Origin of the sequence: Streptomyces sp. NPDC001868 (genome assembly GCF_040297125.1) — a bacterium.
Taxonomy (GTDB): Bacteria; Actinomycetota; Actinomycetes; order Streptomycetales; family Streptomycetaceae; genus Streptomyces.
In genome coordinates, this window is the sequence record NZ_JBEOYO010000026.1 from 1 (window position 1) to 57256 (window position 57256).

General features: G+C 71.7%; 48 protein-coding genes, 2 tRNA genes and 1 pseudogene (1 of these 51 cut by a window edge). 19 read left to right on the plus strand and 32 right to left on the minus strand.

What is annotated here, in order from left to right; genetic code table 11:
* Nucleotides 1–87 precede the first annotated feature (87 nt).
* The 10 genes from denD to ABT147_RS27170 form a co-directional block, all read right to left on the minus strand.
* Nucleotides 88–1143, minus strand: a complete 1056-nt coding sequence (gene denD, locus ABT147_RS27125) for a D-erythronate dehydrogenase (RefSeq protein ID WP_351410689.1) — start codon at nt 1141–1143, stop codon at nt 88–90.
* Between the two features lie 78 nt (nt 1144–1221).
* Nucleotides 1222–1295, minus strand: a tRNA-Pro gene (locus tag ABT147_RS27130).
* Between the two features lie 47 nt (nt 1296–1342).
* The gene (locus ABT147_RS27135; protein ID WP_351410692.1) at nt 1343–2593 is read right to left on the minus strand and encodes an FxsB family cyclophane-forming radical SAM/SPASM peptide maturase; all 1251 of its coding nucleotides are present in this window, start codon (nt 2591–2593) and stop codon (nt 1343–1345) included.
* Nucleotides 2590–2820 carry a hypothetical protein gene (locus ABT147_RS27140; protein ID WP_351410694.1) on the minus strand — a complete coding sequence of 77 codons (231 nt, stop codon included), beginning with the start codon at nt 2818–2820 and terminating at the stop codon, nt 2590–2592. The genes ABT147_RS27135 and ABT147_RS27140 overlap by 4 nt, the downstream gene beginning before the upstream one ends.
* 172 nt (nt 2821–2992) lie before the next feature.
* Nucleotides 2993–6949, minus strand: a complete 3957-nt coding sequence (gene fxsT / locus ABT147_RS27145) for an FxSxx-COOH system tetratricopeptide repeat protein (RefSeq protein ID WP_351410696.1) — start codon at nt 6947–6949, stop codon at nt 2993–2995.
* Between the two features lie 75 nt (nt 6950–7024).
* Nucleotides 7025–8269: a TIR-like protein FxsC gene (locus tag ABT147_RS27150; RefSeq protein ID WP_351410698.1), complete on the minus strand. Its 1245-nt coding sequence runs from the start codon at nt 8267–8269 to the stop codon at nt 7025–7027.
* A 388-nt stretch (nt 8270–8657) separates the two neighbouring features.
* The gene (locus ABT147_RS27155; protein WP_351410891.1) at nt 8658–9569 is read right to left on the minus strand and encodes a YceI family protein; all 912 of its coding nucleotides are present in this window, start codon (nt 9567–9569) and stop codon (nt 8658–8660) included.
* Nucleotides 9570–9685: 116 nt separating this feature from the next.
* Nucleotides 9686–10753: a maleylacetate reductase gene (locus tag ABT147_RS27160; RefSeq protein ID WP_351410700.1), complete on the minus strand. Its 1068-nt coding sequence runs from the start codon at nt 10751–10753 to the stop codon at nt 9686–9688.
* The gene (locus ABT147_RS27165) at nt 10753–11673 is read right to left on the minus strand and encodes an intradiol ring-cleavage dioxygenase (protein WP_351410701.1); all 921 of its coding nucleotides are present in this window, start codon (nt 11671–11673) and stop codon (nt 10753–10755) included. Before ABT147_RS27165 ends, ABT147_RS27160 begins: the two co-directional genes overlap by 1 nt.
* A gap of 16 nt (nt 11674–11689) precedes the next feature.
* Nucleotides 11690–13459, minus strand: a complete 1770-nt coding sequence (locus tag ABT147_RS27170) for an FAD-dependent oxidoreductase (RefSeq protein WP_351410703.1) — start codon at nt 13457–13459, stop codon at nt 11690–11692.
* 342 nt (nt 13460–13801) lie between these two features.
* Between ABT147_RS27170 and ABT147_RS27175 the strand changes: the two genes are divergently transcribed.
* Both ABT147_RS27175 and ABT147_RS27180 read left to right on the plus strand, forming a co-directional pair.
* Nucleotides 13802–15874: a helix-turn-helix domain-containing protein gene (locus ABT147_RS27175; protein WP_351410705.1), complete on the plus strand. Its 2073-nt coding sequence runs from the start codon at nt 13802–13804 to the stop codon at nt 15872–15874.
* A gap of 315 nt (nt 15875–16189) precedes the next feature.
* The gene (locus ABT147_RS27180) at nt 16190–17023 is read left to right on the plus strand and encodes a class II glutamine amidotransferase (protein WP_351410707.1); all 834 of its coding nucleotides are present in this window, start codon (nt 16190–16192) and stop codon (nt 17021–17023) included.
* 75 nt (nt 17024–17098) lie between these two features.
* Here the strand turns inward: ABT147_RS27180 and ABT147_RS27185 are convergent.
* Nucleotides 17099–17172 (minus strand) — tRNA-Pro (locus ABT147_RS27185).
* 99 nt (nt 17173–17271) lie between these two features.
* On the opposite strand from ABT147_RS27185, the gene ABT147_RS27190 reads away from it, so the two are divergent.
* Together ABT147_RS27190 and ABT147_RS27195 are read left to right on the plus strand one after the other, a co-directional pair.
* The gene (locus ABT147_RS27190; RefSeq protein ID WP_351410709.1) at nt 17272–17796 is read left to right on the plus strand and encodes a DUF309 domain-containing protein; all 525 of its coding nucleotides are present in this window, start codon (nt 17272–17274) and stop codon (nt 17794–17796) included.
* A 474-nt stretch (nt 17797–18270) separates the two neighbouring features.
* Nucleotides 18271–20358, plus strand: coding sequence for an MDR family MFS transporter (locus tag ABT147_RS27195; protein ID WP_351410711.1), 2088 nt, complete (start codon nt 18271–18273; stop codon nt 20356–20358).
* On the opposite strand, the gene ABT147_RS27200 is transcribed toward ABT147_RS27195, so the two are convergent.
* A complete protein-coding gene (locus tag ABT147_RS27200) occupies nt 20344–21117 on the minus strand; it encodes a sulfite exporter TauE/SafE family protein (RefSeq protein WP_351410713.1) in 774 nt (257 codons plus the stop codon). The two genes, ABT147_RS27195 and ABT147_RS27200, sit on opposite strands and share 15 nt — an antisense overlap.
* A gap of 184 nt (nt 21118–21301) precedes the next feature.
* Between ABT147_RS27200 and ABT147_RS27205 the strand changes: the two genes are divergently transcribed.
* The 3 genes from ABT147_RS27205 to ABT147_RS27215 all read left to right on the plus strand — a co-directional run bounded on the left by ABT147_RS27205 (nt 21302) and on the right by ABT147_RS27215 (nt 22965).
* Nucleotides 21302–22111: an alpha/beta hydrolase gene (locus tag ABT147_RS27205; RefSeq protein ID WP_351410714.1), complete on the plus strand. Its 810-nt coding sequence runs from the start codon at nt 21302–21304 to the stop codon at nt 22109–22111.
* Between the two features lie 82 nt (nt 22112–22193).
* On the plus strand, nt 22194–22469 hold the full coding sequence (locus tag ABT147_RS27210; protein WP_351410717.1) for a WhiB family transcriptional regulator: 276 nt from the start codon (nt 22194–22196) through the stop codon (nt 22467–22469).
* Nucleotides 22470–22482: 13 nt separating this feature from the next.
* Nucleotides 22483–22965 carry a Dps family protein gene (locus ABT147_RS27215; RefSeq protein ID WP_351410719.1) on the plus strand — a complete coding sequence of 161 codons (483 nt, stop codon included), beginning with the start codon at nt 22483–22485 and terminating at the stop codon, nt 22963–22965.
* 45 nt (nt 22966–23010) lie between these two features.
* On the opposite strand, the gene ABT147_RS27220 is transcribed toward ABT147_RS27215, so the two are convergent.
* The 16 genes and pseudogenes from ABT147_RS27220 to ABT147_RS27295 all read right to left on the minus strand — a co-directional run bounded on the left by ABT147_RS27220 (nt 23011) and on the right by ABT147_RS27295 (nt 39824).
* Nucleotides 23011–23475 (minus strand): SDR family oxidoreductase, encoded by a 465-nt coding sequence (locus ABT147_RS27220; protein ID WP_351410893.1) that lies wholly within the window; start codon nt 23473–23475, stop codon nt 23011–23013.
* Nucleotides 23397–23597, minus strand: a pseudogene (locus ABT147_RS27225) (cupin domain-containing protein); the annotation flags it as partial. The pseudogene ABT147_RS27225 and the gene ABT147_RS27220, both read right to left, overlap by 79 nt.
* Nucleotides 23594–24955, minus strand: coding sequence for an amidohydrolase family protein (locus ABT147_RS27230; RefSeq protein WP_351410721.1), 1362 nt, complete (start codon nt 24953–24955; stop codon nt 23594–23596). The gene ABT147_RS27230 and the pseudogene ABT147_RS27225, both read right to left, overlap by 4 nt.
* Before the next feature lie 45 nt (nt 24956–25000).
* Nucleotides 25001–25981, minus strand: a complete 981-nt coding sequence (locus ABT147_RS27235) for an alpha-ketoacid dehydrogenase subunit beta (protein WP_351410723.1) — start codon at nt 25979–25981, stop codon at nt 25001–25003.
* Entirely contained in the window at nt 25969–26937 is a 969-nt protein-coding gene (locus ABT147_RS27240; protein WP_351410895.1) for a thiamine pyrophosphate-dependent dehydrogenase E1 component subunit alpha, read from the minus strand. Before ABT147_RS27240 ends, ABT147_RS27235 begins: the two co-directional genes overlap by 13 nt.
* A gap of 77 nt (nt 26938–27014) precedes the next feature.
* The gene (locus ABT147_RS27245; RefSeq protein ID WP_351410725.1) at nt 27015–28373 is read right to left on the minus strand and encodes a M24 family metallopeptidase; all 1359 of its coding nucleotides are present in this window, start codon (nt 28371–28373) and stop codon (nt 27015–27017) included.
* A 33-nt stretch (nt 28374–28406) separates the two neighbouring features.
* Nucleotides 28407–29105, minus strand: coding sequence for a helix-turn-helix domain-containing protein (locus ABT147_RS27250; RefSeq protein WP_351410728.1), 699 nt, complete (start codon nt 29103–29105; stop codon nt 28407–28409).
* 477 nt (nt 29106–29582) lie between these two features.
* Nucleotides 29583–30971 carry an NtaA/DmoA family FMN-dependent monooxygenase gene (locus ABT147_RS27255; RefSeq protein ID WP_351410730.1) on the minus strand — a complete coding sequence of 463 codons (1389 nt, stop codon included), beginning with the start codon at nt 30969–30971 and terminating at the stop codon, nt 29583–29585.
* Nucleotides 30972–30992: 21 nt separating this feature from the next.
* Nucleotides 30993–32225 (minus strand): LLM class flavin-dependent oxidoreductase, encoded by a 1233-nt coding sequence (locus ABT147_RS27260; protein WP_351410731.1) that lies wholly within the window; start codon nt 32223–32225, stop codon nt 30993–30995.
* Nucleotides 32226–32350: 125 nt separating this feature from the next.
* Nucleotides 32351–32497, minus strand: coding sequence for a putative leader peptide (locus ABT147_RS27265; protein ID WP_351410733.1), 147 nt, complete (start codon nt 32495–32497; stop codon nt 32351–32353).
* Nucleotides 32494–33240, minus strand: coding sequence for a GNAT family N-acetyltransferase (locus ABT147_RS27270; RefSeq protein ID WP_351410736.1), 747 nt, complete (start codon nt 33238–33240; stop codon nt 32494–32496). The genes ABT147_RS27265 and ABT147_RS27270 overlap by 4 nt, the downstream gene beginning before the upstream one ends.
* A gap of 66 nt (nt 33241–33306) precedes the next feature.
* Nucleotides 33307–34335, minus strand: coding sequence for an ABC transporter substrate-binding protein (locus ABT147_RS27275; RefSeq protein ID WP_351410738.1), 1029 nt, complete (start codon nt 34333–34335; stop codon nt 33307–33309).
* An 89-nt stretch (nt 34336–34424) separates the two neighbouring features.
* Nucleotides 34425–35216, minus strand: a complete 792-nt coding sequence (locus ABT147_RS27280) for an amino acid ABC transporter ATP-binding protein (protein ID WP_351410740.1) — start codon at nt 35214–35216, stop codon at nt 34425–34427.
* Nucleotides 35213–36196 (minus strand): amino acid ABC transporter permease, encoded by a 984-nt coding sequence (locus ABT147_RS27285; RefSeq protein WP_351410742.1) that lies wholly within the window; start codon nt 36194–36196, stop codon nt 35213–35215. The genes ABT147_RS27280 and ABT147_RS27285 overlap by 4 nt, the downstream gene beginning before the upstream one ends.
* A 434-nt stretch (nt 36197–36630) precedes the next feature.
* A complete protein-coding gene (locus ABT147_RS27290) occupies nt 36631–37545 on the minus strand; it encodes a glutathione S-transferase C-terminal domain-containing protein (protein WP_351410745.1) in 915 nt (304 codons plus the stop codon).
* Nucleotides 37546–37976: 431 nt separating this feature from the next.
* Nucleotides 37977–39824, minus strand: a complete 1848-nt coding sequence (locus ABT147_RS27295; RefSeq protein WP_351410747.1) for a glycoside hydrolase family 15 protein — start codon at nt 39822–39824, stop codon at nt 37977–37979.
* 481 nt (nt 39825–40305) lie between these two features.
* Here ABT147_RS27295 and ABT147_RS27300 point away from each other — a divergent pair, with 481 nt between their 5' ends.
* Nucleotides 40306–40608, plus strand: coding sequence for a hypothetical protein (locus ABT147_RS27300; protein ID WP_351410749.1), 303 nt, complete (start codon nt 40306–40308; stop codon nt 40606–40608).
* 34 nt (nt 40609–40642) lie between these two features.
* On the opposite strand, the gene ABT147_RS27305 is transcribed toward ABT147_RS27300, so the two are convergent.
* Nucleotides 40643–41620, minus strand: coding sequence for a formylglycine-generating enzyme family protein (locus ABT147_RS27305; RefSeq protein ID WP_351410751.1), 978 nt, complete (start codon nt 41618–41620; stop codon nt 40643–40645).
* A 124-nt stretch (nt 41621–41744) separates the two neighbouring features.
* On the opposite strand from ABT147_RS27305, the gene ABT147_RS27310 reads away from it, so the two are divergent.
* The 7 genes from ABT147_RS27310 (at nt 41745) to ABT147_RS27340 (ending at nt 48134) form a co-directional block, all read left to right on the plus strand.
* The gene (locus tag ABT147_RS27310) at nt 41745–43007 is read left to right on the plus strand and encodes an NAD(P)/FAD-dependent oxidoreductase (RefSeq protein WP_351410753.1); all 1263 of its coding nucleotides are present in this window, start codon (nt 41745–41747) and stop codon (nt 43005–43007) included.
* Entirely contained in the window at nt 43004–43303 is a 300-nt protein-coding gene (locus ABT147_RS27315; protein WP_351410756.1) for a (2Fe-2S)-binding protein, read from the plus strand. Before ABT147_RS27310 ends, ABT147_RS27315 begins: the two co-directional genes overlap by 4 nt.
* On the plus strand, nt 43293–44729 hold the full coding sequence (locus tag ABT147_RS27320; protein WP_351410758.1) for an FAD-dependent oxidoreductase: 1437 nt from the start codon (nt 43293–43295) through the stop codon (nt 44727–44729). Before ABT147_RS27315 ends, ABT147_RS27320 begins: the two co-directional genes overlap by 11 nt.
* Before the next feature lie 101 nt (nt 44730–44830).
* Complete coding sequence (locus ABT147_RS27325; RefSeq protein WP_351410760.1) at nt 44831–45727, plus strand: dihydrodipicolinate synthase family protein; 897 nt, start codon at nt 44831–44833, stop codon at nt 45725–45727.
* 24 nt (nt 45728–45751) lie between these two features.
* Nucleotides 45752–46753: a proline racemase family protein gene (locus ABT147_RS27330; protein WP_351410763.1), complete on the plus strand. Its 1002-nt coding sequence runs from the start codon at nt 45752–45754 to the stop codon at nt 46751–46753.
* Nucleotides 46754–46802: 49 nt separating this feature from the next.
* Complete coding sequence (locus ABT147_RS27335; RefSeq protein ID WP_351410765.1) at nt 46803–47486, plus strand: GntR family transcriptional regulator; 684 nt, start codon at nt 46803–46805, stop codon at nt 47484–47486.
* Between the two features lie 120 nt (nt 47487–47606).
* Nucleotides 47607–48134: an NUDIX hydrolase family protein gene (locus ABT147_RS27340; RefSeq protein WP_005484552.1), complete on the plus strand. Its 528-nt coding sequence runs from the start codon at nt 47607–47609 to the stop codon at nt 48132–48134.
* 77 nt (nt 48135–48211) lie between these two features.
* Here the strand turns inward: ABT147_RS27340 and ABT147_RS27345 are convergent, their stop codons facing one another.
* From ABT147_RS27345 to ABT147_RS27355, 3 genes are all read right to left on the minus strand, one after another.
* Nucleotides 48212–49672 carry a tetratricopeptide repeat protein gene (locus ABT147_RS27345; RefSeq protein ID WP_351410767.1) on the minus strand — a complete coding sequence of 487 codons (1461 nt, stop codon included), beginning with the start codon at nt 49670–49672 and terminating at the stop codon, nt 48212–48214.
* A 304-nt stretch (nt 49673–49976) separates the two neighbouring features.
* A complete protein-coding gene (locus ABT147_RS27350; protein WP_351410897.1) occupies nt 49977–50966 on the minus strand; it encodes an NAD(P)-dependent alcohol dehydrogenase in 990 nt (329 codons plus the stop codon).
* A 191-nt stretch (nt 50967–51157) separates the two neighbouring features.
* Entirely contained in the window at nt 51158–51859 is a 702-nt protein-coding gene (locus ABT147_RS27355) for a TetR/AcrR family transcriptional regulator C-terminal domain-containing protein (RefSeq protein ID WP_351410900.1), read from the minus strand.
* A 238-nt stretch (nt 51860–52097) separates the two neighbouring features.
* Between ABT147_RS27355 and ABT147_RS27360 the strand changes: the two genes are divergently transcribed.
* From ABT147_RS27360 to ABT147_RS27375, 4 genes are all read left to right on the plus strand, one after another.
* Nucleotides 52098–52736: an RNA polymerase sigma factor gene (locus ABT147_RS27360; RefSeq protein ID WP_351410769.1), complete on the plus strand. Its 639-nt coding sequence runs from the start codon at nt 52098–52100 to the stop codon at nt 52734–52736.
* The gene (locus ABT147_RS27365) at nt 52733–53383 is read left to right on the plus strand and encodes a hypothetical protein (RefSeq protein ID WP_351410771.1); all 651 of its coding nucleotides are present in this window, start codon (nt 52733–52735) and stop codon (nt 53381–53383) included. The genes ABT147_RS27360 and ABT147_RS27365 overlap by 4 nt, the downstream gene beginning before the upstream one ends.
* A 238-nt stretch (nt 53384–53621) precedes the next feature.
* Nucleotides 53622–54491 (plus strand): sterol desaturase family protein, encoded by an 870-nt coding sequence (locus ABT147_RS27370; RefSeq protein ID WP_351410773.1) that lies wholly within the window; start codon nt 53622–53624, stop codon nt 54489–54491.
* 205 nt (nt 54492–54696) lie between these two features.
* Nucleotides 54697–57256 carry the 5' portion of a non-ribosomal peptide synthetase/type I polyketide synthase gene (locus ABT147_RS27375; protein WP_351410775.1) on the plus strand. The gene runs 7685 nt beyond the window's last position, so only the first 2560 of its 10245 coding nucleotides appear in the window; its start codon is at nt 54697–54699; its stop codon lies beyond the right edge, outside the window.

Below are 57256 nucleotides of genomic sequence, written 5' to 3' on the forward strand. Positions count from 1 at the left end.
TCGTACTGGGTGTACTCGGGCTTTCGGGCGGTGCGGCGAGAGTGCGTGCCGGGCGTCGCGCGGCAGGCGCCACTTTCGCAACAGGCCCTAGTCGTTCCATCGCCCCCGGCCGGGCTGTCGTTCTCCGAGCGTCGGGTCGGCCAGGACCGCGTCGGGATGGTCGGCGAGGTAGTCCCGTACCACCGAGGCGAAGCTCGGGTCGGGGGCCAGACCGAGCGCGGCGGCGCGCGTGTGGTCGAAGGCGGCGGGCCACGAGCCCACGAGGGCCTCGACGGCGGGGTCGGGTGCGACCGTCACCAGGTCGGCGACGGCGTCGCCGGCCACCTGCCGCAGCGTGGCCAGCATCTCGGCGACCGAGACGGTGAGCGCCGGAAGGTTGACCGGCAGCCCGCCGTCGAACCGGCCCCGCCCGGTGCCGCGCTCGGCCTCCGCGATGCGGAGGATCGCCTCGACCGTGCGCCGTGGCGAGGCCAGGGCCACCCGCAGGTCGGGACGTACGGGACAGATGGCGGGGAGGCCCGCGAGGGGCTCGCGGATGATGCCGGACAGGAAGCCGGAGGCGGCCGCGTTGGGCTTGCCGGGCCGCACCGACACGGTCATCAGACGGGCGACCCGTCCGTCGACGAAACCGCGCCGGGTGTAGTCCGCGATCAGGTGCTCGCAGACGAGTTTCTGGATCCCGTAACTGGACCGCGGCGTGGGCAGGGTCGACTCGCTGACGACCGGCGGGAGCGGGAGCGCCGGGTCGGAACCGTAGACCGCCACACTGCTGGAGAACACCAGTAGCGGCACCGGCCCGCCGGCGGCCGACTGCGCCCGGGCGGCTTCGAGGAGGGCGCGGGTGGTGTCCAGGTTGGCGCCCATCCCGAGGTCGAAGTCGGCCTCGCACTCGGCCGAGACGGCGGCGGCGAGATGGACCAGCACATCCACCGGCTCCGCGAACACCTCGTCGAGACGGTCGGTCAGGTCACCCCGTACGACCTCCACGAGCGGGTCGGACACCGCCCCCGCCCCGGACGGCACGATCCGGTCGGCGAGCACGAGGCGATCGATCGGCACCCCCCGGAACGTCCGCGTCGCGAGCAGCCTGTCACCGACCTGCCGCCCCAGAAACCCGAAGCCACCCGTGACGACGATCCTCATGCGGTGTCCCCTCCGCAACCGAGAAGGGGCCGTCCCGGATTGCTCCGAAACGGCCCCTTGTCCCGCGACTTACTCAAGTCGGGACGACAGGATTTGAACCTGCGACCCCTTGACCCCCAGTCAAGTGCGCTACCAAGCTGCGCCACGTCCCGTTCGCGCTGTTCACGGAGTTCATGTGAACACGCAGGTAAACCCTACCCTACGCGCCTGCGCCGTCCGGGTCGGGCAGGCCCCGCGTGGCCCCGGCGAGGTCGGCCCGCACCCGGGTGCGGATGTGCAGGATGAGCGCGGCCAGGTCGGCGCAGTAGACGGAGGGATTGCGGAAGCCGCTCCCGGGGGCATACCGATGGGCGAAGAGCCCGCCCCCGCAGACGGCGATCAGGGGGCAGCGTCCGCAGACGGGCCCGAGCCCCTCGGCGCCGGACTGCCGTTGACGGATCAGCGGCTGGTCGAGGACGTCGTCGAGGGAGTGGCGGAAGACATCGAGTCCTGTCTCCGGCGCCCCTTCGTAGGCGACCTTGAGGGAGTCGGACTGCTCGATGGAACCGTCGGTCTCGATCACGGCCAGTGTCGCCGGGGCCAGTCCGACGGACTCGGTGCGCATCGAGCCCCCGAGCACGCCCGCCATCAACTCCTCGAAGAGCCGGACGCCGGTCTCCCGTACGGGAGCGTCGTACCAACGGTCGAACACCTGCCGCAGCCAGTCCGCGTACGGCGTCTCCCCCGGGTGGGCCGTCGCACCGTGGGAGTCCACCGGCGGGGCGGCGGGTATCCGGTCGCGTCGGTCCGTGAGTCCGGGGGGCGGGGTGTCCCAAGTGCCGTGCGGCAGAAGGAGGTCGATGCGAGGGGGGCGTGAGGCGAGCAGCGCCTCGTACGTGTCGACGGGATCATTGGCCAGGTCGATCGTGCACAGGAGGCCCGCGTACAGGGGGCGGTGTTCGGCGGATCCCAGCCGGCCGAGTCCCTCCATCACCCGCGCGTGGCTCCCCTCGCCCTTCGGGAAGCGGCGGTGCCGGTCGTGGCCGGCCCGGGTGCCGTCGAGGCTGACGCTGACGCCCACCCGATGCCGGTGGAGCACGTCCAGGATGTCGGGGGTGAGCAGCACACCATTGGTCTGCGTCGAGAAACGGACCGGGACTCCCGCAGGTGCCAGTCCTCGCCCGAGAACCCCGAGCAGTTCCCCCAACCGCCCCGCCCCCAGCAACAGCGGCTCCCCACCGTGCAGCACGATCCGGACGTCGGGCAGACGATGTGTCACGGCGTGCTCGGCGATGCGCCGGGCCACCTGCTCGGCGACGGCCGGTTCCATGACTCGGGGTTTGGCGCGCCAGCTGGTGTCGGCGGAGTGGTAGACGTAGCAGTAGTCGCAGTCCAGGTTGCAGCGGCTGTGCACCTTGAGGACGAACTGCCGCAAGGACACGGGCGTCGACCGGACCGGCGAAGAGGTCACTCCATCGACGCTTCCGCTGCGTAGGTGAGCGAGGGAAGCGAGGACTCGAACTCGGCGACGTACGAAGGCTCCGGATGCGCGGCCTCCCAGGCGAGACGGCGCAGTACGTGACCGAGGGCGCTGTTCTCGGCGACGGTACCGGGGCGGTCCTCGGCGGGCCTGACCGGACCCGCGCTGGCAGGGGCGCGTCCCGCAGACACATCCGGCGAGGACAAGAAGGGTGACACCGCACTCCTAGGGGCCATGCTGACACGGGACGTCCGCCCGGCGGGTGACGCCCGTGGCGGTGAGCGGAGAATAGCAGCGAAGCAAAGGAAAACGGCAGGAAGCAACACAAAGCGCCGTAAAGAAGACCTCACCCTTCCGGATGGGACTCACCCTGCTCCCCGGGGCACGGAATCAGAAGGTGAAGGGTGGCTCGATGTCCGCGTCCAGTCGCACCCCGCTGTCCACCGCCTCGTAGGTCGGGTGGTCCACTCCCAAGGTCTGGGCGGCGAGTTGCAGGGCCCCACTGTAGTGCTCCTCCGACTCCTGAGTCACACCAGCCCCCGCGAGGTCGACCGCGAGGTTGGAACGCAGGGTGACGACGTCGTAGTGGTCGGCGCCCAGAGTCTCCAACACCCCGGCGAGCGCCTCGCGTTCGAGCGCGATGGCGGCATCCGTCTCGCCGGTGTCCACCAGGCAGTTGGCGTAGTTGATCATCGCGTCCAGGGTGTAGGGATGCCGTTCCCCGAGGGTGTCGGTCAGTGCCCGCAGGGCGCGTTCGGAGGTGGCGCGGGCGGCCGCCGCGTGGCCGCCGAGCCGCAGATAGATCGCCAGGTTGTTCTGGCATCCGAGCGTGTAGGGGTGCGATTCGCCCAGGGTCTGCCGCTGGCGGGTCAGGATGTGATCGGCGTGATCGCGGGCGCTGTCGACATCACCGAGGGCCGCGAGCACATTGGCCAGGTCGGCACGGGCGGCCAGGGTGTCCGGGTGGTCACGACCCCGGTCCTCCGCGTACATCAGATGGACGGACGCGACGAGTTCGCGGGCCTCCTCGTAGCGGCCGGACCGGCGCAGCGCCACCGCGTGGTTCCGCTGTGTGGACAGGGTCTGGGCGTGGCGTGGGCCGAGCCGTTCCCACAGCAGTTGGCAGGTCTCCTCCAGCAGTGCGAGGGCGGCCCGGAGGTCGCCGGTCTCGCGCAGGTCGCGGGCGTAGTTGGAGGCCGCGCTGAGGGTGTAGATGTCCGTGGGGCCCTTGAGGTCGAGCCGGTCGCGATAGACGCGCCGGTGGATCTCCAGTGCCGCGCGCCGGTCCCCGCACAGATACTCGGAGACACCGAGATTGCTGGCGTGCATGGACAGCCGCAGGTCGTCGGGCGGCCAGACCGCCTTGCTGGCCTGGTAAGTGGCGCGGTCCCACTCCCGGGCCTCGGCGTAACGGCCCAGGGCGTTGAGGTCGGCGGCCACGTTCGCGGCGGCGATCAGCGTACGACGGCGACCCGGACCCATGAGGGCGGCCAGCCGTCGGTGGACGTCCAGGTCGTTGCGCCAGGCCTCGCGCGAGGCGCCCTGCGAGCGCAGGATGTTGCCGAGCTGGGTGCGCAGGCTCAGCACCTGGATGTCGTCCGGGCCCAGGCGCTCGGTCCACTCGGCGAGGACGCGCTCTGCGGTGTCCCGCCCGGAGCCCAGCAGATTGCGGCGCCACAGACAGCGGACCGTGTCGATGATCCACTGCTGCACCCCGGGATCGTCGCTGCGTGCCGCCCGGCTGGGCCACAGATGGGGCAGCAGCTGCGCGTAGCGCGGCCAACTCTCGGGTGCGCCGGGGAACTTGGGGTTGCCCGCGGCCAGTACGGAGTGCACCACCGCACGCAGTTCCAGACGTCGTTCCACGGGCATCGAGTGGCGGATCTCGGCCTGCACCAGGCGGTGGACGACGACCGTGCCCTCCTCCTGGTCCGCCTGGGCCAGCCCGAACCGGTTGATCTCCTGGAAGACCTCGCTGATGGTCACCTCGTCCCGGGGTTCGTCCTCGCCGAGCGTGAGGGCGTCCATCAGGGAACGGGTGTAGAGCAGTTCCATGGGAATGGGATCGGCTCCGAAGAAGGAGCAGATCTCCAACAGGTCCGCTGCGGCAGGGCTGTTGGCTCTGATCTCCTCCAACGACACCAGCCAGCCCGCCATTTCCAGCGAGCGTTTCTCCGTGCGCTTGAGCAGCTCCGTCGCATGGGTGCGCAGCAGCTGCAGATAGCGGTCGACGGGCATGGCCGTGGCGCTCAGCCACACTGCGGCCTGGTGCACGGCGAGTGGGAGGTCGCCGAGTTCGTGGGCGATCTGCCGACTGCTGTCCGGGGCGAGGCCCGGGTTGTGCCGGCCGAGGAGGGCCACGCTCTCGGACCGGCTGAACACCTCGACCGGCAGGACGTCTCCGGCCTCTTCCCAGGTGCGGTCGCGGGAGGTGACGAGCACATGTCCGCCCCGGGAGGTCTCGGCGGGAAGCCACTCGGCGGTCTCCTCCGGTGAGCCGGCGCTGTCGAAGACGATCAGCCAGTTGCGGTACGGCGTCCCGCCGGCCAGGGCTCTGAGCACCCGTTGGGCGGTGAGCGCGGTGTCCTCCCCGTGCTCGATGCCGAGTTGTGGTGCGAGACGGGCCAACTCGGTGGCGATGACGGTGGGTTCGGCGGCCGGCACCCACCAGACCACGTCGTAGGAGCCACGGAAGCGATACGTGTACTCCAGTGCCGTCTGCGTCTTGCCGACCCCGCCGAGGCCCACGAGCACCTGAGGCCTGGAGGAGTCCTCCGCGGTGAGCCGGTCCCGCAGCTCGTGCAGCAACGCGTTCCGGCCGGTGAAACCGCCGTTCCTCGGTGGCAGCGACTCGACGGACGGGTTGGTGCCCGGATAGCGCGGGGGTTCGGCGGTCAGCGGGGCGGGCGCGCCACGTCCCGGGGTCGGCGCCGAGGGCGGCGGGCCGACGCTCTGCCGCAGCCGTCGTACCGCGTTCACCGCGGTGAGATGGGCGATGCTGGGGGCCGCGGCGAGGTCGAAGGGCGGTTCCAGGGCCCGTTCGCCGCCGTGGACACGGACGGCGATCAGCTCGGGCGCCAGCGCGCGTTCCCTGCCGGTCAGGGCCCGCCAGAGCGCGGCGGACTGCGGTACCTCGGCGTACTCCTCGGACAGCAGGGCGAGGACCCGGCCTTCCTCCGCCAGGGCGCGCACCACCTCCGGGGCTGTCTCGCCGGACCCGGTGGCCGTGATGTCGTGCAGGGTGACGCGGAAGCCTGCGGTTTCGAGATGCCAGGCCGCCCACTCCGCCCAGATCCGGTCCTCCGGCGCGTAGCTGACGAAGAGACAGGCGCTGATGGCCCGGCTCTTGTTCATGTACGCGGTGAGCAGCCGCTGCCGCTCCTCGTCGGGCAGCGGCACGCCCCGCCGGACCTCGCCGTCGGTGAGCCAGTCCGTGAGCCGCTCGCAGGCCTTGAGCACGGTGCCCTCCTGCAAGGGCCGGTCACCGACGGGCGCGACGATCTCCTCGTAGGCGTAGAACGTCTTGTACGGGATCTCCACGTCGCCCCAGTACCGTTCGACGCTGCCTTCCTCCAGCCAGGACAGATGGCCGCCGAAGACCTCGCGGGCGCGGTCGCGGCTGATCTCCAGGCGATCGCGCTCCGCGTCCTCGACGCGCATGGGCACCGGCAGCAGCCGTATCGGCCGGCGGGAGCCCTTCGTCACGGCGCGGGCCACGTGCGCGGAGCCGCGCATGTTCTGCACGTTGTAGACGAAGCCGAGGACGAGCGTGTCGGGGAGGAGCACCGTGCAGATGCCCGAGCTGTCGGTGACGCCGGTGCGGCTGTCGATCAGGACGTAGTCGTAGCGGGCGGCCATCTCCTCCCGCAGCTCCAGCAGGAACGATCCGCCGCCGAGCCGTTCGTAGAAGGCGTGCCAGTCGAAGGAGGTCACGGAGTCCGAGTAGGCGGCGTTCTGCCGACCTGCGGGCAGGAAGTCCAGCCGCCCGCCGCTCGCGAACCTGAGGTCGAGGCCGACGACGTACGGCGTGAGATCAAGTGTCCGGCGGAACCAGCCGTCGTCCTCGGGGACCTCCTCGCGGCCGGGCAGGAGCACCGCCTGCTGGTAGGCGCGCAGCAGGTCGATCAGCCCGTCGGTGTCGCGCAGTTCGGGGTCGGTGAGCAGTGGGTGGAAGTAGCTGTGCAGGCCCGGGGCCTCCAGGTCCCAGTCGACGGCCAGGACGCGTTTGCCCCGACTGGCCAGGATCCAGGCCACGTTGGCCAGGGCCATGGTGCGGCCGACGCCACCCTTGAACGAGTAGAAGGTGACGACCTGGCCTCGGCCGTCCGGCGCGCTGGAGGGGCTCATCCGGTCTCCTGGGCAGTCGTGGTCGGACGGGAGGACGGTTCGTCGGGCGGGTGGTTCCTGTCGTCGGGCGGGTGGTCAGAGCCGGGGCATCGACGGTGGCGGCGCGCCCGGCGGCAGCCGTCGGACATGGCCGCTGGCGGCGATCCGGTTCTGGGTCACGGTCACCGCGCGGGCCAGCATGTCGTCGAACTCGTGCTGGTCGACGGGGGCCCAGAACACCGGGTCATGGGGGTCGTTGCGGCGCATCCAGTTCCGTTCGAAGACCCTTCTGACCGCGTCCCACAGTGCCTGGTTGTCCGTGCCGGACTCCCGGTCGTGCTCGTGGCAGGGGACGAGGACCGCGGTCGTCGGGTGGTACAGCTCGTCGTATCTGAGGAGCGCGCCCCGGTACGGCGCCTCGGCCGCCGACCAGGCGTCCACGAGCAGGACACACGCCTGGTTGAGGTGGCGGGCCCGGTTGAGGTGCCGGATCAGCTGGGGGCTCACCGCCTCGACACTCGCGGTGTGTCCGTCACCGGTGATGACCCGCTTGGCCCGCTCCACCACGGTCGGGATCCGCGGTGGGCTGTAGGGCGCCCACATCCACGGCGCCTCCCCGTAGTACGCGGTGTGCGAACGGCCCACCGGGGGCTGCTCCTTGGTGCAGGCCGCGACGAATATCCGGACGTGGCCGGTGAGTTCCGGCGTCTCGTTGACCGGGAAGCAGCCCCGCACCTCGGAGAGGTCGAAGGCGGGAGGCTCGTCGATGGGCAGGTTGAAGGGGTCCGCCGCCATGCGCACCCGGCGGGCCACCTGCTCGACGACATGCCGGTACGCGGGCCCTCCCGGGTCCGACTGCATCAGCTGCAGCAGCCCGTGTCTGAGGTACTCCTCCCCCAGCCCCGGTTCGGTGTACTGCACGGCCCTGACCTCGGCGGGCATCCTGCGCTGCGGCACCGGTTCCCAGAGCACCGGGACCAGCGCCCGCGGCGGTACGGAGGTCATCTCCTGGTAGCGCCGCACCCGCGCGGCGAAGTGGGTCCACTCCTTGCCGCAGTACTCGCTGCGGAAGTACGCCGGCGAATAGAGCGCGACCATGGACCTACAGGAACCGACGGCACGGCTCAGTTCCAGCAGCCAGTCGTCGCCGAGCATGATGTTCACGACGTCACGGAAGGTGGGCTGCCGGGCCGATACCGAGCCCGGGAGGTCGAGGGCCTCCAGCAGGTCGTTGTAGAACCGCCCCACATACGCCGCCCGGTCGTCCTGCCTCGCGTAACTGAGAAAGAAGTACGGCTGTTCCAAGGCGCCCCCCAGCATGCCCCACCGCATCGACGGCATCGAAGGTCCTACCCTGCCGCCGCCGATCTCAGACATACGGACGACCACCGAGTGAACACCCGGCTACCGGGACCGAGTTCGGGCCGAGGGACCGAGTTCGAGCGGCGGTCCCGAAGCGGCCGAGGCCCTGCGGGCGGGTTCGCCCGTGGGGCCCGGTCGTCCTTCTCCGTCTCCGCGATCCGCCCGAGTCAGGGGGTGGTCGGGGTCGAGCACCGCGGTGAGCCCCTCGTACGCTTCACGGCCCACCGTCACGGCCCACCGTCACGGCCCGCGGTGCTCGCCGTTCTCGGACAGGTCCGTCGCGTGGTTCAGCAGGCAGGTGAGGGTAGGGGTGGCGAGGGCTGTACTGCAGCGGGGTTCGGGGTCGGGACACAGAATGCGCTCCGGGCTATTCCGGGGGCGTAGGCGTGTCGTGTGTCCGGTACATCGCCTGGACGTCCAGCTCCAGTTGGATGGTCGGGCCGACGACCGCGATGCCGCGGGCGAGCATGGAGCGCCAGTTGAGGGTGTAGTCCTCGCGGTGGAGTTCGGACTTGGCGAGGGCGGCGCAGCGGAGCTCCTCGCCGTAGCCGCCGTTGACGGTGCCGAGGTAGGTGGTGTCCAGGGAGACCGAGCGGCTGACGCCGTGCATGGTGAGGCTGCCCTGGAGGGTCCACTTGCTGCCGCCGCGGTAGGCGAAGCGGGTGCTGGCGAAGTCGATGTACGGGAAGCGTTCGACGTCGAGGAAGTCGGCGGAACGCAGGTGTGTGTCACGGGTGTTGTTGCCGGTGGTGATGCTGGACGCGTCGATGCGCACATGGACGCGGGACTGCGTCATGTCCTGGGCGATCATGAGGCCGCCCTCGAAGCGTTCGAAGCGGCCGTGCACATGGGCCATCCCGACGTGCTTGGCGATGAAGCGGATCGCGGTGTGCGGTGGGTCGAAGAGCCAGGTGCCGGGGGGCGGGAGTTCGAGCCCCCTGGCCGACTGCAGCCACACCCGCTCCCGGGTGGCACCGGCGTCGGCGACGATCTCGACCGTCTCGCGGTGCGGTTCCAGGCCCTCGGCCATGATCAGCATGCTGTAGGTGCCCGGCGGCAGAACGGCCATGAACAGGCCGTACGGGTCCGTGGTGCCGCGTGCGGCGACGCGGTGGCTGCGCAGTTCCGTCACCGTGACATCGGCCGCGCCCATGGGTTGGTTCACGGGGTCCAGGACCTCGCGGAGGACGGCACCCGCGCCGTCCGGGACCGGGAGCGTGGTGCCCGCGGTGCCTCCGGAGGCACTCTTGAATCGCCGCCGGAGCAGTCCGAGGGGCATGGTGGTCACCTTTCGGTTCTTCGTCGTCTCGCGTCGTCGTTCGCGTCGGCCAGTGAGTCGTCAGGATCGGTCAGGGTCGGTCAGTGCGTCGGGCGGTGAGTCGGTCGGTGAGTCGGTCAGGGCCACACCGGAGGCCGGTCGCCCGCGTACGCCGCCCTCAGGATCTTCAGGGCGTCCGCCGCCGTGGTCGCGCGCGGGTTGGGGTACGCCTTCCCCGTCACCTCGTCTGCCGCCGCCGTCAAGTCGGCCTCAGCGAGGCCCAGTTGGGCCAGGGAGCGAGGCGCCCCCAGGCTGCCCGAGAGGTCCCACAGGGCCTGGGCGGGGGTGTCGGTGTCCAGGGCCCGGCCGAGGGCCGCCATGGCATCGGGGGCGGCCGGGGCGTTGTACGCGAGGGCGTACGGGAGGACGACCGTGTGGGTCTCGGCGTGAGGCAGGCCGAAGGTGCCGCCCAGGACGTGGCACAGCTTGTGGTGCAGGCCCATGGTGGTCGCGCCGAGCGCGGTGCCGCAGAGCCAGGCGCCGTAGAGGGCCCGGCCGCGCGCCTCCAGGTCCCCGGGGTCGGCCGCCACGTCGGGCAGCGCGCCCAGCATGGCCCGGGCACCCTCCTCCGCCGTCAGCGACACGAGCGGCGAGGCGTCCGGCGCGTACAGGGCCTCCGCGGCGTGGGCGACCGCGTTGATGCCGCTGGTCACGGAGAGGGGCACCGGGAGGGAGAGGGTCAGCTCGGGGTCGTAGACGACACTGCGCGGCAGGACCGAGGGGGCGCGGCCGGTGCGCTTGGTGCCGTGCTCGGTCAGGCCCCAGACCGGGGTCATCTCGGAGCCGGAGTAGGTCGACGGGACGGCGATCAACGGCAGTTCGGTGCGGAGCGCGATCGCCTTGCCCAGGCCGATCGCCGAGCCGCCGCCGACCGCCACGCAGCCGTCGGCGTCCGCGTCCCGTGCCGCCAGGACCGCCCGGTCGGCCACCTCCACCGGCACATGCTGCCGCGCCTGCGCGAACAGCCCGGCGCACGCGTCGCCGAGCGCGTCCGCGACCGCCCGGGCCGTCTCGGCTCCTCTCGGTCCGCACACCACCAACAGCCGTCGCAGGCCCAGCTGTTCGGCCTCCCCCGCCACCGCCGTCACCGACGCGCCGGGGCGCATGACGATCCGCATGGGCTGCGCCTCGTACACGAACTCCATTACGACCGCTCCGAGTTGTGAGCGTCAGCTGTGTCAAGGGTGCTGTCGTGGGCGTTGTCGAGGGTGTTGAGGACGAGGTCGAAGCGGGCGTGGCGGAACGGGTTCGGGATGCCGAACTCCTGCGCCAGGGACGGGTCGTCGGTCTCCGCGAAGTCCTGGACCAGGCTCTCCTTGACCGCGAAGACGGCGTCCGAGTCGAGGTGGTCGCTGCCGGCCACGAAGATATGGGTGGTGACCGGCGCGTGGTGCTCGGCCGAGGCGATGAAGTGGATGTGGGCCGGACGGTAGGGGTGCCGGGCCGTCGCCCGGAGGAGGTCGCCGACCGGGCCGTCCGTGGGGATGGGGTACGGGCTCGGCACACAGGTGCGGAACCAGAAGCGGCCCTCGCCGTCGGCCGTGAACAGTCCGCGACCGTTGCCCGCCGGCTGGACGTCGGGCTGCTGGACGTCGTAGTAGCCCTCGGCGTTCGCCTGCCAGACGTCGAGGACCGCGCCCGGCAGCGGAGTGCCGTCCTTCGACAGCACGCGCCCGCTGATGACGCACGGTTCGCCGCCGCCGACCAGGTCGATGTCCGCGCCGAGTTCCCGGACCGGCGACTCGGTCATGTGGAACGGGCCGAGGACCGTCGACTCCGTCACGCCGCCGCGCTCGTCGCTGTTGATCGTCTCGACGAGCATCGAGACGCCGAGGACGTCCGACAGGAGCACGAACTCCTGCCGGGTGTCCGTGCAGGTCTGCCCGGTCGCCGTGAGGAAGCCGATCGCCCGTTCCCACTCCGCCATCGTCGGCTCGGTCTCGCGGACGAAGGCGTGCAGATGGCGGGTGAGGGCGGCGAGCAGCTCGCGCAGGCGCGGGTCGGCCGTGCCGTCGAGACTGTCGACGACCGCCTCGGTCAGGTGGGTGGTGAATTCGGTGGCCATGTCCCTGTTCATGCCCCTATTCAAGTCCCTGTGCGTGCCCGAGGATCCGCCGCACCGCGTCGGTCAGCAAACGCTCGGCCTCCTCCGGTGACCCGGCCGCCGTCGCGTGACGGAAGGCGACGTACCCGTCCGGCCGTACGAGGAGGACTCCGGCGTCGGCCACCTCGCTGAGCCGCGCCCAGTCGCCGTACGGGTCCTCGTACTCCTGGCCGGGGCCGATGACGGCGGTGGCGATCTCCAGGTCCTGGGCGTCGGCGGCCCGGATCCAGTCGGCGCCGCCGATGCCGGTGAGCAGGGTGAAGCGGCCCCGGCCGACGGTGTCCAGCGTGGAGAGGGTGCGGGTGCCGGAGGTGATCCAGGCGTGCGGGAGCTTGGCGCCCGGGCGGGAGGTCGGCTGGTGGTACAGCTCGGGATCGCGGTCGAAGCCAGGGTCGGGCGTGCCGTCGGGGACGACGGCCTCCGATGTGTACCGCTGGTTGAGGTCGACGCCGTGCGCGTTGAACTCGTACACCTTGAACGCGATCGCCTCGCGCAGCGCGGCCCGCTGCTTCTCGGCGGCCTCGGTGGCGTTCTTGCGGGCGGCGATGTTGGCCCACAGCTGTTCGGGGGTCTGCGGGGAGAGCCCGTCGAGCGCCTCGAAGACGGGGGCGGTCTCGCCGATGGACTTGTTGGCGCGGGTGACGATCTGCCGGCCGATCGGGGCGCGTTCGGCGGTGTAGGTGTCGAGGAGCTTGGGCGAGGCGGTGCCGTCGAGGACGAGCTTGAGCTTCCAGGCCAGGTTGTAGGCGTCCTGGATGGAGGTGTTGGAGCCGAGGCCGTTGGACGGCGGGTGGCGGTGAGTGGCGTCGCCGGCGCAGAAGACCCGCCCGTCGGAGTACGTCTCCGCGTACATCTCGTTGACGGTCCAGGCCGAGGACGACTTGACGGTCACCGGGATCTCGTCGTCACCGACCAGCCTGCGGACGATCGACTCGGCGTACTCGGTGGTCAGGTCGGGGGCGCCGGCCGTGACGTCGTACCCCCAGACGATCATCCACTCGTTCCACGGCCGTACACAGCGGACCAGGCCCGCGCCGATGCCGCCGACGGTGGCGCCCGGGGCCAGCACCCAGTAGAGCGTGGACGGGCGGTGCGCGGTGTACTTCGTCAGGTCCATGTCGAAGACGATGTTGATGCTGCCGGCCACGCCCATCTGGCCGCCCATCGGCAGTCCGGCGTCCTCGGCGATCTGGGAGCGGCCGCCGTCGGCGCCGATGAGGTACTTGGCGCGGATCGTGTACTCGTCGCCGCGCAGCCGGTCCTCGACGGTGACCGTGACGCCGTCGTCGTCCTGGACGAAGGACTTGTAGACCGTACTGAAGCGCAGGTTGCTGCCGCGCGCGACGGCCGCGTCGACCAGCACGGGCTCCATGAGGTGCTGGGGCATGTCGCACATCCGGGTGGGGCTGGCCAGCTCGTGCGCGGCCTGGACGAGCGGGTCGTTGCCCCAGGAGCGGACCCGGCCCAGCTCCTCCCCCGCGAGGCTGGTGCAGAAGGTCGTGTCGCCCATCAGGTGCTGCGGGGTGGCCTTCGCGACGACCTCGTCCTCGACGCCGAGGTCGCGCAGTACCTCCATGGTGCGCTGGTTGGTGATGTGCGCGCGGGGCGTGTCGGCGAGACTCGCGTAACGGGTGACCACGATGTTCGGGACGCCGTACGTACTCAGGGCGAGCGCGGCGGAGGCGCCCGCCGGGCCGCTGCCCACGATCAGTACGTCGGTCACGACATCCGGCTCGACGGTGTGCACGGGAGACGCTCCAGGGATGAGAACAGGCACCGGCCGTTCAAGATCATGGACGGCTGGGCGGGAGCGTGGGTGTCTCAATAAGAGACAGTGCGTGCGGTTTGCCGGGCAGGGGCGGGGCGGGGGCGGGGTGTGTACGGGGTACGGGTACGGAGGTGGGGCCGTGTGCGTTCAACGCCACGGGTGGGGCGGGGCGTGCCGGGGGGCTAGTGCGGGGCAGGGTGTGCCGGAAGGCGTGTGCGGGGGCGTGTGCGGGGGCGTGTGCGGTGCGATGGGGCCCGCCGCCCGTCGCGTTCCGGGGTGGCTGTCGCCTCTTCCACCTCGCCGGGTACGGTGAGTGCCGTCGTGACCACCGCGGAACACCTCCCCGCCCACCCTGCCCTGGCGACGCTGCGCAGGGCCCGCGAGCTGTTCCTCGAAGGACGCCAACTGCCGGACGGTGTACCGGAGGAGATCGTCGCCGCCTGGCGGCGCGCCCGGTTCTTCGGCGTACGGCACGACGTGCCGGACTCCGCGACCGACGCGCCCCGCGAGTACGCCGGCGCACCCCGCAATGCCGTACGACCGGACGAGCCCGCCCTGTTGGCCGCGGCCCGGCCGGTGCTCGAACGGCTCGCCCCCGCCGTGGGCACCGGGCGGACGGCGCTGCTGCTGACCGACGAGCGGCTGCGGGTGCTGTGGGCGACCGGATGCGCGCCGGACGACCCCTGTTGCGAGGACCTCTCCGAGCAGGTGGTCGGCAACAACAGCGCGGCGGTCGCGGTGCGCACCCGCCGCCGGGCGGAGGTGCACGGACCGGAGCACTTCCTCGATCTGTGGCAGGACGTGTCCGCGGTGAGCGTGCCCGTGCTCGCGCCCGATACCGGGCGGACCCTCGGCACGGTGACCGTCACCTCCGGGCTCTGCGCCGAGTGCGCCCCGCACCCATGGTCGTCCCTCGCCGAGGCCGCGGCCGGTGCCGTCGAGACGGAGCTGCTGGCCCGGTCGCAGCCGGCCGAGCGGGTCCTGCTGGACGCCTATCTGCGGGCCGCGCGGGAGCCGGGGCGAGCGGTCGTCGCCCTCGACGGCCGCAACCGTCTGGTGAGCGAGGCCGCGGGGCGGCTGTTGTCACCGGAGGGGTTGGAGGCGCTGGAGCGGGGGGTGGTCGCGCTGGTGCGGGACGCGAATGGCGGGGAGAGGGCTGGGGGTGGGAGGCCTGGGGGTGGCCGCCTTTCGGGTGCGACGGCGCCGGATGCCATGGCCGAGGACGTGTCGGGGGTGATGGCGGAGCCTGGTGCCGAGGGGGCGCCCGTACCCGTACCCGTAGTCGTAGCCGTGGCCGAAGGCGTCACGGGTACGACCGGCCCCGATCCCGAGGCGGCGACCGAAGCGGTCCCAGGCTCGGCGGAGCCCGAGCGCACCCCCGAGCCGGACCCCGCAGCGGTGTCCGTGACCGACGCGGCCGACGCAACCGACCCGGCCAACCCGACTGACGCGGCCGACACAACCGCCCCGGCGGGAAACTCGTACCGTATCCGGCTGCCCGACGGTGTGCGGTGTTCCGCGGCGGTCGCCCCGGTGTCGCACCGGGGTGCGGTCATCGGTGCGGTGGCAGTGCTGGAGCCGCTGGGACGTGTGGCCCCCGAGCCGGTCGGGCGGGGTGTCGTGGCGTTGGCCGGGGACTCGGTGCCGTGGCGGCACGCGGTGGGCCGGGCCACGGAGTTGGCCAGGTCACGCGAGCCGCTGCTGCTCGTCGGCGAACGCGGCACCGGAAAGACCGCGCTCGCCCACGAACTGGCCCCCGAACTGCTGGTCGTGGACGCGGCGGAGGGCGAACCGGGCTCCCTGCTCGACGAGTTGGCGGCAGGCCACGCGCTGCTCATCCGCCATGTCGAACGGCTCACACAGCCCGACATCGCGACGCTCAACTCACTCCTCGAAACGCATCCGGGCACACCCCTGCTGGCCACCTACACGCCCGGAACACCGCCGGGCCCCTGCCTCCAACGGCTCCTGGACACCCTGGCCGCCCGCTCGGTCACCCTCCCCGCCCTGCGTGAACGGCCGGAGGACATCAAGGAGTTGCTGACGGCCCTGGCTCCGAAGCCAGCCCCCGGACAGCCCCCGCTCACCTGGACACTGGACGCCCTGCGCGCCCTGGAACAGCATCCGTGGCCCGGCAACGTCACCGAACTCGTCCATCTCGTAAGGGCGTTGGCCGAACAGCGGCGCGCGTCCGGGCCCGTCCGCCGCGCCGAACTGCCGGACGCCGTGCGCGAGGGCCCGGCCGCCCGGCGCCTCAGCCCCATGGAGCACGCCGAACGCTCCGCCATCCTGGAGGCCCTCCGCCGCAACGGGGGCAACAAGGCCCGCGCGGCGGCGTCCCTGGGCATCGCCCGTGCCACGCTGTACCGGAAGCTGCGGGGCTATCGGGCCTGACGGCCGGTCTCCCACCCGACGCGGACCCGCCCGACGCACACCCGACGCCCACCCGACGCGGACCCGCCCTGAGGTCCCCCGAAGGCCGACCGGCTGCCGACCGGCCGTTCGACCGACCGCCGACCGGAGGGCCGGTCGTGTGGCGATCATCAGACGGCCGCACGACCATGGGAGGGCCGGTTCACCCGTTCGGCCGGTTCGACGCACGTCCCACACAACCGCTCACCCGTTCGATACGTTCGACCTGCTCGACTCGTTCGACCTGTTCGGACCGTTCGGCCCGTTCGGCCCGTTCGTCAGGAAGGTGGTAGCCCGATGTGCCGGTGGCTCGCCTACTCGGGAACGCCCGTCCTGCTCGACACGATCCTCTACAGGCCGGCGCACTCCCTGATCGACCAGAGTCTGCACTCCCGGCTGGGCGTCGAGACCACCAACGGTGACGGGTTCGGCGTCGGCTGGTATTCGCCCGACCTGGAGACCCCCGCCGTCATCCGCGACATCGGCCCGGCCTGGAGCAACCGCAATCTGCGGGAGATCGCCGACCACGTCCGATCCCCGCTGTTCTTCGCCCACATCCGGGCCTCGACCGGTACGGCGGTGCAGCAGACCAACAGCCATCCGTTCCGCCACGGCCGCTGGATGTGGATGCACAACGGGGCGATCGCCGACTTCCATCTGATCCGGCGGGACCTCGCCCTGGCCGTCGACCCGGAGCTGTTCGCCAGTATCGAAGGCCAGACGGACTCCGAGCTGATGTTCTACCTGGCGCTCACGTTCGGACTGGAGGAGGACCCGCCGGGCGCCGTCGCGCGCATGGCCGGCCTGGTGGAACGTACGGGTCATGAGCACGGCGTGGAGTTCCCGCTGCAGATGACGGTCGCCGTGACGGACGGCCGGTCGCTGTGGGCCTTCCGCTACTCCAGCCAGAAGACGTCCCGCTCGCTGTTCTACAGCACCCGCGTGGAGACACTTCGCTCCCTCCACCCCGACCTGGCGTTCCTGCGGGAGGTCTCCGACGAGACCCGCCTCATCGTCTCCGAGCCCCTCGGTGACATGCCCGGCGCCTGGAACGAGGTCCCCGAGAGCAGCTACGGCGTCGTCCGGCCCGGAGCGGACGAGCTGCGTTCCTTCACGCCGCAGCCGGTGTGAGCGCACGCCGCGAGCACGACAAAGGGGCCGTCCCGGATTGCTCCGAAACAGCCCCTGAGCTGCGACTCTCTCAAGTCGGGACGACAGGATTTGAACCTGCGACCCCTTGACCCCCAGTCAAGTGCGCTACCAAGCTGCGCCACGTCCCGATGCGCTGTCCGCAGTGAACCGCGTGATCGCGCACTGAGAACTTTACCGTACGTCGGCCCCTGCCCCGCAGCCGGTGAGCGGCGGGGGACAATCGAGGCATGAGCGGGACAGCGGATGACGGGACGGCACGGGGACAGGGACGGGACCGGGACGAGGAGGGGCGGGCGCGGAGTGCGCGGCCCCGGGACGGGCTGGGGCGCCCGTTGCCGTACGGGGCGCCGGGGGTGGAGCGGCAGCCCGAGGGGGTTGTGCGGGATCCCGAGGCGACGGTCGTCGAGGCGCAGGCGCTGCTGGACGCGGGGAAGCCGTTCCACGCACACGAGGTCTTCGAGGACGCCTGGAAGTCCGGGCCGGACGAGGAGCGCGCGCTGTGGCGGGGGCTGGCCCAGCTCGCGGTGGGGCTCACGCATTCGGCGCGCGGGAACGTGAAGGGTGGGGCGATGTTGCTGCGGCGGGGGGCCGGTGCCGTGGAGGACTGGGGCGCCGGGAGTGGCCGGCCGCGGCCCTACGGGGTCGATCTGGCCGGGGTGGGGGTCTGGGCTCGGCGGTTGGCCGGGGTCGTGGAGGAGGAAGGGCATGCGGTGGACGCGGGGGCGTGGGCGCCGCGGTTGCGTGGCGACTAGGGCACCGGGGCACTGGGGTGAGCGGTGCGATGTCGGGTGCGGGTGCGTGGGGCTTCTCGCGCAGTTCCCCGCGCCCCTAAAAGCTTCAGGCCCCTGCGGGCCTGAAAGACCCCGGCCCCGCAAGCCTGAAAGGCGACGGGCCGGTGGGCGTGAAGGCGACGGGCCCGTGGGCCTGAAAAGCGGCCAGCCGGTGGGCCTGAAGGCGGCCGGCTGGCGGGCCGGAAAGGCGACGGTCCGGTAGGCCCGGCGACGGGGCCGCAGGCCTGAAGGCGATGGAGCTGCGGGTTGAAAAGCGACGGGGCTGCGGGTTGAAAAGCATGGGGCGCAGCCCCTGCTTTTCAGGGGCGCGGGGAACTGCGCGGCCCGCCCCCACCGGACCCGCACCCGCCGACGAACCGAACCCCCCACCCCGGAAGGCGCACCCAGCGCCGGCTCCGGCATGCACGGTCGGGGCACGGGTGTGATCGTGACCGTGTGACGATCACCCGTGACGCCGCCGCCCCGCCCGCCGCGCAGGCGCCCGTGCTGAGCAGGCGGCAGCGGAATGTCGTCTTCGTGACGATCATGCTGGGGATGCTGCTGGCGGCCCTCGACCAGACGATCGTGGGGACGGCGCTGCCGACGATCGTGTCGGATCTGGGCGGCGCGGAGCACATGTCGTGGGTCGTGACGGCGTACCTGCTGGCGGAGACGGTGTCCACGGCCCTGGTGGGGAAGTTCGGCGACCTGTTCGGCCGGAAGGTCGTCTTCCAGGTGTCCGCGGTCGTCTTCATCACGGGCTCGTTCCTGTGCGGCCTCGCCTCGAACATGACGCTGCTGATCGTGTGGCGGGGTCTGCAGGGTGTGGGCGCGGGCGGGCTCATGGTCACGGCGATGGCGTTGATCGCGGATGTGATCCCGCTGCGGGAGCGCGGGAAGTACCAGGGCGCGATCGGGGCGGTGTTCGGGGTGGCGACGGTGATCGGGCCGCTGCTCGGCGGGCTGTTCACCGACCATCTGACCTGGCGCTGGTGCTTCTACGTCAACGTGCCCATCGCGATCCTCGTGGTGGTGGCCGCCGCCCGCACGATCCCGGTGGTGAAGTCGGCGTCCAGGCCCGTCATCGACTATCTGGGCATCGGCTTCGTCGCGGCCGGCGCGAGCGCGCTGATCCTGGCGACGAGCTGGGGCGGGAACGAGTACGCGTGGGGGTCCGGTGTCATCATCGGGCTGTTCGTGGGCGGCGCGGTCGCGCTCGGGCTGTTCTGCTGGGCGGAGACGCGGGCGGCCGAACCGCTGCTGCCGATGCGGCTGTTCCGCAACCCGGTCTTCACGGTCTGCTCGGTGCTCAGCTTCATCGTCGGCTTCGCGATGCTCGGCGCGATGACGTATCTGCCGACCTATCTCCAGTACGTCGACGGCGACTCGGCCACCGTCTCCGGCGTCCGTACGCTCCCCATGGTCATCGGGCTGCTCATCGCCTCCGTGGCCAGCGGCAACGTGGTCAGCAGGACCGGGCACTACCGGACCTTCCCTATCGTGGGCGCGTTCGTCATGGGGGTGGGCCTGTTCCTGCTGTCCCTGATGAAACCGGGTACGAGCGTCTGGCTGGAGTCGCTGTACATGTTCGTGCTCGGCACCGGCATCGGGCTGTGCATGCAGGTGCTGACGATCGCGGTGCAGAACACCGTCGACTACGCCGACCTGGGCACCGCGACCTCGGGCGTCACCTTCTTCCGTACGCTGGGCAGCTCGTTCGGTACGGCCGTGTTCGGCACGATCTACGCCAACACGCTCGCTCCGAAGCTGTCCGCCGCCGTCGAGGAGGCGGCGCGTACGGGAGTGGCGGACCCGGCGGTGATCGCGCGGGCGTCGCAGAGTCCCGAGGGGCTGCACAGGCTGCCCGCGCGGGCCGCCGAGCCGATCGTCCGGGCGTACTCCGAGACGCTCCAGACCGTGTTCCTGTGGACCGTGCCGGTGGCGGCCGTCGGGTTCGTGGTGGGACTGTTCCTCAAGCAGGTGAAGCTGCGCGACAGCGCGCGGGCCGGCTCGTCGGACATGGGCGAGGGGTTCGCGAGGCCGCCCGCCGGGGACTCGCAGCGGCTGCTGGAGGCCGCCGTCGGGAAGATCATCGGCGGTACGGAGCTGGAGACCGCCCGCCGGATCGTCCTCGAATCCGACACCCGGCTGGACATCGCGGGCGCCTGGGCGGTGATGCAGGTCGAGCTGTTCACCCGGATGGTGGGGCACGCCAACCTGACACTGATCGCCGCCCGCCGCCACATGCCCCCGGAGGTCCTGGTGCCGGTTTTCGAGCGCATGATCGAGGAGGGCTTTCTCACCCGGGACGGCACCCTGTTCTCCCACACCGAGGCGGGGGTCCGTGAGGCCCGGGTCATCAGCGAGGCCTGGGGCGACTGGCTCCGGGGGCGGCTGGAGAAGGACTACGGCCGGCCCGTCGACGGGGATCTGCGGGCCGCCGTCGACACCATCGCCAAGCGCCTGCTGCGGGAGGACCTGTCCCATGGGCTGGCCACCGGGACACGGGAGTTGAGCGCGTCCGGGGCCTCAGCGCAGCAGTAGCTGCAGGCCGCCCACGATCGTGGCCGCGATCACCAGTTGCTCGAACAGCTTCTGGTTGATGCGGTTCACCGCCCACTTGCCGAGGAAGGCGCCCGGCACCACGAACAGGGCGAGTGCGGCGTCCAGCAGCAGGGAGTGGGCGTCGATGAGGCCGAGGCCCACGCTGAAGGGGACCTTGGAGACGTTGACGATGAGGAAGAAGATCGCCGACGTGCCGAGGAAGCCGAGTTTCCGGAAGCCCGCCGAGAGCAGATACATCGACATCACGGGGCCGCCGGCGTTGGCGACCATGGTGGTGAAGCCGCCGAGGACGCCGTACGAGCGGGCCTTGACCCGGCCGGCGCGGGTCGTGATCGCGTCGGGCTCGTCGTCCTTGTCGACCGTGCGGCGGCGCCAGATGGTGACGGCCGTCATCAGCAGCAGGATCGCGCCGATCGAGGTGCGGACGATCTGGTCGTCGGCCCAGACCAGGAACAGCGTGCCGAGGACGACGCCGGCGCCGACCGCGGGGAAGAGCTTCCACAGGGTGGGCCAGTGGGCGTGCCGGCGGTAGGTCAGGACGGCGAGGACGTCCCCGACGATGAGGATCGGCAGGAGGACGCCGGTCGAGGCGCGGGCCGGCAGGACCGCCGCGAAGATCGCGAGGCTGACCGTGTTGGCACCGCTGACGGCGGTCTTGGAGAAGCCGACGAGCAGGGCCGCGAAGGCGAGGGCCGCGAACTCGGCCGTGGACAGGTGCCAGAGTGTCATCGTGTTCATGCGGAGTCCGATGCTAGGCGCACCTATCGGCACGCGACAGGACCGTCTCGCCAGTTGGCCCTGGAGCGGCCCAGGGCGATCTCCGCTCAGACGTTCGGGCTTTCGCCCCGGACGGCCCATGGACCATCGTCCGACGGGCTGGCAAGATCCCCCGGGTACCTTCACCGACGTAGTTGGAGGAGTCATGGCCGACTCGCGTGAGCACAGCTTCGCCGGTACGCGGGGCGGTGTCACCGCACGGGAATGGCCGTGCGAGGGGGCGCGGTACGTCGTGCTCCTGGTGCACGGCTACGGGGAGCACATCGGCCGGTACGAGCATGTGGCCGACGCCCTGGTGCGGCACGGCGCGGCGGTGTTCGGCCCCGATCACATGGGGCACGGCAGGTCGGCGGGCGAGCGGGTGCTGATCGAGGACTTCGAGGCCGTGGTCACCGATGTGCACTCCGTGGAGGTGCTGGCGCGGGCCGCGTATCCGGGTCTGCCGGTGCTGTTGATCGGTCACTCCATGGGCGGTCTGATCGCCGCGCGGTACGCCCAGCGGTACGGCGCCGGGCTCGCCGGGGTCGTACTGTCCGGGCCGCTGATCGGGATCTGGGAGCCGCTGAGGGCGCTGCTCGCGCCGCCGGAGGTGCCCGACGTGCCGCTCGACCCGAAGCTGCTCTCGCGGGACATGGGGGTCGGTGCCCTGTACGCGAACGATCCGCTGGTGTGGCACGGCCCGTTCAAGCGGCCGACGCTGGAGGCCATCGACCGCGCCATGGAGGCAATCTCGAAGAACGGGTCCATCGGCGCGCTCCCTTTGCTGTGGCTGCACGGCGACGACGACCGGATCGTGCCGCTGCCCGGCAGCCGTACGGGCATCGAGGAGTTCCGCGGCACCGACTGGACCGAGCGCGTCTATCCGGGCGCCCGGCACGAGGTGTTCAACGAGACGAACAGGGGCGAAGTGCTGGCGGACGTCAAGGAGTTCGTGGACGAAGTCCTCGCGCGCTGACGCCCACCGCTTTCGGAAGGACGGGTTCCATCGGCGCGGGATGCCGCGTTTTCCCCGATCCGTCCTGGGCACCCGGGCCCGCATGGAGTGGTTGCTGAGAGCTGCCTGCGTGGGAGAGGACCCCGAACTGTTCTTTCCCGTGGGCACCACGGGACCGGCGCTCGACGACGTCGCCGCCGCCAAACGTGTCTGCGCCCGCTGCCCGGTGCGCCGCGAGTGCCTCGACTGGGCGCTCGGCAGCGGGCAGACGGCCGGCGTGTGGGGCGGCATGGGCGAGGACGAGCGCACCGACCTGCTCCGCAGGGCCGGGAGCGCCGACGCCGCCCGGCACGAAGCGTTCGCCGGCATGAAGCGATGAGGAGTACTACGCAATGACGATAGTGAGGAGCAGCCTCCCCGAGCCCGCCCGCCGGATCGTGGGCGACGCGCTGCAGGAGAGCCTGGTGGATCTGCTGGGGCTCTCGCTGATCGGGAAGCAGGCCCACTGGAACATCGTGGGACCGAGGTTCCGTTCGATCCACCTCCAGCTCGACGAGGTGGTGTCCACGGCGCGGGAGTTCGCCGATCAGGTCGCCGAACGCGCTGCGGCGCTCGGGATCGCCCCGGACGGCCGGCCGGAGACCGTGGCCGCGCGGTTCGCCCTGCAGGGCCCCAAGGAGGGCTGGCTGCGGGACACCGAGGTCGTACGGCTGCTGGTGGAGGCGCTGGAGACGGCGATCGGACGGCTGCGCGAGCGGATCGACGCCACGGAGCACGCCGACAAGGTCACCCAGGATCTGCTGATCTCGATCACCTATGAGCTGGAGAAGCAGCGATGGATGTTCGAGGCCGAGAACTGGCCGCGCGAGGACTGACCGTACGACCCGACCGCGACACGACCGTACGGAGGACGTTCGTGGTCAGCGCAGCAGCCAGCCCCCGTCCACGCTCAAGTTCACCGCGTTGACGGAGCGGTTGCCGAGGAGGAAGTCCACGGCGTCGGCCACGTCCCGCATGGTCGCGAGGCGTCCCGTCGGTGTCCTGTCGATCAGGGCGCCGAGGGGTTTGCCCGACCAGAAGGGGCTGTCGCCGACGACGCCCGGGTGGACGGCGTTGACCCGGACGGGGGCGAGTTCCGTGGCGAGGGTGTGGACCAGGCCGGTGACGCCCGCGTTGACCGTGGCGACGGTGGTCGCCCCGGGGTAGGGGCGTTCCTTGGCCTGGCCGCCGAGGACGACGATGGCGCTGTCGTCGTGCAGTCGCCCTCTTCGAGGAGGTACGAGTCGTCGGGCACGTCGAGGATCACGATGCCGGACAGGACGTGGAAGCTCTCCTCGTACGAGTGGACGTGGGCGCCGGCCCTGCCGTCGGGCCGTAGTTCGCAGATGCCGAAGCCGGTGTGTACGGCGCCGTCCGTCTCGCCGATGATCTCGCGCCGCCTGAACCCCCCGCTGTCGTATGGCGGTTGGGGGGCTTCGGCGGCCCGGCGTATCACATGGTGCGTCATGCGTCCGGCTTCCGCGCCGCCACGGCCGCCAGCAGCCGGTCGCGTGACTCCTCGACCAGGCGGCGGGCCCGGCCGGTGTCCGCGAGGAGCCTGCCGTCGCGCTTGTGGACCACACCGTCGACGATGACCGTCTCCACATTGGAGACGTCCGCGCTGAGGGTCACGGCCGCCGCCGCGTCGTGCACGGGCGCCATGTTGAGGGCGGTGGCGTCGAGGGCGACGATGTCGGCCCGCTTGCCGGGGGTGAGGGAGCCGGTACGGTCCTCCACACCGGCCACGTGAGCCCCGTTGAGCGTGGCGATCTCCAGCATCTGACGTGCCGTCAACATCGTTGCCGGGACAGGCAGGTTGGCCTGCCAACAGTCGGCGTTGACCCGGCCCCGTTCGGCACCGAAGGCGGCCCGGATCTGGGTGAACATGTCGCCGGGCACGGTGGTGACGACGTCGATGCTCAGGGACGGCCGCAGCCCGTGTTCGATCGCCTGCGACACGGGCGGCCAGCCGTGTCCCATCTGGGTCTCGACCTGGGCGGCGATGGACACCGTGCCTCCGCTGTCGGCCACCATGCGCCACTCCTCCTCACTGAGGTGACAGCAGTGGACGTAGGTCGTGTCGGGTCCGAGCAGGCCCAGTTCGCGCAGCTGCCTGACCATGCCGAAGCGTCCGGCCAGGCGGCCCATGGCGACGTGCACGGTGAGAGGGATGTCCAGCTCGCGGGCGAGTCCCCACTCCTGGGTGACCACGTCGTTCGTACAGAAGCCGGGGCCGCGCGTGGCGAGTCCCATGGTCAGCAGGCCGTCGTCGGAGGCGAAGTGTTCGGCGCGGATGCGGCGTACGTCGTCGCCGGGTACCGCGATCTTGCTGTCGAACCAGTAGTCGGCGAGGGAGGTGTTGGCGCTGCCGTACGCGTACTGGGCGCGGATGCCGGTCTCCCTCAGAGCCCGGATCGCGGCGTCCGGGTGCTCGGGCGTGTTGTTGATGTGCGACCAGTCGACGAGGGTGGTGATGCCCGCGTTGAGGCACTCCAGGGTGCCGGCCAGGTTGGCGGCGTACACGTCCTCGGGGGTGTAGACGGGCGCGAAGGTGTCGAGGACGTCGACGAAGTAGTCGTCGAGGGTGGCGTCGGGGGCGCAGCCGCGGATGGACGCCTCCCAGGTGTGGCGGTGGGTGTCGACGAAGCCGGGGATGACGATACGGCCGGTCATGTCGAGCACCTCGGCGTCCACGTCCGCGTCGATCTCGCGTGCGACCGCCGTGATCGTGCCGTCCTCAATGAGGACGTCGCCCTCGGGCAGGTCACCGATGGCCGGATCCATCGAGACGACATGGCCCGAGCGCAGGAGCATCCGTTTGGTCATCGCCGTTCCTCCCAGAGGTGGGTCCGTATGAAAACTGACGGGGAGTCAGTATGCGGTGAGGTCGCGGACCGTCCTCATGACCCGGCCGACGGTCGGGACGACCCGTTCCTCCAGAGTGTCGGCGAACGGCAGGGGCACGCACTCCCCCGCCACCCGCCGGATCGGCGCGTCCAGCAGGCCGAAGCCCTCGTCGGCGACGACCGACACGAGGGTGGCGCCCCAGCCGCCCTGGTACGGGTTCTCCTCGACGGTCACCAGGCGTGAGGTCCGCACGAGTGAGCCGAGCACGGTGGCGGTGTCCAGCGGGATCAGGCCGCGCAGGTCGATCACCTCGGTGTCGATGCCCTCCTCGGCCAGGCGCCGGGCGGCTTCGAGGGCCACGGGGACCATGGCGGCGAGCGCGACGAGGGTGAGGTCGTCGCCCGCGCGGACGACCCGGGCGCGGCCCAGCTCGACCACGTGGTCCGGGGGCGGGGGCGGACCCTTGGTGGCGAGCAGGGCCTTGTGCTCGAAGAAGACCACCGGGTCGTCACTGCGGACGGCGGCGGCCATCATGCCGATCACGTCGGCGGGTGTCGACGGCGCCGCGATCTTCAGGCCGGGGATGGTGAGGGCCCAGTTCTCGGTGGACTGGGAGTGCTGGGCGCCGAAGCCGAGGCCGCCGCCGTTGGCGGTGCGGACGACGAGCGGGACGGTGATCTGACCGCCCGTCATATAGCGGACCTTGGGTATCTCGTTGGCGAGGTAGTCCCAGCAACAGGCCAGGAAGTCGGAGAACATGATCTCGGCGACGGGGCGGATCCCGGTCATCGCGGCGCCCATCGCCGCGCCTACGATGGCCTGTTCGGAGATGGGTGTGTCCCACACCCGCTCCGGCCCGAACTCCTTCAGCAGCCCCACGGTCGTCTTGAACACTCCCCCGGCCTCGGCGATGTCCTCGCCCAGGCACACCACGGTCGGATCGCGCCGCATCTCCCGGGCCAGCCCCTCGGCGACCGCCTCGCGGTAGGTGATCACGTCCTCCATACGGCACCTCCGTCGGCCCATACGTCGGTGAGCGCCTCGGCGGGGTCGGGGCCGGGCGCGTTCCTGGCCGCCTCGACGGCCTCGGTCACCGTCCGTTCGACGCGCGCGTCCACGTCGAGGGTCGACTCGCCGAGGGCGGCGAGCCGGGCCCGGGCCAGGTCGAGCGGGTCGTGCTTCAGCCAGTGCTCGACCTCGTCGGCCGGGCGGTAGGTCGCCGGGTCGGCCCGGCTGTGCCCGTAGTGCCGGTACGTCCGCGCCTCCAGCAGTCCGGGCCCGTCTCCCGCCCGGGCCCGGTCCGCGAGCCGGGCCACCGCCCTCCGTACGAGCACCACGTCGTTGCCGTCGACGACCTCGCCGTCGATGCCGTACGCCGGTGCCCGGTCGGCGGCGGGCCGGGGTACGGCGGTGACGTCGGCGATGGGCGTGTACTCCATGTAGAGGTTGTTCTCGCAGACGAACAGCACCGGCAGCTTCCATACGGCGGCCAGGTTGAGCGCCTCGTGGAAGGCGCCGATGTTGGTGGCGCCGTCGCCGAAGAACGCCACCGCGAGCTGCTCGGTGCCGCGCAGCCGGGCGGACCAGGAGGCGCCGACCGCCATGGGGAGGTGGGCGCCGACGATGGCGTACGAGCCGAGCATGCCGACCGAGGCCTTGGTGAGGTGCATCGAGCCGCCCTTGGCCCGGCACAACCCCGTGGCCCTGCTCATGAGTTCGGCCAGGCACTCCTCGGGGGTCGCGCCCCGGGCGAGGGCGTGGTGGTGGCCGCGGTAGGTGGCGAACACGTAGTCGTCGGGGCGGAGCGCGGCGCTCGCGCCCACGGCGATGGCCTCGTGGCCGGCGGCGAGGTGGGTGGTGCCCTTGACGAGGCCGGAGAGGAACAGGTCCTGGGCGGCCTTCTCGGTGCGGCGGATGAGGGCCATCCGCGCGTAGAGGGCGAGGAGTTCGCCCGGGTCCATGGTGTCGTCGGCGTCCGCGCCGGCCCCGGTGCCCTTCGTGACCCGTGGGTCCGCCACGTCCTCCAGGTCGTCGGCCATCATCTGCCCCCGTTCGGGCGGGTGTTGAGGTGGGACTGGGCCTCGCGGCGGGAGTTCAGGGGGCCGTCGACCGTCCAGTATCTGCGGCCGGCGACGAGGAGTTCCTCGGCGGGGAACTTGGTGATGACCTCGCAGCCGTCGGCGGTGACGACGACCTCTTCCTCGATGCGCGCGGCGGACCAGCCGTCGGCGGCCGGCCAGTAGGTCTCCAGGGCGAACACCATGCCCTCTTCGAGGACTTCGGGGTGGTCGAGGGAGACGAGCCGGCTGAAGATGGGCTTCTCCCAGATCGACAGGCCCACGCCGTGGCCGTACTGGAGGGCGAAGGCGGCCGTCTCGTCGGGGAAGCCGAACTCCTCGGCGCGGGGCCACACTTGGACGATGTCGGCGGTAGTCGCACCGGGGCGGACGAGGGCGATGGCCGCGTCCATGTACTCACGACAGCGGACATAGGCGTCGCGCTGGGCGGACGAGGCGCTGCCGACGGCGAACGTGCGGTAGTAGCAGGTGCGGTAGCCGAGGTGGCTGTGCAGGATGTCGAAGAAGGCGGGGTCGCCGGGGCGGATCAGGCGATCGCTGAAGACGTGCGGGTGGGGTGAACAGCGTTCCCCCGAGATGGCGTTGACGCCCTCGACGTACTCGCTGCCCAGGTCGTAGAGGACCTTGCTGACGAGTCCCACGCATTCGTTCTCGCGCACGCCCGGGCGGAGGAAGCCGTACAACTCCTCGTACGCCGCGTCGACCATCGAGCAGGCCTGGGTGAGGAGGGAGATCTCGTCGCGGGTCTTGGTGCGGCGGGCGGCAAGGAAGACCTGCTGGCCGTCGACGACGTCGATACCCTCGGCGCGCAGGGCGGCCAGGATCGGCATCTCGACGATGTCGACGCCCAACGGCTCGTTCGCCAGGCCGTGTTCGCGGAGTTCGGCGGCGATCTTGGCGGCCACGTCGGCGTCGATTCCGGCGTCCGGGTGGAAGGCGCCCCGGAGGGTGGAGATGCCCGCGCGGGCGCCGGTCGGCGGGTGGTCGGGGCCCTTCTTGCCGTCGCTGTGGTCGAGCCACGGGTTGTGGAGCTGGTGGTGGCGGGCGGCCGAGCCGAAGTCCCAGACGATCGGTTCGCCGCCGCGTACGAGGAGGGCGAAGCGGATCAGTTTGTCCATGGCCCACGTGCCGATGTGGGTGGCGGACATATAGCGGATGTTGGCGAAGTCGAAGGTGAGGACGGCGCCGAGGGAGGAGCCGTTCAGCGCGGTGTGCAGGCGGGCCAGGCGCTCCCTGCGGAGCCGGTCCAGGTCGACGCGCTCTTCCCAGTCGACGGCGTTGGGCCCGAATGTGCGGATCGCCACGGCGACCACCCCCATCACTCCGGAGTGAACGACCGTGCGCGGCGGGTGTCAAGTGGTACTGAACACGAACCAGACACCGACGGCCGGCTCGTCGCCGTCGTTGCGGTAACGGTGCGGGGTCGCCGACTCGAAGCAGACCGCGTCCCCGGGGCGCAGGGTGAACTCCTCGAAGCCGAGGGTCAGGACGAGTTCGCCCGAGGTGAGACAGCCGTACTCGGTGCCCGTGTGCCGCATGAGGCCGCCGGAGCCGGATGAGGAGCCGCCGGGACGGTAGGTGACGAGCAGGAAGTCGACGTCCGTGCCCGGAACATGGCCGAGGCGTTCCCATACGACGCCGGAGTCCAGCTCCAGTCGTTCGCGGTCCGCCGGGCTGATCAGGGGGCCGAGGCGGCGGGTGTGGTCGGCGGCGAAGGTGGCGAGGGCGTGGGGGACGGTGGTGGGGGGCGGTGGTGCTGGGGCCGGGGTTGCGGGGGGCTTTCCGGTTCCGCCGCGCTCGTCGCTGTCGCGATCGCCAACGCCGTCGCCGCCGTCGCCGTCGCCGTCGAAGAGGGACTCGACCGAGATCGACAGGGCCGTGGTGATGGCGTACAGCGTGCTGACCGAGGGTTGGCTCTTGCCCGTCTCGATCTGGGAGACCAGGCTGGGCGAGACGCCGACCTCTCGGGCGAGGGCGCGCAGGCTCATGCCTCGTGCCAGGCGGGCCTGGCGGATGCGGGCCCCTACGGGTGGCGCGGGGGCGGGGGACACGGGGCTCCCTTCCGGGGGCGGCCTGTGCAGCACTGTTGAACAGAAGGTACCCGGTGCGGGGGCTGGGCGGAGGTCTGTTGTCGCTCACCGGCGCTCACCGGGCGCCGCCGCGCCCACCCGTGCCGCCCCAGCGGCACGATTGCCCGCGGTTGGGGGGAGGCGGCTGGGTGGGTGCCGTCGCGGCGGCACGGTTGCCGGCAGGGGGGACGACCGGGTGGGCGCCACCCCCAGCCGCACGACTGCCCGCGGTTGGGAGGGCGGCTCGGTGGGCCCCGCCGCAGCGACACGGTTGCCCGCAGGGGTCGACCGGGAGGGCGCCCCCAGCCGCACGACTGCCTGCCGTTGGGAGGGCGGCTCGGTGGGCCCCGTCGCAGCGGCAGGGTTGCCCGCCGGGGGACGACCGGGAGGGCGCCGGCCCCAGCCGCACGGCCGCCCTCGGTGGGGGCGGCCGCAGGTGGGGCGGGGCGCTGTTTGTGGCTACGTCGGGGTGTCCAGGTCCAGGTCCAGGTGGTGGCGGAGGGTTGGGCCCTTGTAGTCCGTGCGGAAGACGCCCTGTTCCTGGAGGAGGGGGACGACCTTGTCGGCGAAGGGGTCGAGGCCGGTGGGGGTGATGTGGGGGACGAGGATGAAGCCGTCGGCGGCGTCGGACTGGACGTAGTCGTTGATGGTGCGGGCGACCGTCTCCGGGGAGCCGATGAAGTTCTGGCGGTTGCCGGTCTCGATGACGAGGTCGCGGATGGACCAGTTGTTGGCGGCGGCGAGCTCCCGCCATTCGCGGGCGGTTGCCAACGGGTCGCGGTACATGCGGACTTGGGCGCGGCCCTTGGAGATGTGGGTGTCGCTGACGTCCGGGTCGATGTCGGGGAGCGGGCCGTCGGGGTCGTAGGAGGACAGGTCCCGGTTCCAGACGAACTCCAGGTGCTTGAGGGCGGTGGCGCCGCTGACCTGGAGGCGGCGTACCTGCTTGGCGAGCTCCTCCGCCTCGGCGTCGGTGTCACCAAGGACGAACGTCGCGGCGGGCAGGATGAGCAGCTGGTCGTGGCGGCGGCCGTAGCGGGCGAGGCGGTTCTTGACGTCCGTGTAGAACGCCCGGCCCGTGTCCAGGCTCGCGTACCGGCTGAAGATGGCGTCGGCGCTCGACGCGGCGAACTCACGGCCCTCGTCGGAGTCGCCCGCCTGGAAGATCACCGGGCGGCCCTGCGGTGAGCGCGGCACGTTGAACCGGCCCTCGATGTCGAAGTGCTGCCCGGAGTGGACGAAGGCGCCGGCCTTGGCGTCCCGCAGGAAGACGCCCGTCTCCTGGTCGGCGACGATCTCGTCCCCGACCCAGGAGTCGAAGAGTTCGTTCGCCGTGGCCAGGAACTCCTTGGCCCGGGAGTAGCGCTCCTCCTGCGGCAGGAAGCCGCCCCGGCGGAAGTTCTCGCCGGTGAAGGCGTCCCACGAGGTGACGACGTTCCACGCGGCGCGCCCGCCGGAGAGATGGTCGAGGCTCGCGAACTGGCGGGCCACCTCGTACGGCTCGTTGAAGGTGGAGTTGATGGTGCCGGTCAGGCCGAGGTGTTCGGTGACGGCGGCGAGCGCGGAGAGCACGGTGAAGGTGTCGGGGCGGCCGACGACGTCCAAGTCGTAGATATTTCCGCCCTGTTCACGCAGCCGCAGGCCCTCCGCGAGGAACAGGAAGTCGAACTTGGCGCGTTCGGCGGTCCGCGCGAAGTGCGCGAAGGAGCTGAACTCGATGTGGCTGCCGGCCTTCGGGTCGCTCCAGACGGTGGTGTTGTTGACGCCGGGGAAGTGGGCGGCCAGGTGGATCTGCTTCAGAGGCTTGTTCGAGGGCCGGCTGAAGGGCTGGTTCAGGGGCTTGGTCATGGGGTGTCCTCTCCCGCCCGCTCAGGCGGCGGCGTAGCGGTTGGCGGGGCGGGCCAGGCCCAGCAGTCCGCGCAGGGTGTCGGCCTCGTAGGCGTGGCGGAAGGCGTCGCGGCGCTGGAGTTCGGGGACCAGGCCTCGGGTGATCGCCGGGAGGTCGTGGCCCACCACGGCGGGCCGCAGCCGGAAGCCCGACAGCCCGGCCGACGCCAACTCCTGGAGCAGGTCGGCGAGTTGGGCGGGCGTACCGGTGAAGATCCGGGCGTCGCTCGTGTACGGCTCCCCCGCGAGCGTGTCCAGGCGTTCCCGGCGGGCCGCCGCCTCGGCCGGGTCGTCGTCGAGGATGACCACCAGGTCGCCGAAGATGTGCAGCGGCTCGTCGGCACGCCCGGCGGCCCGCTGCTCCGCGCGGATCTCGGCGACGATCGCTCGGGCCTGGTCGGTGTCGTGCGGTGTGACATAGCCGATGTCCGCCTGGCGGGCCACCAGCCGGTACGGGACGGTGTCATGGGCGAGGGCGCTGACCACGGGCTGGCCCTGCGGCGGGCGGGGGGTGATGGAGGGGCCCTTGACGCTGAAGTGGCGGCCCTCGAAGTCGATGTAGTGCAGCTTGTCGCGGTCGACGAACCGGCCGGTGGCCACGTCCCGGATCTCGGCGTCGTCCTCCCAGCTGTCCCAGAGGCGGCGCACCACCTCGACGTAGTCGGCGGCCTCGTCGAACAGCTCGGTCACCAACTCCCGGGTGTCCGGGCTGTCGTAGGCCTCGATACGCGGGATCGTACGGCGGCCGAAGTGGGCGGCCTCGTTCGGCCGGGCGGTGATCTGCACCCGGAGGCCGACGCGTCCGGTGCTGACGTAGTCGAGGGTGGCGATCGCCTTGGAGATGTGGAAGGGCTCGGTGTGGGTGGCCACGACCGTCGGCACGATGCCTATGTGCCGGGTGAGGGGGGCGATCCGGGCCGCGACGAGGACGGCGTCCAGTCGGCCGCGGACCTGGTCGGTGCGCTCGTCCGGGTCCAGGAAGTGCGAGGACTGCGGGCCGAGGCCGTCCTCGATGGTCACGAAGTCCAGGAGTCCGCGCTCGGCCTCGGCGACGAGGTCGGCCCAGTATCCGGCGGTGAACACCTCACGGGGGCGGGCGACCGGATCGCGCCAGGAGGCGGGGTGCCATCCGGTGCCGTCGAGGGCTACGGCGAGGTGGAGCGCGGAGGAGGAGTTCGGGGAAGCGGGCGAGGGGGAAGCGGCGGATGGGGACACGGGTGGGTGCCTTCCTGGAGGGGCGTACGGCATCCGTCACCGGCCCGGACACTGCACGGGCCACGGGACGAGAGACGCGGGACACGGGACACGGGACACGGGACAACAGCGGCTGAACGAACGGGTCAGGAGCGACAGAGCGCGCCGGCCACCCGCTGGAGGTCGATGTGGGGCCGGGAGTGGAGGTAGACGGCGCGCGGCGCACGGGGCACGGTCGTCGCCTCCTTCGTCCGGGCGCGCGGCGGCGCCTCACGGATCTCGTCGTGCGTCACAACACCGTGGCCTCACCGGGTGTTCCCGGACTGCGGACCGCCAGGATGGTGGAGCGGCGGCGCAGGGTGAAGCCGAGGGATTCGTAGAGGCGGATGGCGGGGACGTTGTTTGCGGCGGCGTGCAGGAAGGGTGTCTCGTCGCGTTCGCGGATGCCCGCGGCGACGGCGCGGACCAGCCGGGTGGCGAGGCCCCGGCCGCGGTACTCCGGGTCGGTGCAGACCGCGCTGATCTCGGTCCAGCCGGGCGGGTGGATCCGCTCCCCCGCCATGGCGACGAGCCGTCCCCGGTCCCGGATGCCGAGATAGGTGCCCAGTTCGATGGTCCGCTTTAGGAAGGGGCCCGGCTCGGTGCGGGCGACGAGGTCCAGGATCTCGGGGACGTCGTCGAGGCCGAGCGGCACCGCTTCGGGGGCGGGCTCGGCCCGGAGGCCCGTGTCCACCAGTTGGACGCCCTGTCCGCCACCGATCACCTCCCAGCCGTCGGGGACCCGGTCGACCGGCTTGACCCGGACGACGGCCCCCGCACCGACGAGCGTGTGCAGGTCGGCCCAGGCCGCCGGGTCCCCCGGGTCGGCGAGGGCGGCGAAGGCGTAGACGTCGGTCGGGTAGCGGGCGGCCTTGCCGAACCGTTCGGCGAAGCGGGCGTGCGGGCCGTCGAGGGAGGTCCAGACGGCGTTGTCGAGGACCGATGTGTCCGGTGCGAACGGGGCTCCGCCCCCGTGGAGGTCGGTCTGATGGGCCACGGGTACGGAGTCCTCTCCTCATTCAACGGGCATGTCGTGCGGTCGGGTTGACGGGTGCTCAGATGTTCAGGAGTTGGTGAGCGGCAGGCCCGGCGGGTTGACCTCGGACTTCTCCACGGACTCGTTGGAGAGGTTCCACGCCTTCAGCCACTCGGCGTACTGACCGTTGTCGATCAGGTGGTTGATGGCTTCGGCGAGGGGCTCGGCGAGGCCGCTGTCCTTCTTCGCGGTCGCGGCGATCAGGCCCTGGAGGGTCTCACCGGCGCCGGAGAACTGGCCCGCGATACGGGTCGCCTGGGGCGTGCCCGCGGTCTTGGCCGCGTGGTAGGCGAGGTTGGGGCTGGGGCCGAAGTAGGCGTCGATCTTGCCGCTGCTCAGCGCCAGGTAGATGCTGTTGCTCTCCTGGAAGTACTTGACGGTGAGGGGCTTCTTGCCCTCCTTGGCGAGCTTGGCCTTCCACTCCAGGAGGATCTTCTCCTGGTTGGTGCCGTTGCCGACGGAGACCGTCTTGCCCGCGAGGTTCTCGTAGTTCCCGTCGAAGTTCCAGGCGTTGTCCTTCTTCGTCTCGAAGGCCAGGTCGTCCTTGCGGTAGGAGGCGAACTCGTACTTCTGCTTGCGCTCCTCGGTGTCGGTGATGTTGGAGAAGCCGACGTCGACCTTGCCGCTGTCGATCCCGATGAACAGGTTCTCCCAGGTCGACTGGCGAACCTCGGGCTTGAGACCGAGGACGGCGGCCACGAGTCTGGCGAGGTCGGGCTCGGAGCCGGTCACGGTCTTCTGGTCGCTGCCGATGAAGCCGAGCGGCGGGCTGCCGGAGGGCAGCGTGCCCGATCCGACCACCAGTGTGCCGCGCTTCTTGATCGCGTCGGGCAGCTTGGCGCTGATGGACTTCACCTCGGAGACCTTGATCTCGGTCTCCTTGGCGGCGCCGTTGGCGAGTTGTCCGACGGTGACCGTGCCGGCGGCGTCGGTCTTGGTGGCGGCCTCGGTGTCGCCCCCGCAGGCGGCGAGCCCGGTGGCGAGGGTGGCGACGGCGGTCGCCGCGGTGATGCCGCGCAGCAGGCTGCGCCGGGAGAACCGGGTGTGCGTGGGCATGGCTGTCTGTCCTTGTCGTTCGACTGGGTGTTGAGGGTGGTGTGGGGGGAAGTTCGGAGGGCTCGCGGACCGAGCGCCGCGAGCAGGGATCAGAGGACCTTGCTGAGGAAGTCCTTCGTCCGCTCGTGCCGCGGTTTGTCCAGGACCTCGGCGGGCGGGCCCTGTTCGACGATCCGGCCGTCGTCGATGAAGACGACGCGGTCCGCGATCTCCCGGGCGAAGCCGATCTCGTGGGTGACGATCACCAGCGTGGTGCCGCCGCGCGCCAAGTCCTTGATGACGGCGAGGACTTCACCGACGAGTTCGGGGTCGAGGGCGGAGGTCGGCTCGTCGAAGAGGATGACGCCGGGGCGCAGGGCGAGGGCGCGGGCGATGGCCACGCGTTGCTGCTGTCCGCCCGACAACTGCCGTGGGTAGGCGGCGGCCTTGTCGGCGAGGCCGACCCGGTCCAGGAGTTCGCGGGCGAGTCCGTCGGCCTGGGCCCGGCCGAGCCTGCCGGTCGCCACCGGGGCGGCGGCCACGTTCTCCAGCACGGTCAGATGCGGGAAGAGGTTGAAGTTCTGGAAGACGAAGCCGATCCGGCCGCGCTGGGTGAGGATCGCCCGCTCGCTCAGCTCCTTCAGCCGGTCGCCGTGCCGGCGTACGCCGATCAGCTCGCCGTTGACGCTGACATGGCCGATCTCTGGCTTCTCCAGATGGTTGATGACCCGGAGCAGCGTGGACTTGCCGGAGCCGGACGGGCCGAGGATCACGGTGACCTCGCCGGGCCGGATGGTGAGGTCGACGCCGTTGAGGACCCGGTGGGCGCCGTACCACTTGTGCACGTCGTGCACCTCGACGGTGGCGGCCGTGGTCGTGGTGTCGAGCGTCCCGGCGGTCATACGGCGGCCTCCCTGCGGATGCGTCCCCGCAGGTCGGTGACCCCGGCCCGCAGTTTCTGCAACGGCGTCGGCGGCAGGGTGCGGGTGGCGCCCCGGGCGTAGTACCGCTCGACGTAGAACTGGATGACGGAGACGACGCTGGTGAGGATCAGGTACCAGACGGTGGCGACCAGCAGCAGCGGCACGATGTCGCCCGGGTAGGTGGAGCCCATGGACTGGGCCGTGCCGAAGAGGTCGAGCAGCGAGACGTAGAAGACCAGCGAGGTGCTCTTGATCAGGCCGATCAGCTGGTTGACGTAGTTCGGGGTGATCGAGCGCAGGGCCTGCGGGAAGACGATTCTGCGGAACTGGTAGCTCTTCGGCAGTCCGAGGGCGGAGGCCGCCTCGTGCTGGCCCTGATCGACGGAGAGGATGCCGCCGCGGACGACCTCGGCCGCGTAGGCGGCCTCGTTGAGGCTGAGGCCGATGACGGCGATGGCCATGTCGGTGGCGAGCCTCGACTCGTCGAAGGTGAAGAAGGCCGGGCCGAAGGGGACGCCCACGCTGAGCGTCTGGTAGAGGGCGCTGAAGTTGTAGAGGAACAGCAGGACGACGATCAGCGGGATCGAGCGCAGGGCCCAGATGTAGACCCAGCTGACCGAGCGCAGGACCGGGCTCTTCGAGAGTCGGGCGAGGGCGAGGAGGACACCGCCGAGGAGGCCCAACACCGCGCTGTAGGCGGTGACTTCGAGGGTGATGAGCAGTCCGTCGAGGATGGTCGGCCGCAGGAACCAGTAGGCGAAGCGGTCCCACTGGTAGAAGGGGTTGGAGATCAGGCCGTGGACGAACTGGGCCGCGAGGACCAGCACGACCGCGGTGGCGATCCAGCGGCCCGGGCGGCGCAGCGGCAGTACCCGCTGGGCGGCGAGCTGCTTGTCCGGGGTGTCGGCGGGCGACGGTGCCTCGGTCAAGGACACGGCGGCGCCTGGGGGTTCACTCATCAAGGGCTCCGGAAGAGTGTCGAAACCCCAGGCGGCGCGGGTGACTTCGGCGTACGGGTACGGCGGGCGGGGCGGGGCGCCGCTCGCCGTACGGAGGCACGGAAAGTCACAGGATGCGCACGACACCGGGGCTGGCGGAGAGAGACGGAAACCGCTGGTGCGGTGTCTCAGGGGTTCAGGGAACCGTCAGCCTCGACGGGAGCGCGGCGCCGGGCCGGGCCCGGACCGCGCCTTAACGTGCGCTACACAGTGCGCTGTTGACCCGGAGCAGATCGACGGCGCGGTCGGCGCAGAGCGGCACGCAGCCCTGGCGGCGCCATGCGGCGGGCCTGGGGGTTGCGTACATGTCCGTCACCATCGTTCTTCCGGCCCAGTGGGCCTCGTGCTCTTCGGGTGGCCGTAAGTAACGCAGGCCCGGCGGGCCGCTGTCAACGTCAGTCCAGCACATGGGACGCCTGTCCGTCTGCCGATACGGCCTGGTCCGGGACGTGGGAGGCCCAGTCCAGGATCTGTACGGCGGCGCCGGCGGCCTCCAGGCCCCGGCAGTGCGCGTGGTGGCGGCGGGCGATGCCGTCGAGGTCGAGGTGGGGGCCGAAGGCGGGGTGGGCGGCCAGGCGGCGCGCGTACGCCCACAGGTTTGGGTGGTCGGCGACGCGGTGCACGGCGGAGGCGTCCAGGTGCCAGCGGTGCACGGTGTCGAGCCGCACCAGGGCGACCCACAACTCGACGTCGGCGGCGGTGAGTTCGTCACCGAGGGCGTACTCCTGCGCGGCGAGCCGGGCGTCCAGCGAGCGCAGGGTGCGCAGCAGGGAGCCGAGCGCGTCGCGGCGCTCCAGGTCGTCGGCGTCGGCGCGTCCGGCGCGCTGGGCGGCGCCGTCGATGCCCTGTTCGCACAGGCGCGTGACGCCCTCGATCTCGGCCTCCGCGCCCTCCGGGTACAGCTCGGGCCGGCCGCCGCCGAAGCGCCGGGAGAGGTCGCGCATGATGTCGGGGGCGTGGGTGCTGACGATGCGTCCGGACCAGTCGTCGCTGAGGACGGGCGCCACGGCCGCTCCGGGGTAGCGGTGGGCGCTCGCCTCGTACAGCGGGCGCAGCGCGGAGTGTTCGCCGTTCGGGCCGTCGGGCACGGCGGGCAGGAGGGTCACGGGGCAGACGTCCGCCAGCCCGAGGAGGCTGTGGACGACGGCTATGCGCAGGGCGCCCGGACAGGACAGCGACAGATGGAGCCGGTAGCGGCGCGGCACGGCGTAGTGGCCGCTGCGGGCGTCGCAGCCGATCCTGCCCCGGAAGGAGGGCAGGGGGCGCGGCGACGGGACGGCGTTCAGGGCGTGGACGGGCATGGCGGACATGTGTCTCCCCGGGGGTTCTGGTGCGCGGTCGCGCGGTCGCGCGGTGACGCGGCGGAACGGTGGTTACGCGAGTACACGGACGCGCGAGCGCTGTGGCGTGCCACGTCGGCGGCTCGGGTCGGGTCAGCTCAGGGGGCTTCTCGCGCTGCAGACGCGCAGCAGGTCGATGTGACGGCGGGAGGTCAGAAGAAGGGACTGCCGGCGTGCGCGCGGCACACGAGTGACCACCGGCTCCAGGCGCCCCATCATTCCCTACCTGTTCACTAGGAAATACCCCACCTGGAGTGTCGATCCGCTCACGCCCCGCGTCAAGAGGCTGTCCGGGAATTGGGCGTACCGTCCGAGGAGTGGACACCCACCGGCCAGTCCCCGTCGCCCCTGGCGCCGAGCAGCAGCTCGACGGCCCTGGTGAGGAATCCGGGGAGCACCGCTCATCCCTCCTCGGAGCCGGGGGGTCCGCCGGGCGGCGCCTTCGGGTCCTCGCGGCGGGCGTGGAGGGCGTGCCGGTCGAGTTCGTAGGCGACCCGGATCAGCGGGACGTGGGTGAACGCCTGCGGGAAGTTGCCCAGTTGGCGGCGGGCCCGGGGGTCGTACTCCTCGGCGAGCAGTCCGACGTCGTTGCGCAGCTCCAGCAGCCGTTCGTACAGGGCGCGGGCCTCGTCCTCGCGGCCGATCAGCCGCAGCGCGTCGGCGAGCCAGAACGAGCAGGCGAGGAAGGCGCCCTCGCCGCCGGTGAGGCCGTCCGGCGAGTCGGCGGTGCCCGCCGAGTAGCGGGCCACGAGCCCGTCGTGGAGGAGTTCGCGCCGCACGGCCTCGATGGTGCCGATCACCCGTGGGTCGTCCGGCGGCAGGAACCCGGTCTGCGGGATCTGCAGCAGCGCGGCGTCGAGTGCACGGGAGCCGTACGACTGGGTGAAGGTGCCCCGTTCCGGGTCGAAGGCCTTCTCGCAGATGTCGCGGTGGATACGGTCGCGGACCTCGCGCCACCTCTCCACCGGGCCGGGGCGGGCGTGCGACTCGGCCAGCTTGACCGCCCGGTCGAAGGCGACCCAGCACATCACCTTGGAGTGCGTGTAGTGGCGGGGGGCGCCGCGCATCTCCCACAGCCCCTGGTCGGGCTCGACCCAGGCCTGTGCCAGGTGTTCCAGGAACACCGCCTGGAGCGAGGCCAGATGCTTGCGCGGGCGCAGTCCGCAGCCGATGGCCAGATGGACGGCGTCCATCACCTCACCGGGCACGTCGAGCTGGCGCTGCGCGGCGGCCGCGTTGCCGATCCGCACCGGGCGCGACCCCTCGTACCCCGGCAGCCAGTCGGCCTCCCACTCGGTGAGCCGCCGCTCCCCCGCGATGCCGTACATGATCTGCACGTCCTCGGGCCGCCCCGCCACCGCCCGCTCCAGCCAGCCCCGCCAGGCGTCCGCCTCGGCCTTGAAGCCGCTGCGCAGCAACGCCTCCAGCGTCATACCCGCGTCCCGCAGCCAGCAGAACCGGTAGTCCCAGTTCCGTACGCCGCCGATCTCCTCCGGCAGGGACGTGGTCGGGGCGGCGACGATGCCGCCGGTCGGCTGGTACGTCAGCGCCTTGAGCGTGATCAGGGAGCGGGCGACGGCGTCACGGTACGGCCCGTCGTACGTCAGTCTGCGCAGCCAGCGGCGCCAGTACGACTCGGTGGTGCGCAGCGCCTCGAAGGCGTCCACCTGGCGCGGCGCGGACAGGTGGGAGGGGTGCCAGGTCAGTACGAAGGGGATCCGTTCACCCGCCGTGACCGGGAAGACGGCGGTGTGGGCCGTGCCGTGGGCGACCGGCCGCACGGGGGTGCGCAGCCACACCGACTCGGGTCCCGCAGTGCCCGTCAGCGCGCCGCCGCGCCGGCGCATCCAGGGCAGGACGCGGCCGTAGTCGAAGCGGAGCCGCAGGTCCATGCGCATGTCGACGGTGCCGGAGATGCCTTCGACGATGCGGACGACGCTGGGGGCGCCGGTCTTCCGGCACGGCATGAAATCGGTGACCAGGACCTGTCCGCCGGTCGTCTCCCACTCCGTCTCCAGGATCGCCGTGTCGTCCCGGTAGCGGCGGCGGGCGTACGGGCCGTGCTCGTCCGCCGGGGCGATGCGCCAGCGGCCGTTGTCCTCGTCGCCGAGGAGGGCGGCGAAGCAGGCGGGTGAGTCGAAGCGGGGGAGACAGAGCCAGTCGATGCTGCCGTCCTTGCCCACGAGGGCGGCGGTGAGGAGGTCGCCGATGAGGGCGTAGTCCTCGATGCGGCTGGGCTGTCCTGGCATGGGGTCAGTTTCGGGGGGTTGTCCGTTGTGGGCATGCCGGGTGGGGCGTTCGAGTTCTCGCCGTGGGGGCTCGGTGTGTTGCCGGGTGCGGGTCCGGATGTGGCTGGTCGCACCGTTCCCCGCGCCTCTGAGGGGGCTTGGGGATGGCGTGGGTAAGGGGCATCCGACCATCTCACCCGTGCGCGGGAGGACTGCCCAGGGGCCACCCCGGTACTCGGCCGAGAGGGTGGCCGGGAGTCCGGGAGTCCGGGAGTCCGGGGAGCGTTCGGGCCGCGATCCTGTCCTTCCGCTTCGTCCGCCGGACGGCTCTTCACCTTCCGGACGGGCGCGGGCAACGCCACGGTAAGGGCCGCTCCCGCGCGCGGCCCGAAGCTGCCCAGTACGAAGTTCCGCCCTCCGAGTTCCACCGTCCGAGTTCCACTTCCGAGTTCCGACGGCTCAAACTGCGACACCGGTGAACGCCCAGGGAAAGGACCGGCTCTTGAAAGCCTCTGCGAAAGCCTCGGAGATCTCCCCGACCGAGCGGATCCGCACCCTCGCGGACATCCTCTCCGGCAGGCTCACCACGAGCGACGCCGCGCGCCGCCACGGTCTCCCGGTGCGGGTCGTCCAGCGGTGGCTGCGGGAGATCCCGGTGGCCGCGCCGGCGGACCGGGCGGCCCGCGAGTCCCAGCCGGCCCGGGCCGCCGCCGACGACGACCCGGCACCGTCGCGGGCGGACCGGCACCCGTTGCCCCGCTGCCGGGTGGTCGTCGACGAGATGGTGCAGGGGCTCGGGCTCTGACCAGGGCGGGCCCCGGGTGGCAAGGGCCCCGGGTTCAGGCCGCCGCCGCGACCCGGAACCCGATGTTCCCGGCGGCGCTGTCGGGCGTGTTGGAGGAGCGGGCGGCCACCCGGTAGCGGTTGCAGTACGAGGCGTGGCACAGGTGGGAGCCGCCGCGCATCACCCGGGCCGGGCCGTCGGGCGGCCCCGTCGGGTCCGTGCGCGGGCCGGTGCGGTGGAAGTCCGGGCTGAAGCGGTCGGCGCACCACTCCCACACATTGCCGACGGTGTTGTACAGCCCGAAGCCGTTGGGTTCGAAGGCGTCGGCCGGGGCCGTGGAACGGTACCCGTCGGCGGCGGTGTTGTCGGCCGGGAAGGTGCCGCGCCAGATGTTGCAGGCGTGACGGCCACCGGGGGCGAGTTCGTCACCCCACGGGTAGCGCTTCCGCTCCAGGCCGCCACGGGCCGCGTACTCCCACTCGGCCTCGGTGGGCAGCCGGGTGCCCGACCAGGCGCAGTAGGCCTGCGCGTCGTTCCAGGAGACGTGCACCACCGGGTGGTCGGGGATCGCGTCGACGGAGGAACCGGGCCCCTCCGGCTGCCGCCAGGTGGCACCCCTGACGCCGCGCCACCACGGGGTGCCGGGGACACGCGGGGAGACGGCACGCAGGGCGGCGGGGAGGAAGCCCTCGAAGACGAAGGAGAAGTCGAAGCGTTCGGACTCGGTCACATGTCCGGTCGCGGCCACGAACGCCGCGAACTGCGCGTTGGTGACGGTCGTCGCGGCGATACGGAACGGACTCAGCCCGACCTCACGGACCGGGCCCTCGCCGTCCGCCGGGTAACCGGCCTCGTCCTCGGCGCCCATCAGGAACGCCCCGCCGGGCAGCGACAGCAACCGCTCGCGCCCCTGCCCCACCACCGGGGACCCGGCATCGCCCGGGGCCCCGTCCGGCGGCCCGGCGAGGGGCCCGGCCGGCGACAGAGCCACCGGCTCGCGGCCGGGAGCGCAGCAGGGCTTGTCGTGTGACATCGCACTGTCCTCAGGAAGAGCGGCGGTATAGGGAGCGGAGCATGAAGAGTAGCCCGCGGCCCGCACCGGCCGGGCCCCCGTTCGGGGTATTCCACGGCACAGCGCCATGTGACATAGTACTGAGGTGACCGAGCGACTGACCTGCGACGTCGTGGTTGTCGGAGCGGGAATGGTGGGCGCGGCCTGCGCCCTGTACGCAGCCCGGGCGGGTCTGGGCGTTGTCGTGGTGGACCGTGGTCCGGTGGCCGGCGGCACGACCGGCGCCGGTGAGGGCAACCTCCTGGTCTCCGACAAGGAGCCCGGCCCCGAGCTCGAACTCGCCCTGCTGTCCAACCACTTGTGGGCGGAGCTGGCCGCCGAGCCGGGCCTGGGGAAGGCGTTCGAGTACGAGGCGAAGGGCGGCCTCGTCGTCGCCTCCGCCCCGGAAGGGCTCGCCGCGCTGGAGCGGTTCGCGGCCGGGCAACGCGCCGCCGGAGTCGAGGCGGTGACCGTCACCGCACCCCAACTCCCCGATCTGGAACCGCACTTGGCGCCCGGCCTCGCGGGCGGCGTGCACTACCCGCAGGACGCCCAGGTCATGCCCACCCTGGCCGCCGCCCATCTCGTACGGGCCTCCGGCGCCCGCCTGCTCACCGGCCGGACCGTGACCGAGGTGCTGCGCTCACCGGACGGCGCCGTACGCGGCGTACGGACCGACCGGGGCGACATCCACACCCCGGCGGTCGTGAACGCCGCCGGCACCTGGGGCGGCGAACTGGCCGCGCTCGCCGGCGTCACCCTCCCCGTCCTCCCCCGGCGCGGCTTCGTCCTCGTCACCGAACCGCTGCCGCCGATGGTCCGGCACAAGGTGTACGCCGCCGACTACGTGGCCGATGTGGCGAGCGACTCGGCGGCGCTCCAGACCTCCCCGGTCGTCGAGGGCACGGCCGCCGGGCCCGTACTGATCGGGGCGAGCCGCGAACGGGTCGGCTTCGACCGGTCGTTCTCGCTGCCCGTCGTACGGGCGCTGGCGGCGGGCGCGACCCGGCTGTTCCCCTTCCTGGAGCGGGTGCGCGCGATGCGGACGTACGTCGGCTTCCGGCCGTACATGCCGGACCACCTGCCCGCGATCGGGCCCGACCCCCGCGTCCCGGGCCTGTTCCACGCCTGCGGCCACGAGGGTGCCGGCATCGGACTCGCCACCGGCACCGGGCAGTTGATCGCCCAGGTGCTCGGCGGGGGGACACCCGATCTGGACCTCACGCCGTTCCGCCCTGACCGGTTCGACGAGCACGAACACGCGCACGAACACAAGGACGAACACGAGCACGCGCACGAGCGACAGCACGGGCATGGGCACAGGTACGGACACGGGCATGGGCATGGGCATGAGGGGGACGTGGCATGAACCCGCTGGAGCTGGCGCGGGCCGAACCGGGGCCCGCGTTCACCGTCACTCTCGACGGCCGTGACATCGACGCGCTGCCCGGCCAGACGGTCGCCGCCGCGCTCTGGGCCGCCGGGGTCACGTCCTGGCGCGGCACCCGGGGCGAGGGCCGGCCACGCGGGATCTTCTGCGGTATCGGCGTGTGCTTCGACTGCCTGGTCACCGTCAACGACCGCCCCAATCAACGGGCTTGCCTGGTCCCGGTCCGACCGGGCGACGCCATCCGCACCCAGGAGGGGACGGGCCATGAGCACTGACGCCACCGCCGCCGGGCCACCCCGTCTGACGATCGTCGGCGCCGGCCCCGCGGGGCTCGCCGCGGCCCTGGCGGCGGCCGGACAGGGCGTACGGGTCACGGTGGTCGACTCGGCGGAGGCACCCGGCGGCCAGTTCTACCGGCAGCCCGCCGCCGGGCTCGGCGCACGGCGCCCCCAGGCCCTGCACCACCAGTGGCGCACCTGGCGGCGGCTGCGCGACGGCCTGGAGCGGCAGGCCGCCGCCGGGCGCGTCACCCATCTCTCGGACCACCATGTGTGGTGCGTGGAGCGCCATCCCGGGGACGGCCCCCATCGCTTCACCGTCCACGCCCTGCTCGGCCCAGAGCAGGAGGCCCCCGTCGAGGTGCGCGCGGACGCCGTCCTGCTGGCGACCGGTGGCTACGAGAAGGTGCTGCCGTTCCCCGGCTGGACCCTGCCGGGCGTGGTCACGGCCGGGGGCGCGCAGGCCATGCTGAAGGGCGGGCTCGTGGTGTCCGGCCGTACGGCGGTCGTCGCCGGGACCGGTCCGCTGCTGCTGCCGGTGGCGACCGGGCTGGCGGCGGCGGGCGTCACGGTGGCCGCGCTGGTGGAGTCGGCGGACCCGAAGGCCCTGGCGCGGCGGGCCGGAGCGCTGGCGGGCCGGGCGGACAAGGTCGCCGAAGGGGCCGGGTACGCGGTGGAGTTGCTGCGCCGCCGGGTGCGGACCCTCGTCCGCCATACCGTCGTCGAGGCGCACGGCGGCGACCGGCTGGAGGCCGTGACCGTCGCCGCGCTCGACAGCGAGGGACGCGTCCGGCCCGGCACCGGGCGGCGTATCCCCTGCGACACGCTCGCCGTCGGCCACGGCATGCTTCCGCACACCGACCTCGCCGAGGCGCTCGGCTGCCGTGTCGAGTCCGACGGAACGCGCGTGTGGGTCGACGACGAGCAGCGCACCGATGTGCCGGGGGTCTGGGCGGCGGGCGAGACCACCGGGATCGGCGGCGCGGCCCTCTCCCTGGCCGAGGGGCACATCGCGGGGCGGTCGGCCGCCGCCCGGCTCCTGGGGCGCGTACCCGACCCGGATGAGTGGGCGGGGGCCGCCAAGTCCCGGGAGAAATCGCGGGAGTTCTTCGCCGTGCTCGACGCCGTGTACGTTCCGCCGGCGCACTGGACCGAGCAGGTCACCGACGACACGGTCGTCTGCCGGTGCGAGGAGGTCACCGCCGGGCAAGTCCGTGAGGCCGTCGGGGAGTTGGGCGCCGGGGACGTCCGGACGGTGAAGCTGCTCACCCGTGCCGGGATGGGCTGGTGCCAGGGCCGGATGTGCGGGCCGGCCGTCGCGGGGCTCGCCGGATGCGCGGAGAGCGTGGCCCGGCGGCCGTTCGCCCGGCCGGTACCGCTGGGTGTGCTGGCCCGGGCGGGAGAGACCGAGGACGACGAATGACGGCCATCAGGCCCCCTTCACCGACCGACCACCGCAGGATCGCGACCCTTCACCGTCTCACCGTCAGTGATATGTCACACCCCATGGAGAGGGCACTCACTATGACCGGCACCCCGAACCACCCCTGGCGCGGCGTCCTCGTCGCCACCGCGCTCCCCCTGCGCGACGACCTGTCCGTCGACCACGACAAGTACGCCGAGCACTGTGCCTGGCTGGTCGAGAACGGCTGTGACGGTGTCGTGCCGAACGGCTCGCTCGGCGAGTACCAGGTGCTGACGCCCGAGGAGCGGGCCAAGGTCGTCGAGACGGCCGTCGCCGCGATCGGCGGCTCGCGGGTGATGCCGGGGGTCGCCGCGTACGGGTCCGCCGAGTCCCGGCGCTGGGCCGAGCAGGCGCGGGACGCGGGCTGCGCGTCGGTGATGCTGCTGCCGCCGAACGCGTACCGCGCCGACGAGCGGTCGGTGCTCGCGCACTACGCGGAGGTCGCGAAGGCGGGCGTCCCGGTCGTGGCGTACAACAACCCGATCGACACCAAGGTCGACCTCGTCCCCGAACTGCTCGCCAAGCTGCACGGCGAGGGGTACATCCGGGCCGTGAAGGAGTTCTCCGGCGATGTCCGCCGGGCGTACCAGCTCGCCGAACTCGCCCCGGAACTGGACCTGTTGATCGGCGCGGACGACGTGCTGCTGGAGCTGGCGCTGGCGGGCGCCAAAGGCTGGGTGGCCGGCTACCCGAACGCGCTGCCCGCCGCGACCGTCGAGCTGTACCACGCGGCGGTGGACGGCGACCTCGCGACGGCGAAGGCGCTCTACGCACAGCTGCACCCGCTGCTGCGCTGGGACTCGAAGGTCGAGTTCGTGCAGGCCATCAAGTTGTCGATGGACATCGTGGGCCGGCACGGGGGCCGCTGCCGTCCGCCCCGGGTGGAGCTGCTGCCGGAGCAGGAGGCCGTGATCCGTTCCGCCACCGAGAAGGCCGTGGCCGCGGGACTCGCGTAACTCAGGCCGGAGGGAGAGCAGTTCATGCGCAGCAAACTCGTCCTGCACGCCGTCGACTCGCACACCGAGGGCATGCCCACCCGGGTGATCACCGGCGGGATCGGCACGATCCCCGGCGCGACCATGAACGAACGCCGGCTGTGGTTCCGTGAACACCGCGACGACGTCAAGCAGTTGCTGATGAACGAGCCGCGCGGGCACGCGGCGATGAGCGGCGCGATCCTGCAGCCGCCGACCCGCCCCGACTGCGACTACGGCGTCGTCTACATCGAGGTCTCCGGGTATCTGCCCATGTGCGGCCACGGCACGATCGGCGTCGCGACCGTGCTCGTCGAGACCGGCATGGTCGAGGTCGTCGAGCCGGTCACCACCATCCGTCTCGACACCCCGGCGGGCCTCGTCGTGGCCGAGGTGGCGGTGGAGGACGGCGCGGCCAAGGCGGTCACCCTGCGGAACGTGCCGTCGTTCTCCGTCGCCCTCGACCGTAAAATCGCACTCGCCGACGGGCGGACGGTGACATACGACCTCGCGTACGGCGGCAACTTCTACGCCATCCTGCCGCTGGAGCAGTTCGGGCTGCCCTTCGACCGTGACCGCAAGGACGACATCCTGCGGGCGGGCCTCGCCCTCATGGACGCCGTCAACGCGGAGGAGGAGCCCGTCCATCCGGAGGACCCGTCGATCCACGGCCTCCACCACGTCCATCTGTACGCCCCGGGCGCCACCGCGCGGCACTCCCGCCACGCGATGGCCATCCACCCCGGCTGGTTCGACCGCTCCCCCTGCGGCACGGGCACCAGCGCGCGCATGGCGCAACTGCACGCGCGGGGTGAGCTCCCCCTGCACACCGAGTTCGTGAACGAGTCCTTCATCGGCACCCACTTCACCGGCAGGCTGCTCGGCGAGACCGAGGTGGCCGGTGTGCCCGCCGTGCTGCCAAGCTTCACCGGCCGCGCCTGGATCACGGGCACGGCGCAGTATCTGCTCGACCCGACCGACCCGTTCCCGTCCGGATTCGTTCTCTAGTCTCCCGTCCGGCTGTTCCCGTCCGGACTCGTTCTCCAGGAGAGACCCGATGGCCCCGTCAGCCCCTGCCGCCGGCCCCGCCCTGCCGGTGCTCGGCGGCAAGAAGAGCAGCTACCGCGAGCGGGTCGCCGACGCGCTGCGGGCCGCGCTGATCGCCGGTGAGCTGCGGCCGGGCGAGGTGTACTCCGCGCCCGCGCTCGCCGCCCGCTTCGGTGTCTCGGCGACGCCGGTGCGCGAGGCCATGCTGGATCTGGCCAAGGAGGGCCTGGTCGACACGGTGCCCAACAAGGGGTTCCGGGTCACCGCCGTCACCGAGAAGCAGCTCGACGAGTACACCCATGTCCGCTCGCTCATCGAGATCCCGACCACCGTCGGCCTGGCGCGGACCGCCGACCCGGTCTCCCTGGAGGCGCTGCGGCCCGCCGCCCGGGAGATCGTCGCCGCCGCGGCCGCCGGGGACCTCATCGCGTACGTCGAGGCCGACACCCGCTTCCATCTCGGTCTGCTCGCCCTCGCGGGCAACGCGCATCTGGTCGAGGTGGTCGGTGACCTGCGCAAACGCGCCCGCCTCTACGGTCTGACCGCGCTCGTCGAGTCGGGCCGGCTGCTGTCCTCGGCGCAGGAGCACCTGGAACTCCTGGACGTCCTCCTCTCCCGCGACGAGGACGCCGTACGCTCGGTGATGACCCGCCACCTCGGTCATGTGCGCGGAATGTGGGCCGCGCACGACTGAGGCATGACCGATCGTCGACGCCGCGCATGCGAGGGAGGCGGCTGGGGCATCTCTGACAGGTGTGATCGGAGCGACGCGCGCTCCGGCTGACGTTGAAAGTATGATCAGCCAATGTCTGACATGACCGAAACCACGCCCGGCTGGCTGCCGTCCGACGAGCTCGAATCGGCGCGCGCCCGGATGCCGATCCTGTACGTCGAGGCCGTGCCCGTGCGCGTCGACGACAGCGGCGAAGTCACCAGCATCGGGCTGCTGCTGCGCATCGGCCCGGACGGGACGGTCAGCCGCAATCTGGTCTCCGGCCGCGTGATGCATCACGAGCGGGTGCGGGACGCGCTCCTGCGGCACCTGGAGAAGGACCTCGGGCCGGTGGCGCTGCCCCGCGTCCCGTCCGCCCTGCAGCCCTTCACCGTCGCCGAGTACTTCCCGACGCAGGGCATCACCCCGTTCCACGACCCGCGTCAGCACGCGGTGTCCCTCGCCTACATCGTCCCGGTGTCCGGCGACTGCCGTCCCCGGCAGGACGCGCTCGACCTGGTGTGGTTCAGCCCCCAGGAAGCGGCGTCGGCCTCCGTCCAGAACGAGATGCCGGGCGGCCAGGGAGTCCTGCTGAAGCAGGCCCTGGCCCACGTCGGCTGTCTGTCCTAGCCGAGAGGACCGCTGTCCGTCCTGGCCGGCGGGTCGGTTGTCGGTCCTGGCCGGGAACAGGCAGTACAGGACGGGACTCAGGGCCTGCGTTCGAGATGTACGGCGTGCGGGTTCCCGAGCAGCCTCGCCGCGGCCGGTGCCGCCAGTTCGGTCGCCGTGTCGCGGGCGACGGCGGCGCGGCCCGCTTCGCCGAGGGCGTCGGCGAGACGGGCCTCGCCGAGCCAGTTGTACGGGCTGTGGGGGCTCAGACCGGTGCGTTCGCCGAGCAGGAGCCGGGCCAGGTCGTCCCGGCGGGCGCGGAGGGCCGCCTCCAGCAGGGTCCGCTGGATCGCGTCGCGCTGGGCGTGGCTGCCGCCGAAGGTGTTCAGCCGACGGCGGATGGGCCACAGCAGTTCGACGACCGCCTCGTAGTCCTCGCGGACGTACGCCGCCAGTGCCTGGCACACGGGCAGGCCGATGGAGCCGGTCATCGCCCGGTTGGTGATCCGGCCCCCGCCGTCCCTCACCTCCCGCAGCCAGCGCTCCCGGTCGGCGACGAACGCGTCCGCCACATCCAGCCGCCCCGCGCCCGCGAAGGCCATGACGGCGTGCACGTCGTTGAAGGCGTAGAACGGCGGGTCCTCGCGGGCGGCCCACGCGTCGGCCAGTGCCTGCCAACGGGCGTCCTGGTCCGAGCCGTCCAGGAGGAACCGCCACAACAGCGAGGCGGCGTCGAGGAGTTCCATGACGAACCCGGACGAGTCCTTGTGGTGCAGTACGGCGTCGTAGACCCGCAGGGCCGTCGCGGTGTCGCCCGCCTCCAGCGCGTACAGGGCGTAGTGCCACCAGCTGTGCACCGTCAGCAGACTGCCGCTCGCCCAGTCGTCGAGGCGCGCGTCGAGGAAGTCGATGCCCTCGGCGAACCGCCCCTGCATCTCGTGCACATGGACGACCGCGTGGATGGCCCAGATGTCCCCGGGGTTCCGCTCGACGGCGGCCCGGGCGACCTCCTGGGCCCGGCCGTAGTGCCCCGACTCCTCCAGGCCGAACGCGTACATGCCCATGAGCGGACCGCGATGGGGGTCGTCCGCGTCCCACGCGGGCAGGGCCCCGCCGATCCGGTCGCGCAGCCGCGTCGCGTCCCCGGTGAAGAAGTCGAGCTGATGGCCGACCGCCAGGGCGAGCGGATCGCGCGGGCACTCAACGACCAGCTCCTCCAGGACCTGCCCGGCCCGCTCCAGATCACCCCCGAGCCAGGCCTCCGCCGCCGCCATGTGCATACGCTCCCGGCGGGGCAGCGCCCCGACGTCCAGCCCGGCGCGGAAGTCCGCGAACCGGCGGCCCGCCTCGGCGGCGTCCCGCGACTCGGTCCCGAGCACGCCCAGATAGGCCGAGAACGCCTGCGCCAACGGCGAGGCGGGACACGCGGCCACCGCGTCCGCGACGGCGGTCGGGAACTCGGGCCGGAAGAACAACAGCCCCTCCACGGCCCGGTCCAGATGCTCCGCCCCTTCGGCGGTGCACTCGTACAGGCGGTTGCCGTACCGGTCGGTCACCATGGCAGTTCATCTCCGGCGCGTGTCGGGTGTCGTCGGCCCGCGGTCGTCGACCCGTGACGGCACGGATCACCCCGCGCCCCCATCAAACCGACCGACACTCCGCCGAGTCCACCGCGCACCCCCGACACACCCCGGATCACCACCGTGCGCCGCGAGACGAACCACCCGGATCGCCCGGAACAACGCCGGCACCGACTCCCCCTGTCCGGCCCGGTCCGCTCCGCTCCGGTCCGGTCCGGTCCGGTCCGGTCCGGTCCGCTCCTTCGTCCGGATCACCACGGCGGGCTACGCCTGATCCACCGCCTCACGGCACGACGACCACGGCCTTGCCGCGGGCATGGCCGCGCTCAAGATGGCGTACGCCCTCGGCGGTGTCGGCCAGTTGGTAGGTCCGGTCGACAACCGGGGTGACGTCGCCGGACTCGATCAGCGCGGTGACGGCGAGCAGGTCCTCGTGGGTCGGACCGGCCGGGGGCGAGGGAAGGATCGGGCGGAGCCGCTGCCGGGCGAACGCGTCGACCGCGCTCATCCGCAGCATGGAACCGATCACCCCGACCACATGACCGGGCGAGCCACCGCCGTTGGCCACCAGGGTCCCTGTCGGGGTGAGCGCCCGGCGCAGCAGGCCCAGCGGGCGGTTGCCCACGTTGTCCAGGATGACGTCGTAGCGCGTGCGCCGGTCGGTGAAATCCTCCCGGCCGTAGTCGACGACGTGCGCGGCGCCCAGTGAGCGCACCAGATCGACGTTGCGGGCGCTGCACACCCCGGTCACCTCCGCGCCCAGGGCCACGGCGATCTGTACTGCGAACGTGCCCACGCCGCCGCCCGCCCCGTTGACCAGCACACGCTGCCCCGCCCGCACCCGCCCGACCGTCCGGATGCCGCGCAGCGCGGTCACCGCCGCCACCGGTACGGCCGCGGCCTGCTCGAACGTCAGACTCGTAGGCCTGGGTACGAGCAGATCAGCGGTGGTGCGCGCGAACTCGGCGAAGGAGCCCCGGCAGAAGCCCATGACCTCGTCCCCCGGCCGGAGCCCTCGTACGTCGGCGCCGACCGCCTCCACCTGCCCGGCGGCGTCGATCCCGGCCACCCGCGACTTCGGCCGGGTCAGCCCCACGCCTCCCATCAACCGCGCCACGTACGGGTCGCCGCGCAGCATGTGCCAGTCGTACGGGTTGAGCGCGGCGGCACGCACCCGTACCAGCACCTGATCGGCGCCGATGCCGGGCCGGTCGATGTCCGCCAGACGCAGGACGTCCGGCGGTCCGAACCTCTCCTGAACGATCGCCTTCATCTTCATGGTGGTCTCCCCCATCGCCCGCGGGCGTCGCGGTGTACGGCGTACACCTCTCTCATCGCAAGGTAGGTGTACGCCGTACACCCGTCAAGGGGCGAAGGGGGCAGGGGTGGAGAGAAGGGGGCGCTTTCGGCGGGTCAGACTTTGCTCAGGCCTTGCTGGGCCTCGTTGGGCCTGCTGGGCCTCGCTCAGGCCTTGGTCAGGAGCCGGTCGAGGCCGTCCAGGGTCAGGTCCAGGGCGAACTCGAACTCGAACTGATCGTCGCAGCCCGAGCCGACGACGGAATCCCGGTCGTGCGCGACCGCCATGGCGAGCGCGGTGATGTGGGGGTAGCGCGCCGCCATCTCCTCGGGCGGCAGCGCGTCCGGATCCGGCTCGCGGTCGGAGGTGTCCTCGAACAACTCCTGGGAGAAGCCCAGCAGACGGCTGCCCATGACATGCATCGCGTGATGGGTGAGGTCGAGCGAGAAACCCCCGGCGCGGAAGATTCCGATCATCGAGTCCAGGTACTCCATGACCGCCGGTGTCGGGGTGGTCCTCGCCTTGATCCGCGACTCGATGACCTCGGGCGCCCACGGGTGACGCAGCAGCATGCGGCGGGCCGACAGGACCCGTCGGCGGATGGTGGTCTTCCAGTCGGTGTCGATGGCCGGCGGGTCGATCTCGCCGACGAGGACGTCGATCATGCCGTCCAGCAACTCGTTCTTGTTGGCCACGTGCTTGTACAGGGCCATGGGCACGACACCGAGCGACTGCGCGATCCTGCGCATGCTCAGCGCGTCGACCCCGCCTTCGTCGGCCAGGGTGACGGCGGCACCCAGAACCCGCCGCTTGCTCAGGGGTGTACGGGGCTGCGCGGCGGAGCCGGCCTGCGCACTTGTCTCCACGATCCCCTCTCGCACCCTTCCCGTGTCCGTTCCCGTGTCCGTTCCTGTATCCGCTCCCGCACCCGTCCCACCCCCTGGCGTACGGGGCTGCGCGGCGGAGCCGACCACGCTTCGCCCGACGAAGGTACAACGTCCACCCCGCGTGCCTCCCGCGCGCAACCGCCACGGCAGGAGGCCACCGACGCCCCGATATGGTGCAGGTCACATGGAACCGGTGGGTGACGTCTCGGCAGAGCCAGGCATGGAGCCACTATTCCGGACCCGCGTCCGAGCAGGCGACGAGGACTCCTTCAGGGTGCTCTTCCGTGAGCACGGACGGGCGGTCTACAACCACTGCTTCCGTCTGACGGGCGACTGGTCGGTCGCCGAGGACTGTGTGTCGCTGGTGTTCCTCGAAGCCTGGCGGCTGCGGGAGAGGGTCGAGCCGCACGGCGGAAGCCTGCTGCCGTGGCTGCTGGGGATCGCCACGAACGTCGTGCACCACCGCAGACGTACGGCCCGTCGCCACCGGGCCCTGATGGAACGTATGCCCCCGCCCGACCTGCTGCCGGACTTCGCCGACGAGGTGGTCGGCCGGCTGGAGGACCAGGAGCGGATAGCGGCGGTACGCAAGGCGCTGGACCAGTTGTCGCGGCCGGACCGTGAGGTGCTGGCGCTGAGCGTGTGGGCCGGGCTGAACTACGCCGCGACGGCGGAGGCGTTGGGGATTCCGGTGGGCACCGTCCGCTCCCGGCTGTCCCGGGCACGCGTCCGGCTGGAGAAGTTGGCGCGGAAAAATCTTGACCGGCATACGGAACCCACGCCCACGAGACGGCAGCAGACAGGTGACCGCCACGAGGCGGTCCGGCCGAGCGAAGGAAACGGAAGGGGACCGCGGTGAGCCGGGAACGGAGTCGGGACAGCGACGTGGAGGAACTGCGCCGGCTGCTGGCCGTACCGGCCGAGCGGGACCTCCCCGTCGGCCGACGGATCCAGCGTGAGGAACACCTGATGCGCGGTTGGCGGACGATGAAGGCGGAACACACCGGCGGGAGCGGGCTCCGCACCCGGAAGCGGTTCGCGTGGGGGCTCGCGGCGGCGGCGATCGCGGCGGGCGTGACCGTGGCGATGCCCGACGGGCCGACGACGACCCCCGCCTACGCGGTGGAGAAGAACGCGGACGGCACCCTGACCGTCTCCGTCCGCGATCTCGACTGGCATGGCGACCCTGAGCAGTTCGAGCGGCTCGCGAAGAAGATCCGGGCCGCCGGCTTCACCGCGATCGTCGACAAGGTGCCCCCGGGCAAGCGGTGCGCGCTCGACCGGGGGAAGCCGCTGAAGCAGCGGAACGTCGGCGACGGCAAGTGGAGTTACCGGTACGTCATGACCCACGCGGACGCGTTCCTGGTCGAGGAGAACCTGCCCGGTGCCGCTCCGAAGGGGTCCGACTGGGAGTCGCCCCGGAGTTTCCGATACGCGTTCATCAAGGGCCGGTTCAAGCCGTGCGACCCCGTGGACACGCAATCCCCGCCGAACCTGCCGCGGTGATGGTGCTGCCGTGACGCGGCGGCGGCACGGTGGTAGGGCGGTCGCCTGAGCCGCCGAGCGCGGGCGGGTGCGCCGCTTTCGCAGCGGCGCACCCGCGCCGGAGCACAACTCATTAATCGGATGAATTCACCCCCTTCTGATCCTTTCCGAGAACCCCTCGCATCGCGTTGCGGACACCCTTAGTATCTGAACGAACACTGTCGGTGACTTTTCGGGCGGCGGGTCGCAGGGGGGCGTCATGCGCGGACAGTTTCGAACCGTGCTGCGTCATGTCGCGTACCCGGCCCTGCTGTTCACCCTGGCGGCCACCGTGATCGCGGCCCTGCATCTGCGCTGGGATCCCGGCCGGGTCAGCCAGCTCTTCCTGGTCGGGACCATCGCCGCCATGGCACTGCTCGAATGGTTGATCCCGTACGAACCGGAATGGGCACCGAGTGCGCGTGAATGGGGCCTGTACGGCGTCTACTTCGTCCTGACGATGATCGGCGGGGCCCTGGCCCAACTGCCGGTCATGGCCGTCGTCCGCTGGGCGGCTCCGCCGCACCCGGCCCTGCCGCTCTCGGTGGAGATTCCGCTGGCGCTGCTGCTCGGCTCACTGGCCAACTACCTGTTCCACCGCTGGTGCCACACCGACCCCCGGCTCTGGCGGCTGCACGGCGTGCACCATGTGCCCGACAAAGTGAACGTCGGCAACAACGGGGTCAACCACCTGCTGGACATCGTGCTCACCCAGGCCGCTGTCCAGTGCACGCTGGCGCTGGCCGGGTTCTCGGCCGAGGCGGTCTTCGTGATCGGCCTGTTCGTGGTGGCCCAGGGGTACTTCGTGCACGCCAACATCGACGTCCGGATCGGCGTGCTCAACCACGTCCTCGCCGGGCCCGAGCAGCACCGGCTGCATCACAGCGTCGACCTGTCCGAAGCCGGTCACTACGGCTCCGACCTCTCGGTCTGGGACCACGCGTTCGGCACGTTCACCTGGCGGCCCGGCCGACGGCCGGTCGCGGTGGGCCTGGCGAACCCGGCCGGCTTCCCCCGGACCGGCGAAGTGGTCGCAAGCCACCTCCAGGCCTGGCGCCGGGCCGCACGCGCCGACGACTTCCCCTGCTGATCTCCTCCCGCTGCTGATCTCCTCCCGCTCATCGTCATCGTCATCGTCCGACTGTCCGCGCTCGACCCAGATCTGCGGTCCGCCTCTTCGGCTGCCCCGGCTTCCGGCCCGCACGGATCCGGGGGCGCGGCCACCGTCCCCATGCCCGTGCGGCTCTCGCGCACCCGAGCCGCGCGCGCGAACGCAGCGTCCCAAGGACTCGCCCATGACGGATTCATGCCTCGGCACCTTCCCGGACCCCTCGCACCGAGCGCCCTCGCACCGGGCTCCCTCGCATCAGGGTCCGTCTCACCCGGGCCCGGCGCGCCCGGCCCCGTCCAGGAGCGTCGCCCTCCGCGACGGCTCCCCCGCCTCCGATCCCGAAGATCCCTCTACTCCCTCCGGTCCCGCCAATCTTGTCGATCGTGTCGATCCTGGCGGCCCGTCGCGCGCCGACGCTTCCGACACCGGGCGGGAGAAGATCGCGATCATCGGGATCGGCTGCCGTCTGCCCGGCGGGGCCTGCGACCACCGCACGTTCTGGGCCAACCTGGTCGACGGCAAGGACTGCATCACACCGACCCCGCCCAGCCGTTACGACGTGGCCACCCTGGGCAGCCGGGACAAGGCCAAGCCGGGCCGGCTGGTCGGCGGCCGGGGCGGATACATCGACGGCTTCGACGAGTTCGACCCCGCCTTCTTCGGCATCAGCGGGCGCGAGGCCGACCACATGGACCCGCAGCAGCGGAAACTGCTGGAGGTGACCTGGGAGGCGCTGGAGGACGGCGGGCAGAAACCGGCCGAGCTGGCGGGCCGTGAAGTCGGCGTCTACATCGGCGCGTTCACCCTGGACTACAAGATCGTCCAGTTCTCCGACCTGTCCTTCGAGACGCTGGCCGCCCACACCGCCACCGGCACCATGATGACGATGGTGTCGAACCGCATCTCGCACTGCTTCGACTTCCGCGGCCCCAGCGTCTCCATCGACACCGCCTGCTCCTCCTCCCTGGTCGCCGTCCACCTCGCCGCACAGAGCCTGCTGCGCGGCGAGACCGACCTCGCGCTGGCCGGCGGCACCCTGCTGCACATCGCGCCGCAGTACACCATCGCCGAGACCAAGGGCGGTTTCCTCTCCCCACAGGGCCGCTCCCGCGCCTTCGACGCGTCCGCCGACGGCTATGTCCGCGCCGAGGGCGTCGCGGTGGTCGCCCTGAAACGGCTCTCCGACGCCGTCCGCGACGGCGACCCGGTGCACGCCGTCGTCATCGGCAGCGGCGTCAACCAGGACGGCCGTACCAACGGCATCACCGTGCCCAACCCGGACGCCCAGGTCGCCCTGATCGAGCGGGTCTGCGCCGAGGCCGGGGTCGTCCCCGGCAGCCTCCAGTACGTGGAGGCGCACGGCACCTCCACCCCGGTCGGCGACCCGATCGAGGCGAACGCGCTGGCCCGTGCCCTGGCGGTCGGGCGACGGCCGGGCGACCGGTGCTACGTCGGCTCGGTCAAGACCAACATCGGGCACACCGAGTCGGCGGCCGGCCTCGCCGGGCTGATCAAGTCCGCGCTTGCGCTGAAGCACCGGCTGATCCCGCCGCACATCAACCTGGAGCGGCTCAACCCCGCGATCGACGCGGCCACCCTGCCGTACGAGATCCCCACCGAGCCCACGCCCTGGCCCGCGTACCGGGGACCCGCCAGGGCCGGCGTCAACTCCTTCGGCTTCGGCGGCACCAACGCCCACGTACTGCTGGAGGCCGCGCCGGAGCAGGAGTGGGAGAAGGAGAGGGAGAGGGAGACCAGGCCGGATTCGGTGCCTGCCGTGGCGTGCGTCGAGGGCGGTGGGGCCGAGGAGAGTCACGGGGCTGTGGGGAGCCATGGGGCTGTGGGGAGCGGCGGAACCGTGGCGAGCGGTGGGGCCGACGAAGGCCAGGGTGCCGCTGACAGCGGTGGGACCGAGGAAGCCCATGCGACCGCAGGGGGCGGTGCAGCCGCAGGGGACGGCGGGCCCGAAGGCCACACCCGGCCCGAAGGCCACACCCGGGCCGAAGGGCACGGCAGCGCCGAAGTGGACGCCGGGCCCGAAGGAAACGCCGGGGACGCAGGTGCCGAAGGAGACACCGGCGCCAAAGAGGACACCGGGCCCGAAGGAAACGGCCGCGCCAAAGCCGGCGCCCCGCCCGAACGCGGCGCCCAGCAGCCAGTCTGGACGGTGCTTCCGCTAAGCGCCCGCGAAGCCGCCGCCCTGCCCGAGGTGGCCGCCGGTGTCCAGGCGGAGCTGGCCGGGGTTCGGGGCGGCTCCCCGGCCCGACCCGCCGACCTCGGCCACACCCTGGCCCATCGCCGCCAGCACCACGGCGCCCGGCTCTCGGTCGTCTACGACTCGCGCGGCGCCGCCGCCCGGGCCTCGCTGGACGAGGCGCTCACCGCGTATCTGCGCGGCGAACCGCACCCCCGCGTGCTCACCGACCACCGCCTCGAACCCCGTTATCGGCGGCCGGTCTGGGTCTTCACCGGCATGGGCCCGCAGTGGTGGGCGATGGGCCGCCGGCTCTTCGCCACGGAGCCGGTCTACCGGGAGGCCGTCGAGCGCTGCGCCGAGCACATCGCCGAGCTGACCGACTGGTCGCTGACCGAGGAACTCGCCGCCGACGAGGCGCACTCCCGAATGGCCGAGACCTGGCTCGCCCAGCCCGCCAACTTCGCCGTCCAGGTCGGACTGGCCGCCCTCTGGCGCAGCCGCGGGGTCCACCCCGACGCCGTCGTGGGCCACTCCACCGGCGAGGTGG

Excerpts from the sequence above, each read along its gene's own strand:
- denD (WP_351410689.1), bottom strand. The coding sequence starts at position 1,143 with ATGAGGATCGTCGTCACGGGTGGCTTCGGGTTTCTGGGGCGGCAGGTC.
- fxsT (WP_351410696.1), bottom strand. The coding sequence starts at position 6,949 with ATGAGCCCCTCCAGCGCGCCGGACGGCCGAGGCCAGGTCGTCACCTTC.
- ABT147_RS27150 (WP_351410698.1), bottom strand. The coding sequence starts at position 8,269 with ATGCCGTCGATGCGGTGGGGCATGCTGGGGGGCGCCTTGGAACAGCCG.
- ABT147_RS27155 (WP_351410891.1), bottom strand. The coding sequence starts at position 9,569 with ATGCCCCTCGGACTGCTCCGGCGGCGATTCAAGAGTGCCTCCGGAGGC.
- ABT147_RS27160 (WP_351410700.1), bottom strand. The coding sequence starts at position 10,753 with ATGGAGTTCGTGTACGAGGCGCAGCCCATGCGGATCGTCATGCGCCCC.
- ABT147_RS27165 (WP_351410701.1), bottom strand. The coding sequence starts at position 11,673 with ATGGCCACCGAATTCACCACCCACCTGACCGAGGCGGTCGTCGACAGT.
- ABT147_RS27180 (WP_351410707.1), top strand. The coding sequence starts at position 16,190 with ATGTGCCGGTGGCTCGCCTACTCGGGAACGCCCGTCCTGCTCGACACG.
- ABT147_RS27190 (WP_351410709.1), top strand. The coding sequence starts at position 17,272 with ATGAGCGGGACAGCGGATGACGGGACGGCACGGGGACAGGGACGGGAC.
- ABT147_RS27200 (WP_351410713.1), bottom strand. The coding sequence starts at position 21,117 with ATGAACACGATGACACTCTGGCACCTGTCCACGGCCGAGTTCGCGGCC.
- ABT147_RS27205 (WP_351410714.1), top strand. The coding sequence starts at position 21,302 with ATGGCCGACTCGCGTGAGCACAGCTTCGCCGGTACGCGGGGCGGTGTC.
- ABT147_RS27210 (WP_351410717.1), top strand. The coding sequence starts at position 22,194 with ATGGAGTGGTTGCTGAGAGCTGCCTGCGTGGGAGAGGACCCCGAACTG.
- ABT147_RS27215 (WP_351410719.1), top strand. The coding sequence starts at position 22,483 with ATGACGATAGTGAGGAGCAGCCTCCCCGAGCCCGCCCGCCGGATCGTG.
- ABT147_RS27230 (WP_351410721.1), bottom strand. The coding sequence starts at position 24,955 with ATGACCAAACGGATGCTCCTGCGCTCGGGCCATGTCGTCTCGATGGAT.
- ABT147_RS27235 (WP_351410723.1), bottom strand. The coding sequence starts at position 25,981 with ATGGAGGACGTGATCACCTACCGCGAGGCGGTCGCCGAGGGGCTGGCC.
- ABT147_RS27240 (WP_351410895.1), bottom strand. The coding sequence starts at position 26,937 with ATGGACCCGGGCGAACTCCTCGCCCTCTACGCGCGGATGGCCCTCATC.
- ABT147_RS27245 (WP_351410725.1), bottom strand. The coding sequence starts at position 28,373 with ATGGGGGTGGTCGCCGTGGCGATCCGCACATTCGGGCCCAACGCCGTC.
- ABT147_RS27255 (WP_351410730.1), bottom strand. The coding sequence starts at position 30,971 with ATGACCAAGCCCCTGAACCAGCCCTTCAGCCGGCCCTCGAACAAGCCT.
- ABT147_RS27275 (WP_351410738.1), bottom strand. The coding sequence starts at position 34,335 with ATGCCCACGCACACCCGGTTCTCCCGGCGCAGCCTGCTGCGCGGCATC.
- ABT147_RS27280 (WP_351410740.1), bottom strand. The coding sequence starts at position 35,216 with ATGACCGCCGGGACGCTCGACACCACGACCACGGCCGCCACCGTCGAG.
- ABT147_RS27285 (WP_351410742.1), bottom strand. The coding sequence starts at position 36,196 with ATGAGTGAACCCCCAGGCGCCGCCGTGTCCTTGACCGAGGCACCGTCG.
- ABT147_RS27290 (WP_351410745.1), bottom strand. The coding sequence starts at position 37,545 with ATGTCCGCCATGCCCGTCCACGCCCTGAACGCCGTCCCGTCGCCGCGC.
- ABT147_RS27295 (WP_351410747.1), bottom strand. The coding sequence starts at position 39,824 with ATGCCAGGACAGCCCAGCCGCATCGAGGACTACGCCCTCATCGGCGAC.
- ABT147_RS27305 (WP_351410751.1), bottom strand. The coding sequence starts at position 41,620 with ATGTCACACGACAAGCCCTGCTGCGCTCCCGGCCGCGAGCCGGTGGCT.
- ABT147_RS27315 (WP_351410756.1), top strand. The coding sequence starts at position 43,004 with ATGAACCCGCTGGAGCTGGCGCGGGCCGAACCGGGGCCCGCGTTCACC.
- ABT147_RS27320 (WP_351410758.1), top strand. The coding sequence starts at position 43,293 with ATGAGCACTGACGCCACCGCCGCCGGGCCACCCCGTCTGACGATCGTC.
- ABT147_RS27325 (WP_351410760.1), top strand. The coding sequence starts at position 44,831 with ATGACCGGCACCCCGAACCACCCCTGGCGCGGCGTCCTCGTCGCCACC.
- ABT147_RS27330 (WP_351410763.1), top strand. The coding sequence starts at position 45,752 with ATGCGCAGCAAACTCGTCCTGCACGCCGTCGACTCGCACACCGAGGGC.
- ABT147_RS27335 (WP_351410765.1), top strand. The coding sequence starts at position 46,803 with ATGGCCCCGTCAGCCCCTGCCGCCGGCCCCGCCCTGCCGGTGCTCGGC.
- ABT147_RS27340 (WP_005484552.1), top strand. The coding sequence starts at position 47,607 with ATGACCGAAACCACGCCCGGCTGGCTGCCGTCCGACGAGCTCGAATCG.
- ABT147_RS27345 (WP_351410767.1), bottom strand. The coding sequence starts at position 49,672 with ATGGTGACCGACCGGTACGGCAACCGCCTGTACGAGTGCACCGCCGAA.
- ABT147_RS27350 (WP_351410897.1), bottom strand. The coding sequence starts at position 50,966 with ATGAAGGCGATCGTTCAGGAGAGGTTCGGACCGCCGGACGTCCTGCGT.
- ABT147_RS27360 (WP_351410769.1), top strand. The coding sequence starts at position 52,098 with ATGGAGCCACTATTCCGGACCCGCGTCCGAGCAGGCGACGAGGACTCC.
- ABT147_RS27370 (WP_351410773.1), top strand. The coding sequence starts at position 53,622 with ATGCGCGGACAGTTTCGAACCGTGCTGCGTCATGTCGCGTACCCGGCC.